The 57,671-nt window shown below is 47.6% G+C and carries 53 protein-coding genes, 2 tRNA genes, 1 riboswitch and 1 other annotated feature (1 of these 57 cut by a window edge); of the genes, 46 read left to right on the top strand and 9 right to left on the bottom strand.

Annotated elements, in window-relative coordinates:
* From FGQ85_RS00535 to FGQ85_RS00575, 9 genes are all read left to right on the top strand, one after another.
* Positions 1-1,028 carry the 3' portion of a putative peptidoglycan glycosyltransferase FtsW gene (locus FGQ85_RS00535; protein WP_207738677.1) on the top strand. The gene continues 58 nt to the left of window position 1, outside the view, so only the last 1,028 of its 1,086 coding nucleotides appear in the window; its start codon lies off the left edge, out of view; it ends in the stop codon at positions 1,026-1,028.
* 42 nt (positions 1,029-1,070) lie between these two features.
* A complete protein-coding gene (locus FGQ85_RS00540; protein WP_138372398.1) occupies positions 1,071-1,850 on the top strand; it encodes a hypothetical protein in 780 nt (259 codons plus the stop codon).
* A 153-nt stretch (positions 1,851-2,003) separates the two neighbouring features.
* Positions 2,004-3,209, top strand: a complete 1,206-nt coding sequence (gene ftsZ, locus FGQ85_RS00545; protein WP_087168325.1) for a cell division protein FtsZ — start codon at positions 2,004-2,006, stop codon at positions 3,207-3,209.
* 188 nt (positions 3,210-3,397) lie between these two features.
* Complete coding sequence (locus FGQ85_RS00550) at positions 3,398-4,186, top strand: sigma-E processing peptidase SpoIIGA (RefSeq protein ID WP_138372399.1); 789 nt, start codon at positions 3,398-3,400, stop codon at positions 4,184-4,186.
* On the top strand, positions 4,183-4,923 hold the full coding sequence (gene sigE, locus FGQ85_RS00555; RefSeq protein ID WP_087168323.1) for an RNA polymerase sporulation sigma factor SigE: 741 nt from the start codon (positions 4,183-4,185) through the stop codon (positions 4,921-4,923). The genes FGQ85_RS00550 and sigE overlap by 4 nt, the downstream gene beginning before the upstream one ends.
* Positions 4,924-5,003: 80 nt before the next feature.
* Complete coding sequence (locus FGQ85_RS00560; protein ID WP_087168322.1) at positions 5,004-6,617, top strand: MBL fold metallo-hydrolase; 1,614 nt, start codon at positions 5,004-5,006, stop codon at positions 6,615-6,617.
* 131 nt (positions 6,618-6,748) lie between these two features.
* Entirely contained in the window at positions 6,749-7,525 is a 777-nt protein-coding gene (gene sigG / locus FGQ85_RS00565; RefSeq protein ID WP_087168321.1) for an RNA polymerase sporulation sigma factor SigG, read from the top strand.
* A 104-nt stretch (positions 7,526-7,629) separates the two neighbouring features.
* The gene (locus FGQ85_RS00570) at positions 7,630-8,319 is read left to right on the top strand and encodes an HAD family hydrolase (protein WP_087168320.1); all 690 of its coding nucleotides are present in this window, start codon (positions 7,630-7,632) and stop codon (positions 8,317-8,319) included.
* Positions 8,306-8,569, top strand: coding sequence for a glyoxalase (locus tag FGQ85_RS00575; RefSeq protein ID WP_087168319.1), 264 nt, complete (start codon positions 8,306-8,308; stop codon positions 8,567-8,569). Before FGQ85_RS00570 ends, FGQ85_RS00575 begins: the two co-directional genes overlap by 14 nt.
* 20 nt (positions 8,570-8,589) lie before the next feature.
* On the opposite strand, the gene FGQ85_RS00580 is transcribed toward FGQ85_RS00575, so the two are convergent.
* Complete coding sequence (locus tag FGQ85_RS00580) at positions 8,590-9,021, bottom strand: hypothetical protein (RefSeq protein WP_087168318.1); 432 nt, start codon at positions 9,019-9,021, stop codon at positions 8,590-8,592.
* 156 nt (positions 9,022-9,177) lie between these two features.
* Between FGQ85_RS00580 and pth the strand changes: the two genes are divergently transcribed.
* From pth to FGQ85_RS00595, 3 genes are read left to right on the top strand one after another with little or no spacing between them, the layout of a single operon-like run.
* Positions 9,178-9,747: an aminoacyl-tRNA hydrolase gene (pth, locus tag FGQ85_RS00585; RefSeq protein WP_087168317.1), complete on the top strand. Its 570-nt coding sequence runs from the start codon at positions 9,178-9,180 to the stop codon at positions 9,745-9,747.
* A gap of 18 nt (positions 9,748-9,765) precedes the next feature.
* Positions 9,766-13,137 carry a transcription-repair coupling factor gene (mfd, locus tag FGQ85_RS00590; RefSeq protein WP_138372400.1) on the top strand — a complete coding sequence of 1,124 codons (3,372 nt, stop codon included), beginning with the start codon at positions 9,766-9,768 and terminating at the stop codon, positions 13,135-13,137.
* 29 nt (positions 13,138-13,166) lie between these two features.
* Positions 13,167-14,339, top strand: coding sequence for a peptidyl-prolyl cis-trans isomerase (locus tag FGQ85_RS00595; RefSeq protein ID WP_087252562.1), 1,173 nt, complete (start codon positions 13,167-13,169; stop codon positions 14,337-14,339).
* 22 nt (positions 14,340-14,361) lie between these two features.
* Here FGQ85_RS00595 and FGQ85_RS00600 read toward each other — a convergent pair whose 3' ends face one another.
* The gene (locus FGQ85_RS00600) at positions 14,362-14,805 is read right to left on the bottom strand and encodes a GatB/YqeY domain-containing protein (protein ID WP_138372401.1); all 444 of its coding nucleotides are present in this window, start codon (positions 14,803-14,805) and stop codon (positions 14,362-14,364) included.
* 151 nt (positions 14,806-14,956) lie between these two features.
* Between FGQ85_RS00600 and FGQ85_RS00605 the strand changes: the two genes are divergently transcribed.
* The 11 genes from FGQ85_RS00605 (at position 14,957) to aspS (ending at position 29,382) form a co-directional block, all read left to right on the top strand.
* Positions 14,957-15,508 (top strand): stage V sporulation T C-terminal domain-containing protein, encoded by a 552-nt coding sequence (locus FGQ85_RS00605; protein WP_087168313.1) that lies wholly within the window; start codon positions 14,957-14,959, stop codon positions 15,506-15,508.
* Positions 15,509-15,568: 60 nt separating this feature from the next.
* Positions 15,569-15,940, top strand: coding sequence for a TIGR04086 family membrane protein (locus FGQ85_RS00610; protein WP_087168312.1), 372 nt, complete (start codon positions 15,569-15,571; stop codon positions 15,938-15,940).
* Between the two features lie 76 nt (positions 15,941-16,016).
* Entirely contained in the window at positions 16,017-16,160 is a 144-nt protein-coding gene (scfA, locus tag FGQ85_RS00615; RefSeq protein WP_008976445.1) for a six-cysteine ranthipeptide SCIFF, read from the top strand.
* Positions 16,161-16,252: 92 nt separating this feature from the next.
* The gene (gene scfB, locus FGQ85_RS00620; RefSeq protein WP_138372402.1) at positions 16,253-17,668 is read left to right on the top strand and encodes a thioether cross-link-forming SCIFF peptide maturase; all 1,416 of its coding nucleotides are present in this window, start codon (positions 16,253-16,255) and stop codon (positions 17,666-17,668) included.
* Between the two features lie 17 nt (positions 17,669-17,685).
* Entirely contained in the window at positions 17,686-19,833 is a 2,148-nt protein-coding gene (gene secD / locus FGQ85_RS00625) for a protein translocase subunit SecD (protein WP_138372403.1), read from the top strand.
* 76 nt (positions 19,834-19,909) lie between these two features.
* The gene (recJ, locus tag FGQ85_RS00630) at positions 19,910-21,673 is read left to right on the top strand and encodes a single-stranded-DNA-specific exonuclease RecJ (protein WP_087168373.1); all 1,764 of its coding nucleotides are present in this window, start codon (positions 19,910-19,912) and stop codon (positions 21,671-21,673) included.
* A 207-nt stretch (positions 21,674-21,880) separates the two neighbouring features.
* A complete protein-coding gene (locus tag FGQ85_RS00635; RefSeq protein ID WP_343215478.1) occupies positions 21,881-24,148 on the top strand; it encodes a bifunctional (p)ppGpp synthetase/guanosine-3',5'-bis(diphosphate) 3'-pyrophosphohydrolase in 2,268 nt (755 codons plus the stop codon).
* Between the two features lie 22 nt (positions 24,149-24,170).
* Complete coding sequence (locus tag FGQ85_RS00640; RefSeq protein WP_087168309.1) at positions 24,171-24,797, top strand: MBL fold metallo-hydrolase; 627 nt, start codon at positions 24,171-24,173, stop codon at positions 24,795-24,797.
* A gap of 18 nt (positions 24,798-24,815) precedes the next feature.
* Entirely contained in the window at positions 24,816-26,279 is a 1,464-nt protein-coding gene (gene hemZ / locus FGQ85_RS00645; RefSeq protein ID WP_330616787.1) for a coproporphyrinogen dehydrogenase HemZ, read from the top strand.
* Positions 26,270-27,544 carry a histidine--tRNA ligase gene (hisS, locus tag FGQ85_RS00650; protein WP_087168307.1) on the top strand — a complete coding sequence of 425 codons (1,275 nt, stop codon included), beginning with the start codon at positions 26,270-26,272 and terminating at the stop codon, positions 27,542-27,544. Before hemZ ends, hisS begins: the two co-directional genes overlap by 10 nt.
* 26 nt (positions 27,545-27,570) lie before the next feature.
* The gene (aspS, locus tag FGQ85_RS00655) at positions 27,571-29,382 is read left to right on the top strand and encodes an aspartate--tRNA ligase (RefSeq protein WP_138372404.1); all 1,812 of its coding nucleotides are present in this window, start codon (positions 27,571-27,573) and stop codon (positions 29,380-29,382) included.
* Between the two features lie 163 nt (positions 29,383-29,545).
* Here aspS and FGQ85_RS00660 read toward each other — a convergent pair.
* Together FGQ85_RS00660 and FGQ85_RS00665 are read right to left on the bottom strand one after the other, a co-directional pair.
* Positions 29,546-29,618, bottom strand: a tRNA-Gly gene (locus FGQ85_RS00660).
* 26 nt (positions 29,619-29,644) lie between these two features.
* Positions 29,645-29,717, bottom strand: a tRNA-Gly gene (locus FGQ85_RS00665).
* A 115-nt stretch (positions 29,718-29,832) separates the two neighbouring features.
* Between FGQ85_RS00665 and FGQ85_RS00670 the strand changes: the two genes are divergently transcribed.
* The 10 genes from FGQ85_RS00670 to FGQ85_RS00720 all read left to right on the top strand — a co-directional run bounded on the left by FGQ85_RS00670 (position 29,833) and on the right by FGQ85_RS00720 (position 40,192).
* Positions 29,833-30,477 carry a pentapeptide repeat-containing protein gene (locus tag FGQ85_RS00670; RefSeq protein WP_087252568.1) on the top strand — a complete coding sequence of 215 codons (645 nt, stop codon included), beginning with the start codon at positions 29,833-29,835 and terminating at the stop codon, positions 30,475-30,477.
* A gap of 54 nt (positions 30,478-30,531) precedes the next feature.
* A riboswitch (THF riboswitch) is annotated at positions 30,532-30,629 on the top strand.
* A gap of 69 nt (positions 30,630-30,698) precedes the next feature.
* Positions 30,699-31,265: a folate family ECF transporter S component gene (locus FGQ85_RS00675; RefSeq protein WP_207651995.1), complete on the top strand. Its 567-nt coding sequence runs from the start codon at positions 30,699-30,701 to the stop codon at positions 31,263-31,265.
* 25 nt (positions 31,266-31,290) lie between these two features.
* Positions 31,291-32,139 (top strand): thymidylate synthase, encoded by an 849-nt coding sequence (thyA, locus tag FGQ85_RS00680; protein WP_138372405.1) that lies wholly within the window; start codon positions 31,291-31,293, stop codon positions 32,137-32,139.
* Between the two features lie 18 nt (positions 32,140-32,157).
* On the top strand, positions 32,158-32,658 hold the full coding sequence (locus FGQ85_RS00685; protein WP_087168303.1) for a dihydrofolate reductase: 501 nt from the start codon (positions 32,158-32,160) through the stop codon (positions 32,656-32,658).
* A gap of 70 nt (positions 32,659-32,728) precedes the next feature.
* Positions 32,729-32,981, top strand: a binding site (T-box leader).
* Between the two features lie 122 nt (positions 32,982-33,103).
* A complete protein-coding gene (ilvB, locus tag FGQ85_RS00695; protein ID WP_138372406.1) occupies positions 33,104-34,822 on the top strand; it encodes a biosynthetic-type acetolactate synthase large subunit in 1,719 nt (572 codons plus the stop codon).
* 17 nt (positions 34,823-34,839) lie between these two features.
* Positions 34,840-35,349, top strand: a complete 510-nt coding sequence (gene ilvN, locus FGQ85_RS00700; protein ID WP_087168299.1) for an acetolactate synthase small subunit — start codon at positions 34,840-34,842, stop codon at positions 35,347-35,349.
* A gap of 89 nt (positions 35,350-35,438) precedes the next feature.
* Complete coding sequence (locus FGQ85_RS00705) at positions 35,439-36,479, top strand: branched-chain amino acid aminotransferase (protein ID WP_330616786.1); 1,041 nt, start codon at positions 35,439-35,441, stop codon at positions 36,477-36,479.
* Positions 36,480-36,594: 115 nt separating this feature from the next.
* Positions 36,595-37,356 carry a class I SAM-dependent methyltransferase gene (locus FGQ85_RS00710; RefSeq protein WP_138372407.1) on the top strand — a complete coding sequence of 254 codons (762 nt, stop codon included), beginning with the start codon at positions 36,595-36,597 and terminating at the stop codon, positions 37,354-37,356.
* Between the two features lie 22 nt (positions 37,357-37,378).
* On the top strand, positions 37,379-38,260 hold the full coding sequence (gene hslO, locus FGQ85_RS00715) for an Hsp33 family molecular chaperone HslO (protein WP_138372408.1): 882 nt from the start codon (positions 37,379-37,381) through the stop codon (positions 38,258-38,260).
* Between the two features lie 21 nt (positions 38,261-38,281).
* Entirely contained in the window at positions 38,282-40,192 is a 1,911-nt protein-coding gene (locus FGQ85_RS00720) for an NAD(+) synthase (RefSeq protein WP_138372409.1), read from the top strand.
* 94 nt (positions 40,193-40,286) lie between these two features.
* On the opposite strand, the gene FGQ85_RS00725 is transcribed toward FGQ85_RS00720, so the two are convergent.
* On the bottom strand, positions 40,287-40,985 hold the full coding sequence (locus FGQ85_RS00725; RefSeq protein ID WP_087168294.1) for a S1 RNA-binding domain-containing protein: 699 nt from the start codon (positions 40,983-40,985) through the stop codon (positions 40,287-40,289).
* A 194-nt stretch (positions 40,986-41,179) separates the two neighbouring features.
* Between FGQ85_RS00725 and FGQ85_RS00730 the strand changes: the two genes are divergently transcribed.
* The 5 genes from FGQ85_RS00730 (at position 41,180) to FGQ85_RS00750 (ending at position 46,299) form a co-directional block, all read left to right on the top strand.
* Positions 41,180-42,832, top strand: a complete 1,653-nt coding sequence (locus tag FGQ85_RS00730; protein WP_138372410.1) for a putative manganese-dependent inorganic diphosphatase — start codon at positions 41,180-41,182, stop codon at positions 42,830-42,832.
* Positions 42,833-42,842: 10 nt separating this feature from the next.
* On the top strand, positions 42,843-43,430 hold the full coding sequence (locus FGQ85_RS00735) for a flavin reductase family protein (protein ID WP_087168292.1): 588 nt from the start codon (positions 42,843-42,845) through the stop codon (positions 43,428-43,430).
* 116 nt (positions 43,431-43,546) lie between these two features.
* On the top strand, positions 43,547-44,233 hold the full coding sequence (locus tag FGQ85_RS00740; RefSeq protein ID WP_243128458.1) for a polysaccharide deacetylase family protein: 687 nt from the start codon (positions 43,547-43,549) through the stop codon (positions 44,231-44,233).
* A gap of 15 nt (positions 44,234-44,248) precedes the next feature.
* On the top strand, positions 44,249-44,980 hold the full coding sequence (locus FGQ85_RS00745) for a tRNA threonylcarbamoyladenosine dehydratase (RefSeq protein WP_087168291.1): 732 nt from the start codon (positions 44,249-44,251) through the stop codon (positions 44,978-44,980).
* A gap of 2 nt (positions 44,981-44,982) precedes the next feature.
* Positions 44,983-46,299, top strand: a complete 1,317-nt coding sequence (locus tag FGQ85_RS00750) for a replication-associated recombination protein A (RefSeq protein ID WP_138372411.1) — start codon at positions 44,983-44,985, stop codon at positions 46,297-46,299.
* 104 nt (positions 46,300-46,403) lie between these two features.
* Here FGQ85_RS00750 and FGQ85_RS00755 read toward each other — a convergent pair whose 3' ends face one another.
* Genes FGQ85_RS00755 through FGQ85_RS00765 form a run of 3 tightly spaced genes read right to left on the bottom strand, consistent with a single transcriptional unit; the run spans position 46,404 to position 49,032 of the window.
* A complete protein-coding gene (locus tag FGQ85_RS00755) occupies positions 46,404-46,916 on the bottom strand; it encodes a DUF4364 family protein (RefSeq protein ID WP_087168289.1) in 513 nt (170 codons plus the stop codon).
* A gap of 15 nt (positions 46,917-46,931) precedes the next feature.
* Entirely contained in the window at positions 46,932-47,870 is a 939-nt protein-coding gene (locus FGQ85_RS00760) for a TIGR01212 family radical SAM protein (protein WP_138372412.1), read from the bottom strand.
* Between the two features lies 1 nt (position 47,871).
* Positions 47,872-49,032 carry an NADP-dependent malic enzyme gene (locus FGQ85_RS00765; RefSeq protein WP_138372413.1) on the bottom strand — a complete coding sequence of 387 codons (1,161 nt, stop codon included), beginning with the start codon at positions 49,030-49,032 and terminating at the stop codon, positions 47,872-47,874.
* 210 nt (positions 49,033-49,242) lie between these two features.
* Here FGQ85_RS00765 and rho point away from each other — a divergent pair, with 210 nt between their 5' ends.
* The 8 genes from rho (at position 49,243) to hisC (ending at position 57,176) form a co-directional block, all read left to right on the top strand.
* Positions 49,243-50,613 carry a transcription termination factor Rho gene (gene rho, locus FGQ85_RS00770; RefSeq protein ID WP_087252632.1) on the top strand — a complete coding sequence of 457 codons (1,371 nt, stop codon included), beginning with the start codon at positions 49,243-49,245 and terminating at the stop codon, positions 50,611-50,613.
* Positions 50,614-50,726: 113 nt separating this feature from the next.
* On the top strand, positions 50,727-50,933 hold the full coding sequence (rpmE, locus tag FGQ85_RS00775; RefSeq protein ID WP_087168467.1) for a 50S ribosomal protein L31: 207 nt from the start codon (positions 50,727-50,729) through the stop codon (positions 50,931-50,933).
* A 92-nt stretch (positions 50,934-51,025) separates the two neighbouring features.
* Positions 51,026-51,979 (top strand): DUF1385 domain-containing protein, encoded by a 954-nt coding sequence (locus FGQ85_RS00780; RefSeq protein ID WP_087168466.1) that lies wholly within the window; start codon positions 51,026-51,028, stop codon positions 51,977-51,979.
* On the top strand, positions 51,976-52,857 hold the full coding sequence (gene prmC / locus FGQ85_RS00785; protein WP_087168465.1) for a peptide chain release factor N(5)-glutamine methyltransferase: 882 nt from the start codon (positions 51,976-51,978) through the stop codon (positions 52,855-52,857). The genes FGQ85_RS00780 and prmC overlap by 4 nt, the downstream gene beginning before the upstream one ends.
* Complete coding sequence (prfA, locus tag FGQ85_RS00790) at positions 52,850-53,923, top strand: peptide chain release factor 1 (protein WP_087168464.1); 1,074 nt, start codon at positions 52,850-52,852, stop codon at positions 53,921-53,923. Before prmC ends, prfA begins: the two co-directional genes overlap by 8 nt.
* 83 nt (positions 53,924-54,006) lie before the next feature.
* The gene (locus FGQ85_RS00795; RefSeq protein ID WP_087168463.1) at positions 54,007-54,921 is read left to right on the top strand and encodes a phosphatidylglycerol lysyltransferase domain-containing protein; all 915 of its coding nucleotides are present in this window, start codon (positions 54,007-54,009) and stop codon (positions 54,919-54,921) included.
* Positions 54,918-56,114 (top strand): pyridoxal phosphate-dependent aminotransferase, encoded by a 1,197-nt coding sequence (locus FGQ85_RS00800; RefSeq protein WP_138372414.1) that lies wholly within the window; start codon positions 54,918-54,920, stop codon positions 56,112-56,114. Before FGQ85_RS00795 ends, FGQ85_RS00800 begins: the two co-directional genes overlap by 4 nt.
* A 6-nt stretch (positions 56,115-56,120) precedes the next feature.
* The gene (gene hisC, locus FGQ85_RS00805) at positions 56,121-57,176 is read left to right on the top strand and encodes a histidinol-phosphate transaminase (RefSeq protein ID WP_087168461.1); all 1,056 of its coding nucleotides are present in this window, start codon (positions 56,121-56,123) and stop codon (positions 57,174-57,176) included.
* Between the two features lie 63 nt (positions 57,177-57,239).
* Here hisC and FGQ85_RS00810 read toward each other — a convergent pair whose 3' ends face one another.
* The gene (locus FGQ85_RS00810; protein WP_087252580.1) at positions 57,240-57,590 is read right to left on the bottom strand and encodes a helix-turn-helix transcriptional regulator; all 351 of its coding nucleotides are present in this window, start codon (positions 57,588-57,590) and stop codon (positions 57,240-57,242) included.
* Between the last annotated feature and the right edge of the window lie 81 nt (positions 57,591-57,671).

Consider the following 57,671-nt stretch of genomic DNA (forward strand, 5'->3'; position numbering starts at 1 on the left):
TTTTTTTACTTGTGATAACGGGATTGGTGATCCTGTACAGTACCAGTTCCTATAATGGAAGGATAAAATTTGGAGATTCTTTCTATTATTTAAAAAAACAGATATTTGCTACAACGCTTGGCATTGCCGGGATGTATGCAGTGGCAAAGACCGATTATCATGTCTGGGCGAAGCTTGCTGTACCAGGATATATTCTGGCGATTGTGCTCTGCATCGCCGTCATGCTGTTTGGCGATGAATACAATGGTTCCAAAAGATGGCTGTCTTTGGGACCATTTTCTTTTCAGCCGTCAGAGTACGTCAAAGTTGCTCTGATCGTGTTTCTGGCATGGCTTGTGACAAGAAATGCAAAGAAGATCGGAAAGCTTTCCACCTTGTTTCGGATCATGCTTTTCGCTCTGCCGGTTGTGGGTCTTGTAGGAGCAAGCAACTTAAGCACGGCAGTAATCATTCTTGGAATCGCCGTGATCCTGATTTTTACGGCCAGTCCCAAATATGGCCAGTTCATCTGGATGGCGGTGACAGGGACCGGCTTTATGGCAGTCTTTCTCGGCCTGGAAAGTTACCGTCTGGAGCGGATCGCGATCTGGCAGAATCCGGAGAAGTATGAGAAAGGATATCAGACCCTTCAGGGGCTTTACGCCATCGGATCAGGAGGACTGTTCGGGAAAGGACTTGGAAGCAGTATCCAGAAGCTGGGTTTTGTCCCGGAGGCGCAGAACGATATGATTTTCTCTATTATATGTGAGGAACTGGGGCTTGTGGGAGCGGTTCTTGTTATTCTGCTGTTCTTCCTTTTGATCTGGCGCTTCTTTGTGATCGCATCTCACGCACCGGATCTTTTCGGGGCACTGATTGCGGCAGGAGCCATGGGGCATATGATGATTCAGGTGATTTTGAATATAGCCGTTGTAACCAATACAATTCCCAATACCGGAATTACCCTTCCTTTTATCAGTTATGGAGGAACATCTGTTGTTTTCCTTCTCGTGGAAATGGGGCTTGTATTCAGCGTTGCCAGTTGGTAAAATAAAAGCGTTAATGATAGGAAAAATACAGGAGGCACATCCATGAATGATCAGATTGTGCAAAGGGATGAGAAGAGAAAGAGGATCAAGCGTACCAGGCGAAGGCAGATTCTGACAAGACTGGGAACAGGGGCAGCTGTCATTGCCGGCATCATCGTGTTTCTTCTTTTGTTTCAGCTCAGAGATATCCGGGTGAGGGGGAACGATTTTCTTACAGACAGCGAAGTAAGCCGGTACATCCGTGAACAGGGAGGGGATGGGAATTCTCTGGTTCTGCTTTTAAGCACAAAACTGGGAGACTATCCGGAGCCGCCGACTGTCGAAAGTATGGAATTTCATATGGTGAATCCCTGGACGATCCGGGTGGATGTGAAGGAAAAAAGTCCGGCCGGGTATGCCAGACGGGATGAGGAATATGTCTATTTTGACAACGAAGGCATGGTTCTCGGGGTTACGGACAGCCAGAGAGACGGTCTCAGTCTTGTAGAGGGGCTTGATGTTTCGAAAGCCGAAAAAGGAAAGAAACTTACCGTTCAGGATTCTTCCGTATTTGAATATATTGTCCGGATCCAGGAAATTCTTGGAAGAAGCGGGGTCAGCCCGGACCGGATTGTATGCGATGGAGATAATCTGACACTGTATTTCGGGAACATCTGCGCGGAACTTGGAAGCGGGGATCCGCAGGAGAAGGCGGCACAGCTTCCGGCTATTCTTGAGAAGCTGGAAGGACAGAGCGGGACGCTCCATCTGGAACATTATGGAGAGCTGACGGAGACGATCCGCTTTGAAAAAAGTGAAACAACAGAGGAATCAAATACCTGAAAGTACCATAGGAATCTGGCGTAAAAAAATCGAAAAATAGGAAAAATTCTATTGAAATTTAGAAAGAAAGACTATATTATATAGTATATATGGCAGAATACATGAACTAGTAGGGTGTATAAATAATAAAGCATAACAAAGGAGGAGACACTCTTGTTAGAAATTAAGACAAATGAATCAGAAGCAGCAGCAAAAATTATCGTCGTTGGTGTAGGTGGAGGCGGTAATAATGCTGTCAACCGCATGATAGATGAGCAGATTGCCGGAGTAGAATTTATCGCTATCAACACAGACAAACAGGCTCTCTCATTCTGCAAGGCCCCTACACTGATGCAGATCGGAGACAAGCTCACAAAAGGACTTGGAGCAGGAGCAAAGCCGGAAGTTGGAGAAAAAGCAGCAGAAGAAAGCGCAGATGAGATCGCGGCAGCACTCAAAGGCGCAGATATGGTATTTGTTACATGCGGAATGGGCGGCGGTACAGGTACAGGTGCAACACCGGTTGTAGCACGTATCGCAAAAGAGCAGGGATCCCTGACAGTCGGCGTTGTTACAAAGCCTTTCCGTTTTGAATCCAGAGCCCGTATGAATAATGCACTTGCCGGCATTGAAAAATTAAAAGAAAATGTAGACACACTGATTGTCATTCCGAATGATAAGCTTCTTGAGATTGTCGACAGAAGAACAACGATGCCGGATGCACTGAAAAAGGCAGACGAAGTACTTCAGCAGGGTATCCAGGGAATCACTGACCTGATCAATGTACCATCCCTGATCAACCTTGACTTTGCCGACATTCAGACAGTTATGATCGACAAGGGTATCGCCCATATCGGAATCGGACACGGAAGAGGAGATGACAAGGCGCTGGAGGCTGTAAAACAGGCTGTATCCAGTCCGCTGCTTGAGACAACAATCTCAGGAGCATCTCATGTCATCATCAATATTTCCGGTGATATCACTCTTATGGATGCAAGCGACGCAGCAGAGCATGTTCAGGAGCTTGCAGGAGAAGATGCAAACATCATCTTCGGTGCTATGTATGATGAATCCAAGTCTGATGAAGCAACAGTGACGGTCATCGCGACGGGTTTACATAACAGCAAGGAAAGTACAGCATCCAAGCTGAAATCCAAAATCGGAACAGCCAGACCGGCAGGATCTGTATTTGCCGAGACTCAGGATACATCCTCTCTTAAATCAGATATGGGGAGAGTGACAAGAATGCCGCAGCAGCCGAGGACATCTGCAGCACCGGAAAGCAGCACAACTGCTCAGTCTTCCACACCATCCTACTCTGCAGGAACGGGAAGAGTAAAAGAGCAGACTATCAAGATTCCGGATTTCTTTAAAAAATAAAAAGTGAATTAAGATAATCAGAAGGTATGGAGGCGAGAGTTTCCATACCTTTTTTCTATGTTTACATGTCGAAAGAAAACAAGTTTCTCTGTCAGTTTCTGACAAAATTTCAAGTTCCTTTTTTTTATAATACTATTTGTTCGTATACTGAATCGATTTAGCAGCGACAGGAGAAAAGAGGGTGAAGCATGTATTATGAAATCTACATGGATGTATTCTTCCTCGTCAATTTTATGATGGATTATCTGCTTTTAGCAGCGGTGTGCAGGATGCTGGCCGGTGATTTCCGGAGAAGACGGGTGCTTCCGGGAGCGGTTCTGGGCTCTTTGCTGACCTGTCTTACGACGATGCTCCCGGTTCCCGGCTTTGTGAAACTGCTGCTATACCATGTAGCGGTGAATACGGTTATGCTCAAAGCGGCAATTCCCGTACACGGCATGAGGGAGTTTGTGAAAGCTTTTTTTATGCTTTACGGGGGCGGATTTCTGTTGGGCGGTATTTTTAGCTTTTTCGGGCAATATATTCGTACAGGAAGTCTTTTTTTTCTGTTTGCCGTCGTCAGCTATGAACTGATGCAGGCGGTGTGGGCATTCTGGCGTCAGATGCAAAGGCAGAATCAATATACCTGCGAACTTCTGGTGGAACAGTCCGGGAGGAAGGTACGGCTGAAAGGGCTGATTGATACGGGAAACAGCCTGACGGATCCGCTTACCGGACAGCCGGTCTGTATCGTGGAAAGAGAGGCGGTCGAAAGCCTTATGGAGAGCACGCAGAAAAGGCGCTATATCGGTTTTCGGTCTGTCGGAAATGAGCATGCCAGACTGCTTCTGGTACAGTTTGACAGTCTATATCTGTCGGGGAAAGAGAAAAAGCAGATCTGTGATATCTGGATCGGGATATCGGATACCAGGATTTCAACAGACGGAACATACCGGATACTTGTAAATCCGGATATTTTTAGGAGGGGATGTAAATGATTATGAACATTACGGTGCCGAACACATTCAGACAGAAAATTTTTCCGGCTTTCCGGACATGGCTTTTTCCGGAAAAGCAGGAAGTGTATTACATAGGAGGTTCAGATATTCTTCCGCCGCCGCTAGAAGTGGAAGAAGAGGCAAAGGCGATTGAACAGCTCTGTACGGAACAGCATGAGGACGCAAGAAAGCAGCTCATCGAGCATAATCTGCGGCTTGTTGTTTATATCGCAAAAAAATTCGACAATACAGGAGTCGGAGTGGAGGATCTGATTTCGATCGGTACAATCGGCCTGATCAAGGCGATCAATACATTTAATCCGGATAAAAATATCAAGCTTGCGACGTATGCATCCAGATGTATTGAGAATGAGATTCTGATGTATCTCAGACGCAACAGCAAGACAAGACTGGAGGTTTCCATAGATGAGCCGCTCAATGTAGACTGGGACGGAAATGAACTGCTGCTTTCTGATATTCTCGGAACAGAAGAAGATACAATCTACAAGGATATGGAAACGGAAGCGGAGAAAAACATGCTGATCCGGGCCGTGGGGAGACTTTCTGTCAGAGAGCGCAGAATCGTAAATATGCGGTTCGGGCTGGGAACTCCGGACGGAGAGGAAATGACACAAAAAGAAGTGGCGGACGTGCTTGGAATCTCACAGTCTTACATATCCAGACTGGAAAAAAAGATTATGATACGTCTGAAAAAAGAAATTACGAAACTGGAATAAAAATTCAGAAAAAGGGAGAAGAAACTGATAAAAAGTGATACAATATCTACATACGATACCACAGGAAAAGGGGCGATGTTATGAAACTAAGATTTATAGGTGCGGCACATGAAGTGACGGGAAGCTGCCATCTTCTGGAAGCGTGCAATAAACATATTCTGGTAGACTGCGGGATGGAACAGGGGCCGGATCTGTACGAAAATCAGGAAATCCCGGTGTCGGCGTCCGAGATAGACTATGTACTCCTGACCCATGCACACATTGACCATTCCGGTAATCTGCCACTCCTTGTCAAGAACGGATTTCAGGGAGATATTGTATCGACCTTTGCGACTGCGGATCTGTGCAGCATTATGCTTCGTGACAGTGCGCATATCCAGGAATTCGAGGCGGAATGGAGAAACCGTAAGGCCAGAAGAAGCGGCGCACCATTCTATGAGCCTCTATACACGATGCAGGACGCGGTGGATGCGGCGGCATTGTTTTCACCATGTGACTACGGACAGAAGATTGTGCTTTGTGACGGGATTGAAGTCCGGTTCAGCGATGTGGGACATCTTCTCGGCTCAGCATGCATTGAGGTGTGGATCACAGAAGACGGAGAAACGAGAAAGATCGTATTTTCCGGCGATGTAGGAAATATCAATCAGCCGATTATCAAGGATCCGTCGACGGTTAAAGCAGCAGATTATGTGGTCATTGAATCTACATACGGAAACCGGACACATGGCGCGGGAATTCCGGACTATGTGGGCGATTTCACGAAAGTGATACGGGAAACATTTGCAAAAGGCGGAAATGTTGTTGTACCGTCCTTTGCGGTAGGAAGAACACAGGAACTGCTTTATTTTATCCGGGAGATCAAGGAAAAAAATCTCCTTCCGGAGTATCCGGACTTTGAAGTGTACGTGGACAGTCCACTGGCCATTGAGGCAACCAATGTGTTTAATAAAAATATGCTGGGATGTTTCGATGAAGAAGCAATGGAGCTCGTGAATAAAGGAATCAATCCGCTCCGGTTTTCCGGATTGAAACTGACGACAACAAGCGAAGAATCCAAACAGATCAACTTTGACGAAAAGCCGAAGATTATCCTTTCTGCTTCCGGTATGTGCGAGGCGGGACGGATCCGGCATCATCTGAAACATAATCTGTGGAGAAAAGAGTGCACGGTTCTTTTTGTCGGCTATCAGGCAGCGGGAACGCTGGGACGCAAACTGATAGAAGGAGCGGAGTGTGTCAAGCTGTTCGGAGAAAATGTAGAAGTCAATGCCAGAATCTGTACACTTCAGGGAATCAGCGGGCATGCGGATAAAAACGGGCTGCTGAACTGGCTTTCCGCTTTTGAAACGCCGTTGAAGCATGTGTTTGTCGTACACGGGGAAGACCAGGTGACAGATGAATTTGCCGCATCCATCAAAGAGACACTCGGATACGAAGCGTTTGCGCCGTACTCCGGAGCATGTGTGGATCTGATAGAGGATGAAATCTTAAGCGAGGGAGTCAGAGTGCCGAAGAAGTCTTCCGAGAAACCGGCCAGAATCCGCGCAAATCAGGTGTTTGGCCGTGCGGTTTCCGCGGCAAAACATCTGCTGGATGTTGTTATGAAAAACGAAGGGCTTTCCAATAAAGATCTCGCGAAGCTGGAAAGTCAGATTTTGAATCTTGCTGACAAATGGGACAGAAATGATTAGTACCTGTTAAGAAGAGCCGAATTGTCAAGGACTAAAAGTTTTTTTATTTTTTTCCATACTGAATAAGAGGATGCCGGGATGTGCATGATTTCTGTTAGAAAGGCAGAGTTGCCGTGACAGGAGGATGTACGATGGCATTGAACAAAGTAGAAATATGCGGAGTGAATACTGCAAAACTTCCGCTTTTGAAAGAGGAAGAAAAAGAGGAACTGTTTGCCCGGATCAAAGAAGGAGACGAAGAGGCAAAAGAAAAATACATCAAGGGAAATTTAAGACTGGTGCTCAGCGTGATCAAGAGGTTCGCGGGAAGCAATGAAAATCCGGATGATCTCTTTCAGATCGGCTGTATCGGCCTGATCAAAGCGGTTAATAATTTTAATACGGAGCTGGACGTCCGGTTCTCTACTTATGCGGTGCCGATGATTATCGGAGAAATCCGAAGATACATGCGGGACAACAATTCCATCCGCGTCAGCCGGTCGCTGCGGGACACAGCATACAAGGCGATCTATGCGAAAGAAAATTATGTCAAAAAGAATTTAAGAGAACCGACCGTTCAGGAGATTTCCGAAGAGATCGGAATTGCAAAAGAGGATATCGTATTTGCGCTGGATGCAATCCAGGCTCCGGTCAGCTTGAATGAGCCGGTTTATAATGACAGCGGAGATGCACTGTATGTGATGGATCAGATCAGTGATAAAAAGAACAAAGAGGAGAGGTGGATTGAAGATCTGTCTTTGCAGGCGGCGATGGAACACCTGAATGAAAGAGAAAAATATATTATCCGTCTCCGTTTTTTCGAAGGGAAAACCCAGATGGAGGTGGCCAGAGAAGTAAATATCTCCCAGGCTCAGGTGAGCAGACTGGAAAAAAATGCGCTCCGTCTGATGCGGCAGTATCTGGACTAAGGAAAAAGAACGCCTGCCGGGCGTTCTTTTTTTGTTGAAATTTTGGCAGGCATATATTATGCTATACGTGTAGAAAGTACTAAGAAAAGAATGAGGCAAAGAAAATGTATAAGGCTTGTATTTTTGATCTGGATGGAACATTGACAGATACATTGGAGTCCATGACACGCTCGGTAAATCTGACTCTGGAGCGGATGGGGCTGCCGGTGATTACCCTGGAACAGTGCCGGGAGTTTGTAGGAAGCGGCGCAAGAAAGCTCATGGAGAGGACATTAAAGGCGTGCGGAGATGAAGATCTTGTGCGTATTGAGGAAGCCATGGAGATTTACGGCAGGGTATTTGCAGAAAACTGTACGTATCATGTAAAGCCGTATGACGGAATTGAAAAGATGTTAAAGGCACTCAAGGAAAGAGGGATTTATCTGGCTGTTCTTTCCAATAAGCCGGACGGACAGACAAAGGATGTGGTCCATACTTTTTTTGGAGATGCAATATTTGACTATGTACAGGGACAAAAGGAAGAGATTCCGAGGAAACCGGACCCGGCAGCTGTCTTTGCGATTATGGAGATGGCAGGGATCAGCCGGGAAGAATGTGTCTATATCGGGGATTCCGATGTGGACATGTGCACCGGAAACAATGCCGGGGTAATGACGGTCGGTGTCAGCTGGGGATTCCGGTCAAGAGAAATCCTGAAGGAAACAGGGGCGGATGTGATTATTGATCATCCGGAAGAACTGACCGTGATCGTAAATAATACCAAAGGTGAGGAGGGAAAGAATGAACGGATTTAGTGAAGAATGTATCGAAGTGTTTTTAAGAGATCAGTCACAGCTTTTTGATGAACCGGTCGCTGAGACACCGGAAGAGGCGGAAGCTTTCCTCGAGGACTGCATGGCAGTTGTGCTGGATTCGCTCGAAGAGGTAAAAGAATATCTGGAAGAGTCCGGAGCGGATGTGGATGGAATGACACTGCAGGAAATCGAAGATGCGTCCGAAGTGTTTGTGCTTCCGGAAGGGAAGTATCTGGTTGTAGAAGGATAAGGGAAAGCCGGGGCAGCATATCAGTCTGCCTCGGCTTTTTTCAGCGCTTTTTGGATGGTATCAAGAATCAGGTTGGAAGTATAGGAATCGTCCTCTCCGGATTTGATCTGATCTGCCGACTGCGTTTCGATGATCTGTCCGGCAATTTCTTCCATGGCCGGCTGAACAAGAGGATACATGGTTTCCACGCTTTCATCCAGATTGGAAAAACGGATAGAGTTGATATGATTTTTGTCGACCGAAACTTCCACTTCCAGCGGCGTGTTATTCAATGTCATGCTGGCTGTGTATATGCCGGGAGTGTATTCTTTGGACGTCTGCTTTTTTCCGGAATGATCCGGAAGGAACATAAAAAGAAGCAGAAGCACAAGAAGAATGCCAAGGGCTGCAAAAATGGCGGTATAGATAATTTCCTTCATGTGAAAAACGACGATTCTGGTTTTGGAACTCATAAGTGAAAAGACCTCCTTTCAGTAATGATGAATCCTGCAGCACCACGGGATTATGTCTTTATAAATATATGTGACGTCGGAAAAAATTATGCGGCGTTGCCAAACGCGGCTTTTTGCGGTAGAATAGAAAAATACGAAAAAGAGAGGTAGAGATGCATGTTTATTATCGCAGGATTAGGAAATCCGGGATCAAAGTATGAAGACACACGGCACAACGTCGGTTTTGATGTCATAGACCGAATTTCGAAAGAATACCATATAGCAGTTGATACAAGAAAACACCGGGCGCTGATCGGAAAAGGGGTTATCGACGGCGTAAAAGTGATTCTCGCAAAACCCCAGACCTTTATGAATCTAAGCGGGGAAAGTATCCGGGAGCTGGTGGACTATTATAAGGTGGATGAGGCCACGGAGCTGATTGTTATATATGATGATATCAGTCTGGATGTGGGTCAGCTCAGGATCCGGAAAAAGGGGAGCGCCGGCGGACATAACGGAATTAAAAATATTATCGCCCACCTTGGGCATGATGTATTCATGCGTGTGAAGGTCGGTGTCGGGGAGAAGCCGAAGGGCTATGATCTGGCGGATTATGTACTGGGCCATTTCTCAAAGGAAGAGAAAGAGAAGATGGAAGTGGCATATGAAAAGGCAGTACAGGCCGTCAGAATGGCCGGACTTGGAGAAATTGACGAAGCGATGAATCAGTTTAACCGGAAAGGCTGATGGAAGGAGGAGAACACAATGAAGGCTTTTACGGAACCTCTTTTGGAGCTTGCGGAATTCGAGACGATTCAGAAGACAAAATACCGGGGAAAAGGGATGATTCAGATTGCCGGAAGTACCGGTTCGCAGAAAAGCCATCTTGCGTATGCTCTTTCTGGAGACGGCCGGAGGATTCTTTATATTCTTGCAGATGAAGAAAAGGCAAAGGAAGTTCTTGAAGAATATCAGTTTCTGGATGGGGAAGTCCTGTTCTATCCGGCGAAGGACTTCCTCTTTTATCGGGCGGATATCAGAGGAAAATATCTGGTCAAGCAGCGGATGGAAGTATTCCGCGCACTGAAAGAAGAGGAAAATGTAACGGTTATTACAACGATCGGCGCGTTGATGGACGGGGTACGTCCACCGTTGAAGATCGATGAGGAAGTTTTTTCTGTCCGCACAGGGGAGACGTCAGATCTGGAAGAACTTGTTCAAAGGTTATCCGCAATGGGATATGACAGGGAAGTACAGATTGAAGGGCCGGGGCAGTTTGCGGTGCGTGGAGGAATTGTCGATATCTTTCCTTTGACAGAGGAGATGCCGGTGAGGATTGAATTCTGGGACGATGAGATTGATTCGATCCGTACCTTCGATGCCCAGACACAAAGATCCATAGAAAACAGGGAGGAGATCACGGTGTATCCGGCCCGGGATGAGGCGGATGAGCAGGAGGAGGTCTCTTTCCTGCGCTATTTCCGTTCGGAAGAGACGCTTTTGTTTCTGGATGAGCCGGCAAGACTCTACGAACGTGGAGAAGTCATCGAGGAGGAAGTCCGGCAGGCCAGGGAGCGAAGAGAGGAAGAAGAAAAGCTTCCGGAAGGAGAAAAAGACATCAGGATCTTTCCGGTCCACGAGATTGCAGGTTTGATCAATCAGTATCACAGTATCGGATTTACAGCACTGGAGGGAAAAGTAAAAGAATTTCTGGTCCGGGATGTATACAGCATTCTGGCTAAAAACGTGAACCCGTATAACAGCAGTTTTGAGGTGCTGACGAGAGACTTAAAAAGGCTGAAGCGAAACGGGTACCGGGTGATTCTGCTTTCGGGTTCCCGGACAAGGGCAAGAAGGCTTGCGGAAGATCTCAGGGACTATGATCTGAACAGTTTTTATGATGAAGATCCCGAAAGACTGGTAAAACCGGGAGAAATTCTTGTGTCCTACGGTCATGTGGCAGTTGGGTATGAGTACCCGATGCTGAAGTTTACCGTGATTTCGGAGACCGATATTTTCGGGAAAAAGAAGAAAAAGAAACGAAGAAGGATTTACGAAGGGGAAAAGATCCAGAGTTTTACCGACTTAAAGCCGGGGGACTATGTAGTTCATGAGAATCATGGGCTTGGAATTTATCAGGGAATCGAGAAAATCGAGATAGACCGGATTGAGAAGGATTATATGAAGATTTCCTATGCAGGAGGCGGAAATCTCTACATCCCGGCTACTCAGATGGATCTGATCCAGAAATACGCATCGGCGGATGCAAAGAAACCGAAACTCAACCGTCTGGGCGGACAGGACTGGGAGCGTACCAAGACAAGAGTCCGTAAAGCGGTACAGGTGATCGCGAGAGATCTGGTGGAGCTCTATGCCGCACGGCAGGAAAAGGAAGGCTATGCCTATGAGCCGGATACGGTGTGGCAGAAAGAATTTGAGGAGATGTTTCCGTTTGAGGAGACAGACGATCAGGCAGCGGCCATCGAAGAGACAAAAAAGGATATGGAAAGCCACAAGATCATGGACCGTCTGATCTGCGGAGATGTTGGCTTTGGAAAAACCGAGGTGGCGATCCGGGCGGCCTTTAAAGCAGTGCAGGAGAATAAGCAGGTGGCATTTCTTGTACCGACCACCATTCTGGCGCAGCAGCATTACAACACCCTTGTTCAGAGGATGAAAGACTTCCCGGTTCGGGTGGATCTGATGTGCCGCTTCCGTACCCCGTCCCAGCAGAAAAAGACGCTGGAAGACCTGAAAAAAGGCCAGGTGGATATTCTGGTGGGAACCCACCGGATTTTGAGTCAGGACGTCTGCTTCAAAGATCTGGGACTTCTTGTGATCGACGAGGAGCAGAGGTTTGGAGTGCAGCACAAGGAAAAGATCAAAAAACTGCGGGAAAATGTGGATGTCCTGACATTGACAGCTACTCCGATTCCAAGAACTCTTCATATGAGCCTGATTGGAATCCGGGATATGAGTGTGCTGGAAGAGGCTCCGATGGACCGGATGCCGATCCAGACCTATGTCATGGAATATCAGGATGAGATGGTAAGGGAGGCAATTGTAAGAGAGTTGTCCAGACAGGGGCAGGTGTACTATGTCTATAATAAAGTCAAGGATATTGCGGAGATCACGGCCAGAGTCCAGAGCCTTGTTCCGGAGGCAAATGTTGCCTACGCTCACGGGCAGATGAGGGAACATCAGCTGGAGCGGATCATGTATGACTTTATCAACGGGGATATCGATGTGCTTGTTTCCACGACTATTATTGAAACCGGGCTTGATATTTCCAATGCCAATACGATGATTATCCATGATGCGGACAAACTGGGGCTCTCCCAGCTATACCAGCTGCGAGGAAGAGTCGGGCGTTCTAACCGGATGGCCTATGCCTTTCTTCTCTACCGGAGAGACCGTCTGCTCAGAGAGGTTGCGGAAAAGCGGCTTGCCGCGATCCGGGAGTTTACGGATCTTGGATCTGGATTCAAGATTGCCATGCGGGATCTGGAAATCCGGGGAGCAGGAAATCTGCTTGGAGAAGCACAGCACGGTCATATGGAGGCAGTCGGGTATGACCTCTACTGTAAGATGCTCAATGAAGCGGTCAAAAACATGAAACAGGGCACTTCCCAGGAAGAAGCCGCAAGCTTTACAACAACGGTGGATCTGAATGTGGATGCCTTTATTCCGGCTTCCTATATTCCGGATGAATATCAGAAGCTGGATATCTACAAACGGATCGCGCTGATTGAGACCGAAGAAGAGATGGATGATATGATGGAAGAGCTGATTGACCGGTTCGGAGACATTCCGAAAAAGGTACAGAAGCTGATCCTGATTGCAAGGCTGAAAGCCTTTGCACATTCCGTGTATGTGACTTCGATTGAGCAGAAAGGGCAGACGCTGAAGATCACCATGTATGAGCGGGCGAAGGTACGTGGCGAGGAGATACCGAAACTTCTGGAGCGCAGGAAAGGAGAACTTGTTTTTAAGAATGATACGCCGCCGTATTTTCTCTATGAGCAGAAAAAGCGGAACCGGAAGGAAAAGGACCCGGATATTCTGGAAGTCGTGAAAAATCTGTTAAATGATATAAAAACATTGATTGTCCAGGAAAAACCGGATATAATAGGGTAGTTAGAAATACGAAGGAGGCTTTTGACAGTATGAAAAAGCGTTTGGCAGTAGTCCTTTTGACTGCCGCTGTGGCAGCAGGAGCAATGACAGGCTGCGGACAGCAGACGATTGAAGACAGCGATGTCGTTGCGACCGTGGGAGATACAGAAATTAAAGGAAATGTGGCAAATTTCTTTGCAAGATATCAGCAGGCAATGTATGAGACTTATTACAGCTCTATGCTGGGAGAAAACATGTGGACAACCGAGGTTGAGGAAGGAACGACTTACGAAGAGTCGGCCAAGGAGACGATCATGCAGTCGCTGGAGGAACTCTATCTGGTTAACGAGCATGCCGGCGATTACAGCGTTTCACTGACAGACGAAGAAAAGAAGTCGATTGAAGATGCTGCGGACCAGTTTGTAGAGGCAAACGATGCGGAGGTCCGGGATGTGATTTCCGGCGACAAGGAGACGGTGCAGAAGGTTCTGGAACTCTTTACAATCCAGCAGAAAGTACAGACTGAGATGCTAAAAGATGTGGACCGGAATGTTTCCGATGAGGAGGCCGCCCAGAAAGCGCTGCAGTATGTAGCATTTACCTACTCGGATACGGAGGAATCCGAAGAAAGTGATTCCGAAAATACTTCAGATACAAAGGAAGAGGCAAAAGCGAAGGCGGAAACATTTTTGAACGCGGTGAACAGCGGCACAGATTTCAGTCAGGCCGCAGAGGATCAGGAGAAATCAGCAGTGGATCTGACGTTTGACTCCAGTACGACATCCCCGAATGAGGAGCTCATTCAGGCGGCGGACAAACTGGAAGCAGGCCAGGTAACTGATGTGATAGAGACAGATACCGGATACTATGTGGCAAAGGTGACATCCACATTTGATCAGAGCGCAACGGACAGCAAGAAACAGGAGATCATCTCCGAACGTGAGTCTGAGCGATACAATGAGATCCTTGATGGCTGGAAAGAAGACACTGACATCAAGGAAAACAAGGATGTCTGGGAAAAGATCGACTTTAACGGTCAGGGGGTTGCCCTGAAGACAGAGGACAGCTCAGAAGACAGCGGCAGTACAGAAGGCTCTTCAGAAAACACAGATGGAGAAGATACTTCTGACAGTGCAGAGGGAGAAGATACTTCCGACAGCACAGACAGTGGAGAATCCACTGATTCCGAAAATACAGATAATACAGAAGAAGCAGCCGAATAGGCTGCTTCATTTTTGTCTTTTATTAAAAAAATGTGCTGACAAGTTCGTTTACAAGTTTGCCATCGGCTTTTCCTTTGACCTTCGGCATCAGCTCTTTCATGATCTTTCCCTTGTCTTTTGCAGTCGGATGATCCAGACCCATATCAGAGAGAACAGAGGCGATGACAGATCTGATCTCCTCTTCTCCCATCATCTTCGGGGCAAATTCTTCAAGAACCGCGATCCGTGCCCGGCATTCTTCAATGATTTCGGTACGGTCTTCCGGGGTCATCTCCAGAGTCTCTTTTGTCTGTTTGATCTCCTTTAAGACAACCTGTACTTCCTCTTCCTCAGTCAGATCTTCCCGCTTGTCGATTGCTTTATTTTTCAGAGCGGCAAGAAGAGAAGACAGAGTTTCTTTTCTTGCCTTGTCGCCGGCCTTCATGGCAGCGACCATTTCTTTTCTTACATCATCGATTTTACTCATAGCCTTATGGACCTCCTAAACGTTTTTCTCTATTTTACTATCTCTGAAGAAAAAGTGCAAACAGAATAAAAATTTTCCTTTTGCAGATACTAGCCTTATGTGAAAGCCGGAAAAAGCGGCTGATTTGTGAAATGGAGGGAACTTTACAGAAATGAAAGCGACGGGAATTGTGCGAAGAATCGACGATCTTGGAAGGGTGGTTGTTCCAAAAGAAATACGCAGAACACTGGGAATCCGCGAGGGAACTCCGCTGGAAATCTTTACGGGCCAGGACGGCGAGGTTATTCTGAAGAAGTATTCTCCGCTTGGAGAAATATATACATTTGCGCAGAACTATGCAGAGAGTCTGGCGCAGGCATCGGGAATGCTTTCCTGCATTACGGATATGGAAAAGGTGATTGCTGCTTCCGGAACAGGGAGAAAAGATGTAGCAGAACAGGAGGTATCAGAGGAGTTTGTCTGTCTTCTGGAAGAACGGAGAGCGGTATCCATAAGCCACAGCGGGGGATCCGGTATCAATTTTCTGAAAGAAAAGATGGTGGACTATGGAGAAATTTTTGTCTGTCCGGTGCTGGCAGGAGGCGATGTGATCGGATCAGTTCTTTTTGTCAGACCGGAGCGGCAAAAAGGCATTTCCGAAGAAATCTGTCAGAAACTGGCTCAGTGCGCGGCTGCATTTCTTGGGAGTCAGATGGAAACGTAGTCATAAAGAGAAAATCCGCATCATACAATAGTCTTAGAAAAACGGGACAAGGGGGATGCGATGAGAGTAAAAGGACAAAAATCGGGGGTCATGCGGATCTTTCAGGCACTTCTGGTATCCTACATCGTTACGGGAATCCTGCTTCTGGTGCTGGCGGTGCTGCTTTATAAGCTGAATCTGGATAAAGGAAAAGTGACGGCAGGAATTACCGGTATCTATGTTGTGTCCGCGTTTGCGGGAGGTTTTCTGATCGGGAAGCTGCAGAAAGTACGGAAATTTATCTGGGGACTGATTCTTGGAATGCTATATTTTCTGCTCCTGGTACTGGTGTCCGTTGGTGTATATCACACCCTTCAGGGCGATACGATGCAGATTGTGACAACGCTGATACTGTGCGCGGCCGGAGGAATGCTTGGCGGAATGCTGTCGTAAACGAAAAAAAGGCTTTAAAAAAGGAACCGCCTATGATATAATAATTTCTAGCAAAATGCATAAGGAGGAAATCAGGATGAAACACATTAAAACATTAAATACACAGACTTTAAACAACACAATGAAAAAAGGCGGATGCGGAGAATGCCAGACATCCTGCCAGTCAGCATGCAAGACTTCCTGCACAGTAGGAAACCAGACCTGCGAACAGAAGAAATAGGCAGACAGGACTTATAAGTGAAATTACAGGACAGCGGCTATTTGGTCGCTGTCTCTTGATGTCTACAGAAAAAAGAGAAAGGGGTACACAAAGTGATCCATCAGTACCAGAATAATGGATATAATATCGTTCTGGATGTTAACAGCGGATGTGTCCATGTCGTAGATCAGATGGGATACGATCTGATCGCAGCACTGACCGCGATGAATCCGGAGCAGACAGCCGATACCATCCGGGAGGGTGAGACAAAGGAAAAAATTAAAAAACAGTATCAGGAGAAATATAATCCGCAGGAGATTGACGAGGTGCTCGATGATCTCGCTGAACTAGCGGAGGCAGGACAGCTCTTCGCACCGGATACTCATGAGTCCTGTATACAGGATGTCATGAAAAGAAAGACAGTAGTAAAGGCGCTCTGTCTCCATATTGCCCATGACTGCAATCTGGCGTGCAAATACTGTTTTGCCGAGGAGGGCGAATATCATGGAAGACGTGCGATGATGTCCTATGAAGTAGGGAAAAAGGCGCTGGATTTTCTGATCGCAAATTCCGGAAGCAGAAGAAACCTGGAAGTAGACTTCTTCGGCGGGGAGCCGCTGATGAACTGGCAGGTTGTCAAAGATCTTGTGGCATATGGAAGAGAGCAGGAGAAGATTCACGATAAACATTTCCGTTTTACTGTTACGACAAACGGCGTACTGCTGAATGATGAAATTCAGGAGTTTATCAACAAGGAGATGGACAATGTCGTGCTGAGCCTGGACGGAAGAAGGAAAGTCAATGACCGGATGCGTCCGTTCCGGAATGGAAAAGGAAGCTACGATCTGATTGTTCCAAAGTTCCAGAAACTTGCCGAGAGCAGAAACCAGCAGAAATACTATGTGCGCGGTACATTTACGAGACAGAACCTGGATTTTTCAGAGGATGTGCGCCATTTTGTAGATCTCGGATTTCAGCAGATGTCTATCGAGCCGGTTGTCGGTGATGATACAGACCCGTACGCAATCAGGGAGGAAGACCTGCCTCAGATTTTTGAGGAGTATGATAAACTCGCAAAATATATGATTCAGAGAGAAAAAGAAGGAAATGGATTTAATTTCTTCCATTTTATGATCGACCTGGAAGGCGGACCGTGCCTTGCGAAACGGTTGTCAGGATGCGGTTCGGGAACCGAATATCTGGCTGTAACACCGTGGGGAGACCTCTATCCTTGTCATCAGTTTGTAGGAGATGAGGATTTCCTGATGGGAAATGTAGATGAGGGTATTACAAAGCCTGAGATTGCGGACGCATTCCGGTGCTGTAATGTCTACTCAAAAGAAAAATGTAAAAACTGCTTTGCGAAGTTCTACTGCAGCGGCGGATGTATGGCGAATGCATACCATTTTGAGGGAAATCTGAATGATGCATATGACATCGGATGCGAGATGGAAAGAAAACGTGTGGAATGCGCCATCATGATCAAAGCGGCGCTGGCGGACAACTCCGGAGAGAGCGAAGAAGCTTAGAGAAGGGGATGTAAAGTGTGAAGAAAAGCAGAGGGATCGCAGGATTGATTGTGACAGTCCTTATAATCGGACTGCTGGTATATACGACAGCCATCGGATGGGGCCGTTCCCAAAGCGGTGCCATGGAAAACATCAAACTCGGGCTGGATCTGGCCGGCGGGGTCAGCATTACCTATCAGGCAAAAGAGGAAAACCCGTCGCCGGAAGAGATGCGGGACACCATCTACAAACTGCAGAAGAGAGTAGAAGCATACAGTACGGAAGCGAATGTATACCAGGAGGGAGACAATCGTATCAGCATTTCCATTCCGGGAGTGTCGGATGCCAATGAGATTCTGGAAGAGCTTGGACAGCCGGGATCGCTGGAATTTCAGACAGCAGATGGCGAGACGGTTCTGACAGGAAGCGACATTAAAACCGCAAAGGCGATGAGCGGTCAGAACCAGACGACAGGAGCAAATGAATATACGGTAGAGCTTCAGTTAAATGAGCAGGGAAAAGAAAAGTTTACCGAGGCGACAGAGAAGAATGTCGGAAAGGAAATTTCCATTATCTATGACGGCGAGGTAATCAGTTCCCCGACTGTGAATGAAGCTATTACTGTGGATACCGCTTATATTGACGGAATGGCAAGTTATGAAGAAGCCGAAGAGCTTGCTTCCGCAATCCGGATCGGCGGTCTTTCCCTGGAACTGGAAGAGCTCAACTCACAGGTGCAGGGAGCCCAGCTTGGCGGGGAGGCAATCAGTACAAGTCTTCTGGCAGGAGCAGTCGGACTTGCGGCAGTCATCCTTTTTATGATTGCTGTTTATCTGCTTCCGGGACTTGCTGCAGGGCTTGCACTTCTGATCTATACCGGACTGGTGCTGGTGCTGTTGAACGCATTTGACATCACTCTTTCCCTTCCGGGAATTGCCGGAATCATTTTGTCCATTGGAATGGCTGTGGATGCAAACGTCATTATCTTTGCAAGGGTGAGGGAAGAAATCGCGTCCGGAAAGAGTGTGCAGAACGCGCTGAAGAGCGGATTTCACAAGGCACTTTCCGCAATCATTGACGGAAATGTCACGACGCTGATTGCAGCAGCGGTACTCTGGTTTCGGGGATCGGGAACGGTCAAAGGATTTGCGCAGACACTGGCTCTTGGCATCGTCGTTTCCATGTTTACCGCGCTGGTAATTACACGGATGATCATCAATTCGTTCTATGCGGTGGGAATCCGGAACGAGAAGTTCTATGCAAAGAAAATGAAGGAAAGAAAGCCGGTAGACTTCCTTGGAAAGAGAAAGATCTGCTTTGCTGTTTCCCTGCTTGTGATCCTTGCCGGATTTGCCGTGATGGGATATCATCATGTGAAAGAAAACGGTATGCTGGCCTACAGTCTGGAATTCCGGGGAGGAACATCCACGACAGTGGATTTTCAGAAAGATTATTCGATTTCGCAAATTGAATCCCGGATTGTTCCGGTGGTTGAGAAAGCATCCGGAGACTCGGAAGTACAGACACAGAAGGTAAAAGGAAGCACTGAGATTGTCATCCGGACGAAAGCCCTTGATCTTGACCAGAGGGAGGCATTAAATCAGGCACTGGCTGATGAGTTCCAGGTGTCGGATTCGGACATTACCTATTCCAGCATCAGTTCCACAATCAGTGCGGAGATGAGGCAGGATGCGGTCGTTGCGGTGATTATCTCCACAGTCTGCATGCTTCTTTATATCTGGTTCCGGTTTAAGGACATCCGGTTTGCCACAAGCGCGGTGACGGCCCTGATTCATGACGTCCTCGTCGTGCTTGCCTTTTACGCCGTATCCCGTATTACAGTCGGAAGTACCTTTATTGCGTGCATGCTGACAATTGTAGGATATTCGATCAATGCAACCATTGTAATATTTGACCGGATCCGGGAGGAGCTGAAAGCGCGGAGGAAGAAAGAACCACTTGCCGAACTTGTAAACAGATGTATCACAATGACGCTGACAAGAAGCATCTATACTTCTCTGACGACGTTTATTATGGTGTTTGCGCTCTTTGTTTTTGGTGTCACATCAGTCAGAGAATTTGCACTGCCTCTGATGGTCGGTATCGTGTGCGGTGCATATTCTTCCGTATGTATCACGGGAGCACTCTGGTACGTTATGAAGACAAGAACCGGAAAGAAGAAATAAAACATGAAAAGGATGCAGCAGGATGGAAAGTATGGATCTTGCGGCATCCTTTTGCTTTTTTGGAGGAATACAATCGATGAAAAACTGGGTACTGCTTAGAAAGGGAGGAAATTTTACAGAGCTGGGGAAACGGTTTGGGATCCGGCCGAGAACAGCGGCGCTGATCCGCAACCGGGATATTATCGGAGAGGAGGCTTTTGACCGTTATCTGAATGGAACCATCGCGGATCTGTATGATGGAATGCTTATGAAAGATATGGATAAGGCGGTGGATCTTCTGAAGGAAAAGATTGTGGAGAAACAGAGTATCCGCATTATCGGAGATTATGACATTGACGGAGTCAATGCTACATATATTCTTCTGGAGGGGTTGAAAGGACTGGGCGCAGAAGTGGATTATGACATCCCGGATCGTGTCAGGGACGGATACGGGTTAAATATTGATCTGATTGACCGTGCGCTGGATGACAATATTGATACAATTGTGACATGTGACAACGGAATCGCAGCGCGCGAAGAGATCGCGTATGGGAAAAGTATGGGAATGGCTGTCGTTGTAACAGACCATCATGAAGTGCCGTATGAAGAATACGAAGACGGTACACGCGGCTACCTGATTCCGCCTGCCGACGCGGTGGTGGATATCAAAAGAGAGGACTGCCTGTACCCGTTCAAAGGACTGTGCGGAGCAGCTGTGGCCTACAAGCTGGTCGAGGCACTTTACAATGCCATGGGAAGAGATCCGGAAGATGTGGATTATCTGATGGAAAATGTAGCCATCGCGACGGTAGGAGACGTTATGGATCTGACCGACGAAAACCGGATTTTTGTAAAACAGGGGCTGGAAATGCTGAAGAGAACGAAAAATCCGGGACTTGCCGCGCTGATGGAATGTACCGGAGTCCATACGGACCGACTGTCTGCCTATCATATCGGCTTTGTGATCGGACCGTGCATCAATGCCGGGGGGCGTCTGGATACAGCCAGACGGGCACTGGAGCTTCTGTGCGCAAAGACAAAAAAAGAAGCGGATCTTCTGGCGGGAGATCTGAAAGCTCTCAATGACAGCCGGAAGAATCTGACAGAGGAAGCAGTGAAAGAGGCGGTGGTCCAGGTGGAGACAACCGGATTAAAGGAGGATAAAGTACTTGTGGTGTATCTGCCAAAATGTCATGAAAGCATAGCGGGAATTGTGGCAGGACGTCTGCGGGAGCGGTACTACAAACCGGTGTTTGTCCTGACAAAGGCAGAAGAAGGAGCAAAAGGCTCCGGGCGGTCGATTGAAACCTACCATATGTACGATGAGCTGAGCAGATGCAAAGATCTTCTGACACGTTTCGGCGGACATCGTCTGGCAGCGGGGCTTTCGCTCCCGGAAGAAAAAATTCTGTCTCTTCGGAAAAAACTGAACGAAAATACGACAATGACGGAAGAAGACCTGACGGAGAAAGTTGTGATCGACATGCAGCTTCCTCTGTGTGAGATTACCGAGGATTTTGTGCAGGAACTTTCTCTTCTGGAGCCGTTTGGAAAAGGAAATACGAAACCGGTGTTTGCCCGGAGAAAGCTGCTTTTTCGGCGGGGACGGGTTATCGGAAAGCATCAAAATGTGTTGAAACTGGAAGTAGAAGATGCGGACCACACCACTATGGATGCCATCTTTTTTGGTGATCTGGAGACCTTCTTTTCCTGTCTGTCACAAAAGTACGGACCGGATGCAAAAGACCATCTTTTATATGGAAGAGGAAATCCGATTTTGATGGATGTTACTTACTATCCGGGAATCAACGATTACATGGGAAGAAGGACGCTTCAGATTACAATTCTCGATTATCGGTAATACTGATAAGAAAAAAGGCAGGATTACGCGAAAAACCTGTAGAATGCTCTGCTTTACACATTCTGGAAATAATGATATACTAAAAGATATATTCCAAAAAACGACATAATATTTGAGAGTAAAGCAGTGAAGAAACAGGTAAAGGAGGGGAATGATATGGCAGAAAAAATCAGACCGGAAGAAGTTACGACAGAAGTCCGCCAGGGGATGCGGATTGTGGACGGCCATGCTGTAAAAGAGCCTGAGGACTATCAGGACCCGGATGAGCTGTACCGTTATCTGATCGGGCATATCCATAAATATCACCCGTCAGCAGATGTTTCGCTGATTGAAAAAGCATATCAGCTGGCGAGCAAGGCCCATGCAAATCAGTTCCGAAAATCCGGAGAGGCATATATCATTCATCCTCTTTGGGTAGGCATTATTCTGGCACAGCTTGAGATGGACAAGGAAACGATTGCGGCCGGCATTCTGCATGATGTGGTAGAAGATACCGAGGTTACAAAAGAGGATATTGAAAAAGAATTCGGAGAGGAAGTAGCGCTTCTTGTGGATGGTGTTACAAAGCTGGGACAGCTTTCCTATTCTTCGGATAAGCTTGAAATGCAGGCGGAGAATTTAAGAAAGATGTTTCTCGCCATGGCAAAGGATATCCGTGTCATCATTATCAAGCTTGCCGACCGCCTTCATAATATGCGCACGCTGCAGTTTATGAAGCCGGAGAAGCAGAAGGAAAAAGCGAAAGAGACGATGGACATCTATTCTCCGATCGCCCAGAGACTCGGTATTTCCAAAGTGAAGACAGAGCTGGATGACCTTGCGCTTAAGTATCTCCATCCGGAGATTTTCTATGACCTGGTGCAGCAGATTAATGAGAGAAAGACCGAGCGGGAAGAGTTTGTGGCTCAGATTGTAAGGGAAGTCTCACAGCATATGGAAAATGCCCATATCAGGGCGGAAGTCAATGGAAGAGTCAAGCATTTCTTCAGTATCTACAAAAAGATGGTTAATCAGGATAAGACGGTAGACCAGATTTACGATCTTTTTGCAGTACGGATTATTGTTGACACGGTGAAAGACTGTTACGCGGCCCTCGGCGTGATCCATGAGATGTATACACCGGTACCTGGCAGGTTTAAAGATTACATTGCCATGCCGAAGCCGAATATGTATCAGTCACTTCACACGACGCTGATGAGTTCCGTCGGACAGCCGTTTGAGATTCAGATCCGTACAAAGGAGATGCACAAGACGGCCGAATACGGAATCGCAGCCCACTGGAAATACAAAGAGTCCAATGACGGAAAGAAGAATATCAAGGCTCAGGAAGAAGAAAAGTTAAGCTGGCTCCGCCAGATCCTCGACTGGCAGAAAGACATGTCGGATAACCGGGAGTTTTTGAATCTGATCAAAGGAGACCTGGATCTGTTCGCGGAAGATGTGTACTGCTTCACCCCGAATGGAGATGTCAAAAATCTTCCGAACGGTTCCACGCCGATCGATTTTGCATACGCGATCCACAGTGCGGTGGGAAATAAAATGGTCGGTGCAAGAGTCAACGGAAAACTTGTCAAAGTAGACTACAAGATTCAGAACGGCGACCGCATCGAGATTCTGACTTCTCAGAATTCCAAGGGACCGAGCCGCGACTGGCTGAACATTGTCAAGAGCACGCAGGCTAAGAACAAGATCAACCAGTGGTTCAAAAAGCAGTTTAAAGAAGAAAATATTGTCAAAGGAAAAGAAATGCTGATTTCCTACTGCAAGGCCAAAGGCTATGAGCAGGGTAATCTGATGAAACCGAAATATCAGCAGATCGTGCAGCAGAAATACGGATTCAAGGACTGGGATTCCGTCCTTGCGGCAATCGGACACGGCGGACTGAAAGAAGGTCAGATTGTTAACCGTCTTGCAGAAGAATATAACAAAGACCACAGACAGGAGATTACGGATGAGGCTGTACTTGAAAAGGTAGCAGAGGCATCGAAGAACGTGGTACACATCGCAAAATCGAAAAGCGGTGTCATTGTCAAAGGAATCGATGACATGGCGGTGCGCTTTTCCAGATGCTGTAATCCGCTTCCGGGCGATGAGATCGTAGGATTTGTAACCAGAGGAAGGGGTCTTACGATTCACAGGACAGACTGTATCAATGTCCTTCATCTGACAGAGAGAGAGAGAGCAAGACTCATTCCGGTAGAATGGGAGGCCGATGCTGCGGAAACTTCCGAAGGCAAATATTTTGCGGAAATCAAAATGTTTGTGGAAGATAAGCCGGGTATGCTGATGGAGATTTCCAGAGTCTTTACCGAGGCGGAGATCGATATCAAGACGATGAATGTGCGCACAAGCAAGAAGGGCGTATCTACCGTGGAGATGGGATTTGTTGTAAGAGGAAAAGAAGAGATGGGACGCCTTGTAGGCAAGCTCAGACAGATTGAAAATGTAATTGATATAGAAAGGACGACGGGCTAAAGAAAGGCCGGGGCAAAAAAAGATGAAGATTCAGACATTTGTAACAGGCATTATCGGGACAAATACCTACGTTTTATACGATGAAAACACAAAAGAGGCCGTGCTGGTCGATCCGGCAGCATGTCCGAAAAAGCTGATGAACTTTATTCAGGAGGAGGGCCTTGACATGAAGGCTGTTCTCCTGACCCACGGACATTTTGACCATATTATGGGAATCCAGGATTTCCGGAAGGTCTATGATGTGCCGGTTTACGCAGGGGAGAGGGAAGCGGCGCTTTTACAGGATGCCCACTGGAATCAGTCCGATATCTATACGAACGGATACACGTTTTCCGATGCGGTCTATGTAAAAGACGGAGAAATGCTCCACATCGCCGGTTTTGACATTCAGGTGTTCTTTACGCCGGGCCATACGCCGGGCGGAGTCTGCTATTATCTGGCGGATGAGGGAATTCTCTTCAGCGGGGATACTCTGTTCCACCATTCTGTAGGACGCACGGATTTTGAGGGAGGAAGCATGTCAGATCTGGTACGCGGGATTGAGGAAAAGCTCCTCTGTCTTCCGGATGAGACGAAAGTCCTGCCTGGTCATATGGATGCGACCACCATCGGCGAAGAGAAAAAATACAATCCGTTTTTGAGAAAATAAAACGCGGGAGAGACTATGATGAAGCTGACATGTAATGATACTTTATACACATATGATGCGTATCATCTGTTGAAAGCTTTTTATCCGGACGAAGAAATCGAACAGCAGGTTAATGAAGAGCAAGAGTCACAGGTCAGGATCGAGACAGACCGTGATTCTTGTTTTTGTGTCAGCCTGGCCGGAGAGAAAGGTGAAATCGGGCAGATGGACAGAAGCAGGAGAAAGCATCTGGTAGTAAGTGCACTTTATGAGAAACTGAGTAAAATGGCAGGAAAGAAACTGCCGTGGGGAAGTCTCACCGGGGTGCGGCCGACCAAAATGTTCATGCAGAAATTAGAAGAAGGAGTGCCGGATCAGGAGATTCTGAACTGGATTGAAAAGGAGCACTTTGTCTCGGAAGAAAAGGCGGAACTGGGACTGGCAATTGCAAAAAGGGAAAAGGAGCTGTTGTCCAGACTGGATTACGAGAATGGATACAGTCTCTATATCGGAATCCCGTTCTGTCCGACAACCTGTGCATATTGTTCCTTTACTTCTTACCCGATTGCGCAGTATCTTGATCGGATGGACGATTACCTGGATGCGCTCTGCCGGGAGCTCTCCTATATTGCAGATGTTTCCAAAGAGAAAAAACTCAATACGATCTATCTGGGAGGCGGGACGCCGACATCCCTTAGTGCATCCCGGCTTGACCGTCTGCTGACTCATCTGGAGCAGCAGTTTTCCTATGAACATCTTCTGGAGCTTACCGTGGAGGCCGGGCGGCCGGACAGCATCACAAGGGAGAAGCTGGAGGTTTTAAGAAACCACGGAATCAGCCGGATTTCAGTCAATCCTCAGACCATGCAGCAGAAGACACTGGATCTGGTAGGAAGAAGGCATACAGTGGAGGATGTGGTGCAGACGTTTCGTCTGGCCAGGGAACTCGGCTTTGAGAATATCAATATGGATCTGATTGCCGGACTGCCTGGGGAGGCGCCGGAAGATATGGAAGATACGCTGCGGCAGATCCGGGAGCTTCACCCGGACAGTCTGACGGTGCATGCCCTTGCCATCAAGCGGGCATCGAGACTGCGCCAGGAACAGAGAAGCGGAGAAGGCTTTACAGGTCACCTGCTTTCGGCAGAAGACCTGACGGCCATGATCGATGCGGCGTACCGGTGCGCGGAGGAGATGGGGCTTGTCCCGTACTATCTGTACCGCCAGAAAAATATGGCCGGAAATTTTGAGAATGTCGGATATGCAGAGGTTGACAAAGCGGGAATTTACAATATACTAATTATGGAGGAAAAACAGTCGATTATTGCGGCGGGAGCGGGTGCTTCCACGAAGATTGTCCTCCCGGAGGAAGTAGAGATGCCGGGCAGCAAAAAGAAAAAGATGACAAATCTGATCCGCATTGAAAATGTGAAAAATGTGGACGAGTACATTGCCCGGATTGACGAGATGATAGAGCGAAAAGGAGAATGGCTATGGCGTTAAAGAAAAAACCGGTCACCGGAATGAACGATATGCTCCCAAGAGAGATGGAAATCCGTGACTATGTGATACAGATGATCAAAGAGACATACCGCACATTTGGATTTTCTTCGATTGAAACTCCGTGTGTGGAACACATTGATAATCTTCTCAGCAAACAGGGAGGAGAAAATGAGCAGCTTATCTTCAAAATTTTAAAAAGAGGGGCGAAGCTGAATCTGGAGACAGCAAAGACAGAGGCGGATCTGGTGGACGGAGGACTCCGTTACGATCTGACACTGCCGCTTTCCAGATATTATGCAAATCACGCGAATGAACTGCCGTCTCCGTTTAAGGCACTGCAGATCGGAAATGTGTGGAGAGCAGACCGTCCGCAGAGAGGAAGATACCGCCAGTTCATGCAGTGCGATATCGACATCCTGGGCGAGCCGTCCAATCTTGCGGAGATCGAGCTGATCCTTGCCACAAGTACACTCCTTGGAAAACTGGATTTCAAGAACTTTACTATCCGGATCAATGACAGACAGATCTTAAAGGCAATGGCTGCTTTCAGTGGATTTGCTCCGGAAAGCTTTGATGAAGTATTCATCATTCTGGACAAGATGGACAAGATCGGTCTGGAAGGTGTGGAAAGCGAGTTAAAAGAAGCGGGATATGAAGCACAGGTTGTGGAGACTTACCTGACACTGTTCAAGGAAGTGACACGTGATGTGGAAGGTATCCGTTACCTGAAAGAGAAGCTTGATGGATTTCTGGATCCGGAAGTGGCAGACGGCCTGGAGACGATCATTTCCAGCGTGGAAGCGGTAAAAGAAGCGGAGTTCAAGATGAGCTTTGACCCGACACTTGTCAGGGGAATGTCCTACTACACCGGTACGATTTTTGAGATCTCCATGGATGAGTTCGGAGGATCAGTAGGCGGAGGCGGACGCTACGACAAGATGATCGGAAAGTTTACGGGACAGGATACGCCGGCATGTGGATTTTCCATCGGATTCGAGCGGATTGTCCTGCTGCTTTTAGAAAGCGGCTATCAGGTTCCGACCAGGAAGGAAAAGAAAGCATTCCTGATTGAAAAAGGAATGCCGTCGGAAGGCATTACCCGAATCCTGGAGCTTGCGAAAGAAGAACGGGCAAAGGGATGTCAGGTTCTTGTTTCCAATATGAAGAAAAACAAGAAATTCCAGAAAGAGCAGCTTGCGCAGGACGGCTACACGGATGTGACAGAGTGCTTTGTACGGGAATTTGCGCCAAAGAGCGAAGAATAGAGCAAGAATAAATGGAGGAAGAGAAAATGGCAGAATCAATGAAAGGCCTGAAAAGAACCCACCGCTGCGCAGAACTTGGCACAGCGAATATCGGTGAGACCGTCACCGTCATGGGGTGGGTGCAGAAGAACAGAAATAAAGGCGGTATTATCTTTGTTGACTTAAGAGACCGCTCCGGGATCCTGCAGTTGATATTTGAGAACGAAAGTATCGATGAAGAAGGATTTGAAAAAGCAGGAAAGCTTAGAAGCGAGTTTGTCATTGCGGCAGTAGGAACCGTGGAGGCACGTTCCGGAGCTGTCAATGAAAATCTTGCTACAGGGGCCATCGAGATACGTGTGAAAGAGCTTCGGATCCTGTCCGAGTCCGAGACTCCGCCGTTTCCGATTGAGGAAGACAGCAAGACAAAGGAAGAACTGCGTCTGAAATACCGGTTCCTGGACTTAAGAAGACCGGATATGCAGCGGAATCTCCGCATGAGAAGCCAGATCGCCACACTGACGAGACAGTTCCTGGCAGATGAAGGATTCCTTGAAATCGAGACACCGACACTGGTAAAGAGTACACCGGAAGGAGCAAGAGACTATCTGGTACCAAGTCGTGTACATCCGGGAAGCTTTTATGCGCTGCCGCAGTCTCCTCAGACATTAAAGCAGCTGCTGATGTGCTCCGGATGCGACCGCTATTTCCAGCTTGCAAGATGCTACCGGGACGAAGATCTCCGTGCAGACCGCCAGCCGGAATTTACACAGATCGACATGGAGCTTTCCTTTGTTGATGTAGATGATGTTCTGGAAGTCAACGAGCGTCTCCTTGCTTATTTGTTTAAAGAAGTTCTGGATGTGGATGTAAAGCTTCCGATCCAGAGAATGACATGGCAGGATGCAATGGACCGCTACGGTTCCGACAAGCCGGACACCCGTTTCGGAATGGAGCTTGTCAATGTCAGCGAGATCGTAAAGGACTGCGGATTCGGCGTCTTTACCGGAGCTCTGGAGCAGGGCGGAAGCGTCCGCGGAATCAATGCCAAAGAACAGGGTGCAATGCCGCGTAAAAAGATTGATAAGCTTGTAGAATTTGCAAAAGGATATGGTGCAAAAGGACTTGCATATATTGCGATTCAGGAAGATGGAAGCGTGAAATCCTCCTTTGCAAAATTCATGACAGAAGAGGAAATGGCTTCCTTGATCCAGGCAATGGACGGACAGCCGGGAGACCTTCTGCTCTTTGCGGCTGACAAGAATAAGATTGTATGGGATGTACTTGGAAATCTCCGTCTTGAAATTGCAAGACAGCTGGATCTTCTGGACAAGAGCCAGTACAATTTCCTCTGGGTAACAGAGTTCCCGCTGCTTGAGTGGAATGAAGACGAGAACCGTTTCGTGGCAATGCACCATCCGTTTACCATGCCGATGGAGGAGGATCTTCAGTATCTGGACAGTGATCCGGGAAGAGTGCGAGCGAAAGCATACGATATCGTATTAAATGGAACCGAGCTCGGCGGAGGAAGTGTCCGAATCCACCAGAATGACATCCAGACAAAGATGTTTGAAGTGATCGGATTTACAAAAGAAGAGGCCGAAGAGCAGTTCGGATTCCTTCTGAATGCGTTCAAGTACGGGGTACCGCCTCATGCAGGACTTGCCTACGGACTGGACCGTCTTGTCATGCTCATGGCGAAAGAAGACAGCATCCGTGATGTCATTGCATTCCCGAAGGTGAAAGATGCATCAGACATGATGCTGGAGGCACCGTCTGAAGTAGCGGTAAAACAGCTGGAAGAGCTGGGAATCGGTGTCATCAGAAAAGAAGAGGCGGAAGCGGAAACAGAAGAGTAATTTCGTGAGAAAGAAGAAAAAAGGGTGTTGTGGGAAACTGCAGCATCCTTTTCAATTAACAGAAAACTTTGTCCTTTGTTCTGAGAGTATCTGGCATACAGGTTTCAGGGATACGGCTGTCTGAGAAAAGAAAAAACACGATTCATTTGAATCGTGTTTTAAGAGCGACAGACGGGGCTCGAACCCGCGACCCCAACCTTGGCAAGGTTGTACTCTACCAACTGAGCCACTGTCGCATGAATATCAAATTTTGAAAAAGAAGAGCGACAGACGGGGCTCGAACCCGCGACCCCGACCTTGGCAAGGTCGTACTCTACCAACTGAGCCACTGTCGCTTAATGTTTTTTGTTCACTCGGAACAAAATGTATGATACTATAAAAGAAAAGAAATGTCAACATGTTTTTTAAAAAAAATTTAAATAGAATTTACAAAGAACCGGGGGTGTCAAAATGGAGCAGAACAGTACAAAAACAGTATGGAATGAAAGACGGATGGACGGAATCGATCTGAGTGGTAAAATCCTGGAATGGGGAGATTTTACCGCCGTCAGTTTCCGGAATGCCGACTTTACAGGGTGCAGGCTTTCTAATTCAAGATTCCGGGACTGTGATCTGGAAGGAGCAAAATTTTGCGGGGCAGATTTGCAAGGGGCGGACCTTCGGGGATGCAGTCTTAAAAATGCAGACTTCCGGGGTGCGGATATCCGGCTTTCAACACTGGAAAATGCAGACCTGACCGGGGCGCGCATGGATGAGACAACCGTGGGGTATCCTATGCGCTGCCCGGAGAAAGGAGCGTTTGTAGCATACAAAAAATGTGTGTATGACCGGATTGTACAGCTCCTTGTTCCGGCAGATGCAAAGCGGAGCTCGGCCACAGGTCCGACATGCCGGTGTGATAAGGCAAAAGTACTGACAATCAGAAACTTTGACGGCACAAGGGAATTTGATGAGGCATGGTCGCTGGTGGATGAAAACTTCGTCTACCGGAAAGGGGAGTGGGTATACGCTGACTCTTTTACAGAAGACCGGTGGAAAGACTCCACTCATGGGATCCATTTCTGGATGACGAGAGAGGAGGCAATGGCATACTGAGAAATCTCTTTACGATCAGAGGACTTCGTGCTATAATCAGAGACGAAATGAACAGGCAGAGTAGAAATATGTGCGTTAAGTGCCATTCGGACGGGGAGTTGCCGGTGGACGAAAAGAAATTTCTTGCGGTACATATTTCGCATCCCGCTGCTACACATAGACAGAGACTGATATACCTGCTGTGCGTGGCAAAAGGACTACTGCAAAGGAGGTATATTTTTATGGAAAAATGCAAGAAACTACGAGACATGTTCCGGGAATCAGCCCGTGAACTCAAAGACAGCCATACCATGGTTGTCATAGCGATGCTTCTGGCACTCGCTGTGGTGCTGGGATTTTTTGGAACCGTGCAGGTGACGGACTTTCTGAAGATAGGATTTTCCTTCCTGCCAAATGAACTGGCAGCAATGCTGTTTGGACCGTCTGTGGGCGGTATTGTTGCGGGAGCGGCGGATATTCTGAAGTATCTGGTAAAGCCGACGGGAGCCTTTTTCCCGGGATTTACCATCAGTGCCGTGGCGGGCGGCATCCTCTATGGAATGGTTCTGTACCGGAAGCCGCTTTCCGTGGGGCGGATTGTATTTGCGAAAGTACTTGTCGCAGTTCTGGTCAACACCTGTCTGAACACGTACTGGCTTACTGTCATGTACGGAAGTTCCTTTGCGGCGCTGCTTCCGGCAAGACTTCTGAAACAGATGGTGATGGTGCCGGTGGAGACGGTGCTGTTTTATCTCGTAGTACGGACATTATCCAGAGCAAAAGTATTTGCATTGATGAAATCAAATTAAAATGGAGAAAAACGGAGGTAGCAATATGAGTTATGCGGATCAGGTATTTGTCAGCATGTGCAGAGACATTATCGATCACGGCACAAGTACAGAAGGAGAAAAGGTGCGGCCAAAGTGGGAAGACGGAACACCTGCCTATACGATCAAGAAGTTTGCGGTTGTAAACCGGTATGATCTTGCGAAAGAATTTCCGGCACTGACCCTTCGGAAAACAGGGATCAAGAGCTGTACCGATGAGATGCTCTGGATCTGGCAGCGCAAATCCAACAACATCCATGACCTGAAACCTCATATCTGGGACAGCTGGGCAGATGAAGACGGATCCATCGGAAAGGCGTACGGATATCAGATGGGAGTGAAACATCAGTATAAGGAAGGAATGATGGATCAGGTAGACCGTGTTATCTATGATCTGAAGCACAATCCGTACAGCAGGCGGATTCTGACCAACATCTATGTTCATCAGGATCTGCATGAAATGAATCTGTATCCGTGTGCATACAGCATGACCTTCAACGTGACGAAGCGTCCGGACAGTGAAAAACTGGTGCTGAACGGAATCCTGAACCAGCGTTCCCAGGACGTGCTGGCGGCAAACAACTGGAATGTCTGTCAGTATGCGGTGCTGATGCATATGATGGCGCAGGTTTGTGACATGCAGGTGGGCGAGTTTGTTCATGTGATCGCGGACGCGCACATTTATGACCGTCACATTCCGCTTGTGGAGGAGCTGATTTCAAGAGAGCAGCACGAAGCGCCTAAATTCTGGCTGAACCCGGATGTAAAAGATTTCTATGACTTTACGCCGGATGACGTCCGTCTGGATGATTATACGACAGGACCGCAGATTAAAAATATTCCGATTGCGGTATAAAGAAGAGGAGGCACACAGATGAATCTGATTGTGAATGTAGACAAAAACTGGGCTATCGGGAATAAAAACAAGCTGCTTGTCAGCATCCCGGCAGATATGAAGTTTTTCCGGGAGACAACAACAGGAAACGTGGTTGTTATGGGCAGAAAGACACTGGAAAGCTTTCCTGGCGGACAGCCGTTGAAGAACAGAACGAATATCGTCCTTACAAGAGACGCGCATTATCAGGTAAAAGGAGCAGTTGTAGTACACAGTCTGGAGGAACTTCTGGAGGAACTGAAGCAGTATCCGGATGAGAGTATCTATGTGATCGGAGGGGAGAGCGTTTACCGGATGATGCTCCCGTACTGTACCGAGGCTTATGTGACAAAGACGGACCATGCCTATGACGCGGATACATATTTCCCGAATCTGGATGAAGAGGAAGACTGGATCCTGGAAGGAGAGTCTGACGAGCAGACATATTTTGATCTGGAATACATATTTACAAGATACAGAAAAAGAACTACAAAAGACTGATGCCGGAGAAAAAGCTTGACAACAGATATCCCCACCCCGTATAATGTCAATAATTACTTTAACGAGACAGAGAAATGTAGTGAGTGGGAGGAGTACCTCCCGGCCGGATGCAAAGAGAGAAGGCGGGTGGTGGAAGTCTTCGTGACGGCGGGTGGGAACTGGCCCATGAACAGCGGACTGAAAAGGTCTTATCCGATGCAGGAAGTAAGATGTGATTAGGCTCCGACGTTGTTCCAGCGTTATCGGGAAACAGTATGAAAGTACTGGTTGAGTGCAGAGAAATTCTGAAGTTAGGTGGTATCACGGAGTTATTCGCCCTAAGCAAAGGCTTAGGGCGTTTTTTTCTACAGGAAGTCTTTTCGGATGCCCTGGGGAATAAAATTTCCGTACAGATGCAGGGAAGAATAGAGAGCCTTGACAAGGAGAAGGAAAAGGAGGAAACGGCATGAGGAAAATCAGTGGAAACAAGCTTCTTGTAAAAGCATTAAAAGAAGAAGGTGTGGATACGCTCTTTGGTTATCCGGGGGCATGTACGATTGATATCAGCGATGAGCTTTATAAACAGGGAGATATCAAGATCATTCTCCCAAGACACGAGCAGGCGCTGGTTCACGAGGCGGATGCTTACGCAAGATCAACGGGCAAGGTCGGGGTCTGCCTTGTAACAAGCGGACCCGGAGCGACGAACCTGGTAACCGGTCTTGCCACGGCAAACTATGACAGTGTGCCGCTTGTATGTTTTACAGGACAGGTGGCGCGGCATCTGATTGGAAATGACGCATTCCAGGAGGTCGACATTGTAGGAATTACAAGAAGCATCACCAAATACGGAGTGACGGTACATAGAAGAGAAGATCTGGGAAGAATTATAAAAGAAGCGTTCTACATCGCAAGAAGCGGGAAACCGGGACCTGTTCTCGTAGATCTTCCGAAAGACGTGATGGGTGAGCTTGGCTCTCCGGAATATCCGTCAGAGGTCAATATCCGCGGCTATAAGCCAAACACCAGCGTTCACATCGGCCAGTTAAAACGCGCGGTCAAGCTGTTAAACCACGCGAAGAGACCGCTGTTTCTTGCAGGAGGCGGAGTGAATATTGCGGAAGCCAATGAAGCCTTTACAAGACTGGTGGAAAAGACGAAAATTCCGGTGGTCACAACGGTAATGGGAAGAGGCGCTGTTCCGACGAATCATCCGTATTATGTGGCAAACCTTGGTATGCACGGAGCCTACGCAGCCAATATGGCGGTGGAAGAGTGCGATGTGCTGTTTTCCATCGGTACAAGATTCAATGACCGGATCACAGGAAAGCTGCATGCGTTTGCGCCGAACGCAAAGATTGTACATATCGATATTGATACGGCGTCCATCTCCAAGAATATCCATGTGGATGTGCCGATTGTAGCGGACGCAAAGGAAGCAATCGAAAAGATGCTGGAGTACGCGGAAGAGAAGGATACAAAAGAGTGGATGGAGAAAATTCAGGGCTGGGAGCAGGAACACCCGCTTCAGATGAAAAAGAGGGGAAATGTCATGCTTCCGCAGGATATTATCGAGGGAATCAATCATGTTTTTGATGAAGGAATCATTGTGACGGATGTAGGACAGCATCAGATGTTCGCGGCACAGTATGCGGAGATTACGCCGAAGAAACGCCTTCTGATGTCGGGAGGACTTGGCACGATGGGATATGGATTCCCGGGAGGAATCGGAGCAAAGATCGGCAATCCGGATAAAACGGTGATCGTTATTTCCGGTGATGGAGGCATGCAGATGAATATTCAGGAATTTGCCACAGCGGTTCTCGAAGAGCTGCCGATTATTATCTGTGTTCTGAATAATACCTACCTTGGAATGGTGCGTCAGTGGCAGAAGCTGTTTTACGGCAAACGCTACGCCATGACCAATCTTCTTGCAGGGGCTGCTCTGCGCCGCGGGGATGAAAAGCTGCCGGAATATACACCGGACTTTGTGAAACTTGCGGAAAGCTACGGGGCAAAGGGAATGCGTGTGGAGAAGAAAGAGGATATCGAGGCGGCACTTCTGGAAGCCTCAAAAGAGACGAAGGTACCGACACTGATCGAATTCATCATCGATCCGGAAGAAGTGGTCTACCCGATGGTGAAGCCAAACGGTACGCTCCATGAGATGCTGATGGACTGCTAGAGAAGGAGGAAATGGAAATGAATGGAATGTTGAAAAAAAGATGGATCTCTCTTTATGTGGAAAATCAGATTGGTGTGCTTTCCAAGATTTCCGGGTTGTTTTCGGCAAAATGCTATAATCTGGAAAGTCTGACGGTGGGACGGACAGAAGACCCGACGATTTCCAGAATGACGATCGAAACGCATTGTGATGAGGAGACTTTTGAACAGATTAAAAAACAGCTGAACCGGATGGTGGAAGTGATCAAGGTCATCGATTTTACGGATCTTTCAGTCTGCATGAAGGAGATCCTGTATGTTAAAGTGAAAAAATGCAGTCTGGAGGAAAAGACAGAGCTTTTCCAGATTGCCGAGACCTTCAAGGCGGAAGTGATCGATTACGGGAAAGACAGTATGCTGCTTGAATTTTTGCAGACGGCCACCAAAAATGATGCGGTTGTCAAGCTTTTGAAAGAAGAATTCCGGGATGTGGAAGTCGTGCGGGGTGGAAGCGTCGGAATTGAAGCAATCAGTATGGCAGAGCGGTAGCAGGAAAATCATACGGATTCAAAAAAAACAGAGCGCACTCTTGAATTTTTTCCAAAACAGTCTTATACTAGAAAAATAAGAAAACAAGATTGGAGTGGATGGAAATGGAAAAGAAAAATTTGGACTGGTCAAATCTGGGTTTCAAGTATATCCAGACCGATAAAAGATATGTTTCCAATTTTAAAGACGGTGCGTGGGACGATGGATGTCTGACATCCGATGCCAGTATCGTACTCAACGAGTGTGCGGGTGTGTTCCAGTATGCACAGACCGTATTTGAAGGATTAAAGGCATACACAACAGAAGACGGAAAGATTGTAACATTCCGTCCGGACTTAAATGCTGAGAGAATGATTGATTCGGCAAAGAGACTGGAAATGCCGGCATTTCCGAAAGAGCGCTTTATTGATGCGGTAACACAGACAGTAAAAGCAAATGCCGCATGGGTACCTCCATTCGGTTCCGGGGCAACCCTTTACATCCGGCCTTATATGTTCGGTTCCAGTCCGGTGATCGGTGTGAGTCCGGCGGCTGAATACCAGTTCCGCATTTTAACCACTCCGGTCGGACCATATTTTAAAGGCGGAGCAAAGCCGATTACGATCAAGGTTTCTGATTTTGACAGAGCGGCACCGCACGGAACCGGCCATATCAAGGCAGGACTGAACTACGCCATGAGCCTTCATGCAATTGTGACAGCACACGAAGAAGGCTATGCGGAAAACATGTATCTCGACGCCGCTACAAGAACAAAGGTAGAGGAGACAGGCGGAGCCAACTTTATCTTTATCACAAAAGATAAAAAAGTTGTAACACCGAAATCATCCTCCATCCTTCCGTCCATTACAAGACGCTCGCTCCTTTACGTGGCAAAAGAGTATCTTGGGCTTGAGACAGAAGAACGGGAAGTGACTCTGGAAGAAGTTCCGGAATTTGCGGAATGCGGACTGTGCGGTACAGCTGCCGTTGTTTCTCCGGTGGGCAAGATTGTAGACCACGGAAGAGAAATCTGTTTTGCAAGCGGCATGGATGAGATGGGACCGGTGACAAAACAGCTCTATGACACATTGACAGGAATCCAGATGGGGCGGATCGAGGCTCCGGAAGGATGGATTCATGTAATTGAATAAGGAAAATGGAACAGATCCTCCGGGCAAGATGTCCGGGGGATTTTGATTTCCCCTTTAAAAAATATGGAAATCATGCTATAATAAGCCGGATTTATAGTCGACGGGAGATGATCAAATGGATGCATATACAGGATTTGCGGAAGTATACGATACATTTATGGACAATGTCCCATATGCAGAATGGACAGAATATTATGCGGGGATTCTGAAAGAAAACGGAATCCGGGACGGGCTCGTTCTGGATCTTGGATGCGGCACCGGAAGCATGACAGAGATTCTGGCAGGGCTTGGCTATGATATGATCGGAGTGGATAATTCGGAAGAGATGCTGGAGATTGCTTCGGAGAAGAAAGCGGCTTCCGGACATGATATCCTTTATCTTCTTCAGGATATGAGGGAGTTTGAGCTCTACGGTACGGTCCGCGCAGTCATAAGCGCCTGTGATTCCGTCAATTATATTACGGAGCCCGAAGAGCTGGCAGAGATGTTTGCACTGGTGAACAACTATCTGGATCCGGGCGGACTGTTTTTGTTTGATTTTAATACAGAATATAAATACAGGGAGATCCTGGGGGATACAACGATTGCGGAAAACAGAGACGAGTGCAGTTTTATCTGGGAGAATTTTTATGACCCTCAGGAGCGGATCAACGAGTATGATCTGACGATTTTTGTACGTGAGGGAGAACTGTACAGAAAGTTTGAAGAAACCCATTTTCAGAGAGGCTATACGGTCAGGGAAGTGACGGACTGCCTGAGGGAAGCCGGCATGGAACTTGTTGCGATGTATGACGGCTTTACGAAAGAGCAGCCGGACGAAGAAAGCACCCGCATCTGTGTAGTGGCAAGAGAATGTGGAAAGAACAGAGCCGAATAAAGAAAGAAATGAGGAATCAGTAATGAAAGATTATTTAGTAAGAGCAACCGCGGCGGGCAGCCAGATCCGTGCGTTTGCGGTGACATCGACAGAGATGGTAGAGACAGCACGACAGCACCACAATACAAGCCCTGTTGCGACCGCTGCGCTTGGAAGACTGCTGACAGCCGGAGCCATGATGGGAAGCATGATGAAAAATGATACGGACATCCTGACCATCCAGATCAAATGTGACGGACCGATTCAGGGACTGACGGTGACAGCAGACAGCAAAGCCAATGTCAAAGGATATGTGGAAAATCCGGATGTGATGCTTCCGCCTAAGAACGGCAAGCTGGATGTAGGCGGCGCACTGGGACTTGGTATTTTAAATGTAATTAAAGATATGGGCTTAAAAGAGCCGTATGTGGGACAGACGATCCTTCAGACCGGTGAAATCGGAGATGACCTGACTTATTATTTCGCAAATTCCGAACAGGTACCGTCCTCGGTAGGACTGGGAGTTCTGATGGAAAAAGACAATACGGTGAAATGTGCCGGAGGATTTATCGTGCAGGTAATGCCGTTTGTGGAAGAAAAAGTGCTGGAACAGCTGGAGGAAAATATCAGCAACATCCATTCTGTGACTGCGCTTCTGGAACAGGGACATACACCGGAATCTCTGCTTCAGGAAGTATTAAAAGGAATGGATATTGAGATTACTGATATCCTTCCGACACAGTTCTACTGTGACTGTTCTAAGACAAAGATTGAAAAGGCAATCATCAGTATCGGGGAAAAAGAGATCAAAGAGATGATTGATGAAGGAAAAGACATTGAAGTGAAGTGCCATTTCTGTAACACTGCATACAGCTTCAGTGTGGACGAGCTTTCCGCTCTGTTAAAACAGGCAAAGAAAAAATAAAAAGGAAAAGAGGAACGGGGCATGAAACAGGGATTTATCAAAGTGGCGGCGGCTACACCTGATATCCGTGTGGCAGATACGGCATTTAATACAGAAGAAATTATAAAAAAGATGAAAGAGGCAGCGGGAAACGGCGCAAAGATCATTGTCTTTCCGGAGCTTTGCATCACCGGATATACCTGTGGTGATCTGTTTACCCAGGATATTCTTCTGGAACAGGCAAAAGTAGGACTTTGCAGGATTGCCGAAGAAACAAAAGAACTGGAATCGGTTGTTTTTGTCGGATGTCCTCTTGCGGTGGACGGTGAGCTGTACAACACGGCAGCGGCCCTGAATAAGGGAAAGATTCTTGGATTTACAACAAAGACGTTCCTTCCGAATTACGGAGAGTTTTATGAAATGCGTCAGTTCACTCCGGGACCGGAAGAGGTAAGAATGATCCGGTTTGCAGGAGAAGAAATACCATTCGGTCCGCAGATCCTTTTTGAGTCCATGGAGACTGAGGGACTGATCCTGTCAGCGGAGATCTGTGAGGATGTGTGGTCCCCGGTTCCGCCAAGCATCAAGGCGGCGCTGGAAGGAGCTGTGATTCTTGTGAACTGCTCCGCGAGCGATGAGACAATCGGAAAGAACCGTTACCGGGAGGAATTGATCAAAGGACAGTCAGCCAGATTGATTGCGGGATATGTTTACGCCAACGCAGGGGAAGGAGAGTCCACCACGGATGTTGTGTTCGGCGGACACAATCTGATTGCGGAAAACGGGACGATACTGAAAGCTTCCCGGCGGTTTGCGAATGAAACAATCTACAGCGAAATTGATATCAAGCGGCTGCTGTCCGAGCGCCGGAAAAATACGACATTCCGTTCTGCGGCAAAAAAGACACTGCCGGTTGTTCCGTTTTCCGTCAAAGAAGAGGAGACGGCCCTTACAAGAACCTTTTCCCCGGCACCATTCGTTCCGCAGGATGAAAAGGAACGTGCCGCAAGATGCGAAGAGATTCTGTCTATTCAGGCTATGGGGCTGAAAAAAAGACTGGTTCATACAAAGGCTTCCGGAGCAGTAGTCGGCATTTCCGGTGGACTGGACTCCACTTTGGCGCTCCTTGTGACGGCAAAGGCTTTTGATATGATTGGAATTCCAAGATCCCGGATCAAGGCGGTGACCATGCCTTGCTTCGGGACGACAGACCGGACATACAGAAACGCCTGCCAGATGTCATGCAGACTTGGTGCTTCTCTTCTGGAAGTGCCGATCCGGGAAGCGGTGACTGTACATTTCCGCGATATCGGCCATGATCTGAATGACCACAGTGTGACATATGAAAACGGTCAGGCAAGGGAACGGACACAGGTGCTGATGGATCTTGCCAACAAAGACGGAGGACTTGTCATCGGAACGGGGGATATGTCAGAGCTTGCTCTTGGCTGGGCGACGTATAACGGAGACCACATGTCCATGTACGGTGTCAACGCCTCTGTACCGAAAACGCTGGTGCGCCATCTGGTACAGTACTATGCGGACACCTGCGGGGATGAAGAGCTTCAGAAGATTCTGCTGGATGTGCTGGATACACCGGTAAGTCCGGAGCTTCTGCCGCCGGAGGACGGTCAGATTGCACAGAAGACAGAAGATCTGGTGGGACCGTATGAGCTTCATGATTTTTACCTTTATTATGTGCTGCGTTTTGGATATGAGCCGTCCAAAATTTACCGGATTGCAAAGCATGCATTTAAAAGTGTCTATGATGATGAGACGATTCTGAAATGGCTGAAGAAATTCTACTGGAGATTCTTCTCACAGCAGTTTAAGCGTTCCTGCCTTCCGGATGGACCGAAAGTAGGTACGGTGGCTCTGTCTCCAAGGGGAGACTGGAGGATGCCAAGCGATGCTTCGGCGGCTGTCTGGATTCAGGATCTGGAACGGTTATAAGAGAAAGAGATAAAAGAAAGAGGGCGGATATCTTCCGGACTGTCCGGACATGAATCCGCCCCGGCTGTTTCAACCAGAACTGTCTGAAGAGGAATTACAGTTTGATATTTTTGAAAAGATCTCCAAGATTTGTTCCGATCTCTTCGGATTTTGGAAGCTCTACATGCAGTTCTTCTGTCTCTTCTTCTTTTTCTTCGGAAAGAGCTTTGATACTCAGGCTCAGTTTTCCATCTTTGATTCCGATGACTTTGACATTGACACGGTCTCCTGTCTTCAGGACATCGGCCGGTGTTTTGATCCGTTTTTCGCAGATCTGGGATACATGGACAAGTCCGGAGAGGCCATCGTCAAAGCGGACAAACGCGCCGTAGGACTGAATGGATTCCACGGTGCCTTCCATAACACTTCCAACCTGGATCTTTGAGATGCGTTCGGCACGCTCTCTGGCTTCTTCTTCTTTTAAAATCTCACGGGCGGAAAGAATGAGGCGGTGTTCTTCCGGATCTGCCTCAATGACGCGGACGGTGATTTCTTTCAGAAGATAGCTTTCCAGATCTTCGATATAGGAAAGAGAAAGTCTGGATGCCGGGACAAAACCGCGAAGGCCTTCCACCTTGACGATCACGCCGCCGTTGACCACACCTTCTACTTTCAATGTAAGGTTTGTACGGTTGTCCATATAGTTTTGTACGATATGCCATGGATCGGCGATATCAAACTGGTCTTCATAGTCTTTCATGGACTCTGCCTGCGGTTCCAGGGCAGATGTTTTTGTTTCTAATTCTTCGTTCATTGATGATGCACCCCTTTTTGTGTTTTCTCTAGAAAGTATATCATAGATTTTTTGTTAGAGAAAGCAAAGTGAAAGAATATTTTTATGAAAACCGAAAAAACAGTTGGCGCGGAATCAAAAAGATGATACTCTATTTTTATATCAAGTAAAAGATTGGCCGGCACGTACGGCATATGGGAGGAAATGTAAAAAGTATGTCAGATAATCAGAAAGACAGAAAGGTATATGTGGTAGGACATAAAAATCCGGATACGGATTCCATCTGTTCTGCCATTGCATACGCAGAATTAAAAAAGCAGATTACAGGAAAAAATTATGTGGCAAAAAGAGCCGGGGCGGTCTCGGAGGAGACCAGATATGTTCTTGACTATTTTCATGTGGAAGAGCCGGCGCTCCTTCAGAATGTATTTCAGCAGTTAAAAGATGTGGATATCCGGAAGATTGACGGAGTTTCCAGCCAGGCGTCGATCAAAGAGGCCTGGGCGATGATGCGGGAAAACAGTATTCGGACGCTGCCGGTTCTGCATGAGCAGAAGCTGGAAGGAATTATCACGATTGGAGATATTGCCAATTCCTATATGGAGCTCTATGACAGTTATCTGTTGTCCGACGCACGGACACAGTACAGAAGCATTATGAATACACTGGACGGGAAGATCGTCACAGGGAACGAGCATGCATATTTCGTGAAAGGAAAGGTTGTTATCGCAGCCTCCTCTCCGGATATGATGGAGAATTTTATCGATGAAGACGATCTTGTCATCGTTGGAAACAGGTACGAGTCTCAGCTTTGTGCGATAGAAATGGATGCAAGCTGCCTTGTCATCTGCCAGGGAGCGGAAGTATCGAAGACGATCCGGAAGCTGGCATCCGAGAGAGATGTAGTGATTATCAGTACGCCGCATGACACCTTTACGACCGCCCGTCTGATCAATCAAAGTATTCCGGTCAAATATTTTATGACCAAAGAACATTTGAGCACGTTCCATATGAATGATTACCTGGAGGAAGTACGGGATGTCATGTCCAAGAAAAGATACCGTGATTTTCCGGTTATTGATAAAAAGGGACGGTTCACCGGATTTATTTCCAGACGGAGACTGTTAAAGCCGAGGCGCAAACAGGTCGTTCTTGTCGATCATAACGAAAAGACGCAGGCGGTAGACGGAATTGAAGAGGCGGAAATTCTTGAGATCATCGATCACCACAGAATCGGAAATCTGGAGACGATGGGGCCTGTTTATTTCCGAAATCAGCCGCTTGGATGTACGGCAACGATCATCTATCAGATGTATCAGGAAAACCAGATTACTCCGTCCAGAGAGACAGCAGGTCTTCTCTGTGCAGCGATTATTTCCGATACCCTGTTGTTCCAGTCGCCGACCTGCACTCCGATGGATGAAGCGACTGCGAGAACGCTTGCTCAGATTGCGGGAATCAATATCGATGAGTTCGCAAAAGAGATGTTCAAAGCAGGAAGCAATCTTGCGAATAAATCTGTTTCCGAGATCTGTTTCCAGGATTTCAAGGAGTTCCATGTCAATGAGCTGACGTTCGGAGTGGGACAGATCAATTCCATGAGCAGCGAGGAACTGCAGGAGATCCGGGAAAAGGTATGTCCGGAACTGCCGGATGTGCTGAAAGAAAGCGGACTGGATATGGTATTCTTTATGCTTACGAATATTGTAGACCAGTCTACAGAGCTTCTCTGCTGTGGAGGAAGTGCAAGGCAGACCGTGATCGATGCTTTTGAGCTTCCGGAAGATACAGATCAGATCGTATTAAACGGTGTCGTATCCAGAAAGAAACAGCTGATCCCGACACTGGTGAGCGAACTGCAGCAGTAGGAGGAAGTATATGACAGACAAGGTGATTTTTAAACCAGGCAATATGCTGTACCCGCTCCCGGCAGTGATGGTAAGCTGTGCAGGGAAAGACGGAACGGACAATATCCTGACGGTGGCGTGGACGGGAACGGTCTGTTCAGATCCGCCGATGCTCTATATTTCTGTCCGGCCGAACCGGTTTTCCCACCATATGATCGAGGAAACCGGAGAGTTTGTTGTCAACCTTACGACGGAACAGCTTGCAAAGGCGGCCGATTACTGCGGTGTGCGTTCCGGAAAAGACGTCGATAAATGGAACGAGATGAAACTCACAAGAAAAAAGACAGAGTCCCTTCAGTATGCACCTGCAATTGCGGAATGTCCGGTGAATATTGAGTGTAAAGTCAGAGAGATTATACGTCTTGGAACACATGATATGTTTCTGGCGGATGTAACGGGCGTTCAGGTGAGCAGTGAGTACATGAATGAAAATGGAAAGTTCGAGTTGAACAAGACAGGGCTGATTGCCTATTCCCATGGGGAGTATTTAACTCTTGGGAAGCAGCTCGGAACTTTCGGGTTCAGTGTGAAAAAGAAGAAAAAGAAAAAAAGAAAATAAACTTTGCAAAAAAAGGGAAGAACCCGGAGGCTGGAAAAATTTGTTCCAGATTCCGGGTTCTATCTGTATCTCCCGATGAATAAAGTTACAGGAGAGAAGAATGAGGCGGGCACAGCGTGAAGGAATTCGGAAAACAGTGGAGACTTACAGCGGAGATCATCCTGATTGCGGCAGTCTGCATGGCGGGAATGTGGCAGAACACAAAGAAAACGATCGAAAGCATCAGCGATGTGAAGAAAAAAGAGGAGGAAAAGAGGATTGCCATTACATTTGATGATGGACCGGACGGTATATCTACTCCTGTACTTCTGGACGGTTTGAAAGAGAGGGGAGTCAGAGCAAGCTTTTTTGTGATCGGTCAGGAGGCGGAGGAACATCCGGATCTGATCCGGAGGATGCAAAAAGAAGGACACCTGATCGGGAATCATACGTACCATCATGTGGAACTGACGAAAGTAGATCAGGAGACGGAAAGAAAGGAGATTGAAAAGACGAATGAAGTAATCGAAAATATCACGGGGGAAACGGTTGCTTTTATCCGGCCTCCGTACGGCTCGTGGAGAGAAGAAACGTTGGACGAAATCGATCTGATTCCGGTAAAATGGGATATTGATCCTCTTGACTGGTGCACGAAAAGTACCGGGGAAATCGTAAGAAAGGTAGTGACGCAGGCAGAAGAAAATGGTATTATTTTATTACATGACTGTTACGGGACTTCCGTGGAGGCGGGACTTCAGATCATAGATACCCTGCAGGAGGAAGGATACCGGTTTGTGACAGTCGATGAACTGATTATGGATTAAGGAAAGTGAAATAAGATGCTGCATGAATTTTCGAGGACAGAATTATTATTAGGAACAGAAGGAATGGACAGGCTGAGACACTCCTGCGTTACCGTGCTTGGGGTAGGAGGTGTCGGGTCTCACTGTATCGAGGCACTGGCCAGAAGCGGTGTGGGACATTTGATTCTCGTGGACCATGACAAGGTATCTCTGACAAATATCAACAGGCAGTCCATTGCCCTTCACAGTACGGTCGGACAGTATAAAACGAAAGTCATGAAAGCAAAGATTGCCGACATTTCACCGGAGATTCAGGTGATGACTTACGAGGAGTTTGTACTGGAAGAAAATCTGGAACAGGTGTTTGAAATCCGCCCGGATTATATTGTGGATGCTATCGATACCGTGACGGCAAAGCTTGCGGTGGCAGAGTATGCCAAAGAGCATCAGATTCCGCTGATCAGCAGTATGGGAACCGGAAACAAGCTGCATCCGGAGATGTTTGAGATTGATGATATCCGAAATACATCCGTATGCCCGCTGTGCCGCGTGATGCGAAAAGAGCTTAAAAAGAGGAATGTGGAGAGCCTTAAGGTACTGTATTCCAAAGAAAAGCCGGTGGATATTTCCGACCGGGTGACAGAAGAGGAAAAGGGGGCCAGAAGATCGCTTCCGGGCAGTATTTCCTTTGTTCCGCCTGTGGCCGGGCTGATGATCGCCGGAGAAGTGATCCGTAATTTGAGCGGATACCGGGAGGGAGACAGATAGAGATGGATTTATTTGAATATGCAAGGGAAAAACAAAAAGAGACAGAGTCACCGCTTGCGTCAAGGCTCAGGCCGGAGACACTGGAAGAAGTGGCAGGACAGCAGCATATCATCGGAAAGGACAAGCTGCTTTACCGTGCAATCAAGGCGGACAAGCTAAGTTCCGTCATTTTTTACGGCCCGCCGGGGACCGGAAAAACGACGCTTGCCAAAGTCATCGCTAATGCAACAAGCGCAAGATTCTGCCAGATCAACGCGACGGTTGCAGGGAAAAAAGATATGGAAGCGGTGGTGGAAGAGGCAAAAAAGGCAAGGGGAATGTACCAGCAGAAGACGATTCTGTTTATCGATGAGATCCACCGGTTTAACAAAGGACAGCAGGATTACCTCCTGCCGTTTGTGGAGGATGGTACGGTGATTCTGATCGGGGCGACGACGGAGAATCCGTATTTTGAAGTAAACCGGGCGCTGATTTCACGGTCTACCGTCTTTGAATTAAAGCCGTTGTCCAAAGAGGATGTGGAAAGCCTGATTCACCGGGCTGTCTACGATGAGAAGAAGGGAATGGGAAGCTATCACGCTAGGATCGATCCGGATGCAAGCGCATTTCTGGCAGATATGTCGGGTGGCGATGCCAGACTGGCGCTCAATGCGGTGGAGCTTGCCGTTTTGACTACCGAAAGAAGCAGTGGCGGGTTCATTCATCTGACACTGGATGTTGTATCCGAGTGTATCCAGAAAAGAGTAGTCCGTTACGATAAGGACGGGGACAACCATTATGATACCATATCCGCCTTTATCAAAAGCATGCGGGGATCCGACCCGGACGCTGCGGTGTACTATCTGGCAAAGATGCTTTATGCCGGAGAGGATATCCGGTTTATTGCCCGCAGAATCATGATTTGCGCATCGGAGGACGTGGGAAACGCAGATCCTATGGCTCTTACCGTGGCAGTGTCGGCGGCTCAGGCGGTAGAGCGGATCGGGATGCCGGAGGCACAGATTATTCTGTCCCAGGCCGTGCTTTACGTGGCATCTGCTCCGAAGAGCAACTCTGCAGTGCGGGCGGTTTCCGAGGCAATGGAAAGTGTGAAAAGCAAAAAGACAACGGTTCCTGCGCATCTTCAGGATGCCCATTATGGAGGGCACGAGCAGCTGGGACATGGAATCGGTTACCGGTACGCACACGATTATCCGAACCACTACGTTGACCAGCAGTATCTTCCGGATGAAATCAAGGAAAGTGTATTCTACCATCCGGGAGATCTGGGAAAAGAAAAAGAGCTGAAAGACTGGCTTTCCTATATCAGGGAGCAGTAAAGAAAAGGGTGTCTGTACCCGGAATATGATATGGAAAAAGAATCCCGTGAGAGTTCAGGATCTGAAAACCGGAATCTCACGGGGTTTATTCTTTTCAATACAAATTACAGCAGATGTGTCATAATGTAGGCGTAGATTTCCTGATTCTTTGCGGCCCAGTTCGCCGCCATGGTTTCAGCCTCCTCGTGAGAAGGGACCGTAACTGTCAGATCGATCAGAGGCATGGAGTGTTCGATCACCTGGCAGTGTACGGAGAATTCTCCATTTGTGTTCCGATAGTAATCGGATTTCACAGACACTTCATTTTTCAGCGAAAATTTCTTCTCGATAAAAAAGTCTTCAATATCCTTTTTAATTGCGTCTGAAATTTTATTCTCGAAAAAGCAGATTGATTCGGCTCCTTCCTCGGTCAGATGGTACATCGTACGGTTGTGTGTTGTCTCCTCCCGGATCAGACCGGACTCGGTAAGTTCGGAGAGCGCTTTTTGGAGGGTAAAGTAAGTCGTATACCCTTTTCCAAGAACAAAATCGGAAATCTGAGCGTTTGCAAGAGGAAAATCCACCTTGCTGAGCATGTACAAAATGATCAGTTTATAGAGTGTGAATGTTTCTGCCATAGTGCATACTCCTTTCTAAAGAGCGTGATAGTGTTTGCCCTGCCAGATATCTCTTTCTCTGAAAGATTTTTCCATCTGATTGAGAACCAGCCGCTTGTTTCCGGTCCAGAGGGGAGCGGCAAGCAACGATTTCGGACCGTCCCCGGTCAGACGGTGGATAACAATATCAGGTCTGAGACAGCACAGGCAGGTCCCCAGAAATTCCAGATATTCTTCCATGGTTGGAAGAAAAAATGGGTGCTCCAGATAATAGTCGTACAGATCGGTATCCTTGAGTACGTGGAGCAGCTGAAGCTTGATCCCCTGAATATCCTGTCTGTTCAGATACTCTATTGTTTCCAGCATATCAGCCTCGGATTCACCGGGCAGATATAAAATCGTATGGACGATCACAGAAAGACCAAGGGCACGGAGTTTTTTCAACGCCTCCTCAAAAACCGGAAGAGGATAACCTCTCCGGATAAACTCGGCTGTGGATTCATGAATCGTCTGAAGGCCAAGCTCAATCCAGACCGGTTTGATCAGGGAGAGCCGCTCCAGGAGGTCAAGAATTTCCGCAGAGAGACAGTCCGGACGGGTAGCAATGGAAAGCACTTTCACCTCCGGATCTGCCAAAGCCTGGGTAAATGCCTTTTCCAGAACTTCCAAAGGGCCGTATGTATTCGTGTAGGCCTGAAAATAAGCAATATAAGAATGTCCCGAGTATTTGGATTTCTTTTTTTCTTTTTCCACCCGGAGCTGTTCCGGGATGGAAAGAGAAACGTCCGCCGCGAAATCACCGCTGCCTCCACGGCTGCAGAAGATACAGCCACGTGTTCCGCAGGTGCCGTCACGGTTCGGACAGGTACAGCCGGCATTCAGGGACAGTTTGTACAGTTTTTCATGGAAAGTCTCTTTGATATAATAATCCAGCGAATTATACCGCTTTTCGCCCCAGCGTACAGTCGCGTCCATCTTACGGAATCAGAGCCTTGATGGCTTCGCTCACGGCATCGGCTACACGAGGATCAAATGCTTCCGGAAGAATGTTGGTTTCGCTCAGTTCCTCCTCCGGAACAAGAGAAGCGATGGCATTGGCAGCAGCCAGCTTCATCTCTTCCGTGATCTGGGAAGCACGTCCCTCAAGAGCCCCCCGGAAAATGCCAGGGAATGCGATCACGTTATTCACCTGATTCGGGAAGTCACTCCGTCCGGTTCCGACAACCTTTGCCCCGGCTTCCTTTGCAAGATCCGGCATGATTTCCGGTACCGGATTTGCCATGGCAAAGAGGATGGAATCCTGATTCATGGATGCCACCATCTCCCTGGTGACGATATTCGGGGCGGAGACACCGATGAAAATGTCCGCACCTTTTAACGCATCCGCAAGGGTACCGTGGATCTGATCCGGATTCGTCAGTTCGGCCATCCGTTTCTGCATCCAGTTCAGATGCTCGGAATCCCGGCAGATCGTTCCATTGATATCGCACATGGTGATGTGGGAAAATCCATAGGTCAGGAGGAGCTTTGTGATAGCAACTCCGGCGGAACCTGCACCGTTTACGACAACGCGGCAGGATTCCTTTGATTTTCCGACAACCTTCAGCGCATTGATGACGCCTGCAAGAACGACAATGGCAGTGCCGTGCTGGTCATCATGGAAGACCGGAATGTCCAGAAGCTCTTTTAACCGTTCTTCGATCTCGAAACATCTCGGGGCGGAGATGTCTTCCAGATTGATGCCTCCGAAGGCAGGGGCAATATTCACTACGGTACGAATAATCTCTTCTGTATCCTGTGTATCCAGACAGATCGGAACTGCATTGACCTGTCCGAATTCTTTAAACAGAACCGCTTTTCCCTCCATGACAGGCATTGCGGCACGGGCTCCGATATTGCCAAGACCAAGAACCGCGCTTCCATCGGAGACAACGGCAACCGTATTTGCCTTCATGGTGTATTTGTACACGGCTTCAGGATCTTTGGCGATTACTTTGCAAGGTTCCGCAACTCCCGGTGTATATGCCACTGCAAGGTCCTCCCTTGAACGGACATGTGCCTTTGCCGTCGTTTCGATCTTTCCATTCCAGATTTCATGCATTTTCAGTGCTTTTTCCAATGTATTATTTTCAGCCATACTATTCACCTTTTCTTCATTAATAATGTATGATTATGATCACTTCTTCAATCATACCATTCTTAAAACAGGGGTGCAATTAAATTTTGGAAAAAACACTTTTCATTTTGAAAATTGTGATGTATACTTTACGTATTAAGTCAGTCAGGTCGAGTCAGACTATTTTTTCCCATGAGACCAGAATAGAAAGGAAAATAGAATATGATGGATATGAAAGAAAAATACGAAACGCTTTCACTGGCAGTACTGAAAGATGTGGCGAAAGCAAGGGGGCTGAAAGGAACATCCGCGTTAAAAAAATCGGATCTGATTGAACGCCTTCTTGAAGAAGATAGAAAAACACAGAAGACAGAGGAAACAGAACCTGTAAGAGAAAACAGGCATGATCATGAGCACGTCCAGAGAGAAGACGTAAGAGGGGAAAAGGGTGCCGGACTGGAACTGTCTGACCTGGACAGCGGTATGACGGCCCATGGAATCCTGGAAGTACTCCCGGACGGATACGGATTTATCCGCTGTGAGAACTATCTTCCGGGAGAGAATGATGTTTATGTTTCCCCGTCCCAGATCCGGAAATTCGGACTCAAGACAGGGGATATCGTTTCCGGAAATACGAGAATCAAGACACAGTCTGAAAAATTCAGTGCGCTGTTATTTGTAACGAAGATCAACGGACTTCCACCTGCGGTTGCAGTGAAACGGAAAAACTTTGAAGACATGACACCGATTTTTCCAAATGAGCGTCTGAGACTCGAAAATGAGAGAAGCAGCACAGCGATGAGAATTGTAGACCTGCTCTCGCCAATAGGAAAAGGGCAGAGAGGGATGATTGTATCTCCTCCGAAAGCAGGTAAGACGACACTGTTAAAAGAAGTGGCTCTCTCCGTTCTGAGAAACAACCCGGAGATGCATCTGCTTGTTCTTCTGATCGATGAACGTCCGGAAGAAGTAACCGATATTAAGGAAACAATCCGCGGGAAAAATGTGGAGGTCATCTATTCTACCTTCGATGAACTCCCGGATCACCATAAGAGAGTGTCCGAAATGCTGATTGAGCGTGCAAAACGTCTTGTTGAGCATAAAAAAGATGTTATTATTCTGCTTGACAGTATTACCAGACTTGCAAGAGCCTACAACCTTGTTGTACCTCCGAGCGGACGTACCCTTTCCGGTGGTCTGGATCCGGCGGCCCTGCATATGCCGAAACGCTTTTTCGGAGCCGCAAGAAACATGCGGGAGGGCGGAAGCCTTACCATTCTTGCCACTGCACTTGTAGATACCGGAAGTAAGATGGACGATGTCATTTACGAGGAATTCAAAGGAACCGGAAACATGGAGCTTGTCCTTGACCGGAAACTTTCAGAAAAGAGAATGTTCCCGGCGATTGACATTCCAAAATCCGGGACAAGGCGGGAGGATCTTCTCCTTACCCCGGACGAGCAGGAGGCTGTTTACATTATGCGCCGCGCCCTCAATGGAATGAAGTCGGATGAGGCGGTTGATACGATTCTGAATCTGTTCAACCGGTCGAAGCATAATTCAGAGCTCGTGCAGACTGTCAAAAAAATGAAGTTTATTTAAAAAGAGGGTTGCAAAACAAAAACAGGTATGATACAATAAACCCGCTGTTTAGAAGACGATTAGTCGCAGAGAAATCTGTGTGAGACGAATAAAAGCAAGAAGAGGTGAAAATCATGAAAGAAGGAATCCATCCAGCATATCATCAGGCAACTGTAACATGCAACTGTGGGAATACATTTGTAACAGGATCCACAAAGGAAGATATCCATGTTGAAATCTGCTCCAAATGTCATCCATTCTACACAGGACAGCAGAAAGCAACTCAGGCTCGTGGCCGTGTTGACAAGTTTAACAAGAAATACGGAATCGAAAGCAAATAAGATTCAGAAGTACAGGGCTGAGGTTTTCATATCTCAGCTCTTTTTCGTTACTTGAGAAAAAGATTTGTTTATTTAGCAGAGAAGGAGTTTCAATGAAGTCATCAAATGTAGGAGGACAGGCGGTTCTGGAAGGCGTGATGATGAAACACAAAGACCGGTACGCCGTGGCGGTAAGGAAGCCGGACGGGACGGTTGTTGTGGAGCAGGATGATTACAAAAGCATCGTCGGTTCCCACCAGAAGCTGCTTAAAACACCATTTATCCGCGGAATCTTCAATTTTATCGATTCAATGATTCTGGGTATGAAGACGCTGACGTGGTCAGCCGGCTTTGAGGAAGAAGAGGAGGAGGTGCTGACGGAAAAGGAGGCCAGGAAAAGGGAGAAACTGGATCAGGTGATCAACGGGGTCGTCATGGCGGTTTCTTTCCTGATTGCCATCGCAATTTTTATGGTTCTTCCGTATTTTCTGTCAGATCTGTTCAAGACGGTCATTCCGTCCTATGTTATCCGGACGATTCTCGAAGGCGTGATCCGGATTCTGATTTTTGTCGGCTATATCTGGCTGATCTCCAGGATGGAGGATATCCGGCGTCTGTACCAGTATCATGGTGCCGAGCATAAATGTATCAACTGTATCGAGCATGGACTGCCGCTTACAGTAGACAATGTCAGAATCAGTTCCAAAGAGCATAAACGGTGCGGGACGAGTTTCCTCATGTTTGTTATGATTGTGGGAATTGTCCTTCTGTTTTTTGTCCAGACGGAGTCTCATATTCTGCGGGTTGTAATTCGGATCGCGCTGCTTCCGGTCATTGCGGGAATTTCCTATGAGATTATCCGGCTGGCTGGAAACAGTGATAACGTGGTGGTTAACCTGTTAAGCAGACCGGGGCTGATGCTTCAGGGTCTGACAACAAAGGAACCGGACGACAGTATGATTGAGGTTGCGATTGCTTCTGTGGAAGCGGTCTTTGACTGGAAGGCGTACCTTGCAGAAAATTTTCCGGTCCGTGAAGAATCCGGAAGAAAAGAGGAGGCCGTATGACATTCCGGGAAGCACTGAACTGGGGAAAAGAAAAGCTTCAGCATGCAGGGATTCCGGAATATGATCTGGATGCCTGGCTTTTGCTGGAGCATGTGTCCGGCCTTTCCAGAGCCATGTATTTTGTGAGAGACAGAGAAGAGATGGAAGAATCGTGCCGGGAGCAGTACGAGGAGGCCATAAGAAAGCGCGAAAGCCGCGTCCCGCTCCAGCACATCACCGGGGTGCAGGAATTTATGGGATATGAATTCCACGTCAATGAGCATGTGCTCATTCCCCGGCAGGATACGGAGATCCTTGTAGAGGAGGCAGACCGGGCGGCAGATGATACAGGCGCGAAGCGGATTCTGGATGTCTGCACCGGATCGGGCTGCATCCTGTTAAGCCTTTTAAAAATGAATGAAAACCGGACCGGAACCGGATCCGATCTTTCGGAACCGGCCCTTAAGATGGCGGAGGAGAACCGCAGACTGCTTGAGATTCCGGAAGAACGGGCCGCATTTGTGCAAAGCGATCTGTTTGAAAGAATTGAGGGGACATACGATATGATCGTTTCCAATCCCCCCTACATCAGGACGGAAGAGATCCGGAAGCTCCAGGAGGAGGTCCGGCTCCATGACCCCTACGGGGCACTGGACGGAAAAGAAGACGGGCTGTATTTTTACCGCCGCATCATTTCAGAGGCGGGCGGTTATTTTGACCATCAGGGGACGTTGCTTTTTGAAATCGGATACGATCAGGCGGAGGATGTCAAAAGGCTGATGGAAGAGGCCGGCTACAGTCAGATCTATGTAAAAAAGGATCTGGCAGGGCTTGACCGTGTAGTAGGCGGCGTGTACAATAAAGCAAGAGAAAATGAGGAGGAATTAACAAATGTTTGATAAACTGGACGATTTGCTGATTCGTTTTGAAGAGATTATGGGAGAGCTTCAGGAACCGGACGTTGTCAATGATCAGACGCGGTTCCGCAGTCTGATGAAAGAGCAGAACGATCTGGCCCCGATTGTGGAAGCATATAAAGAATACAAAAAATGTAACGAGACAATCGAGGACAGCCTCGTCATGCTGGAGGAAGAGTCGGATGAAGAGATGCGGGAGCTTCTGAAAGAAGAGCTTGCCGATGCCAGAAAACGTGTAGAAGAGCTGGAGCATGAACTCAAGATCCTGCTTCTCCCGAAAGACCCGAATGATGACAAGAACGTTATCGTCGAGATCCGTGCCGGTGCCGGCGGAGACGAGGCTGCGCTGTTTGCGGCAGAGATCTACCGGATGTATATTCACTATGCAGAACGGAGAAGATGGAAATGTGAGATGATTTCACTCAATGAGAATGGAATCGGCGGTTTCAAGGAGGCAGTCTTTATGATCTCCGGACAGGGCGCTTATTCCAGACTGAAATACGAAAGCGGGGTACACCGTGTACAGCGTGTGCCTGAGACGGAAAGCGGCGGCAGAATTCATACATCCACCATCACGGTTGCTATCATGCCGGAGGCGGAGGAAGTGGATGTTCATATCGATATGAACGACTGTAAATTCGACGTATTCCGTGCTTCCGGAAACGGTGGACAGTGTGTCAACACGACAGACTCTGCTGTACGTCTGACACATATTCCGACAGGAATTGTGATTTCCTGTCAGGATGAGAAGTCCCAGCTGAAAAACAAGGATAAAGCGCTCAAGGTTCTGCGTGCAAGACTTTACGAGCTGGAGCAGGCAAAGCAGCATGACGCTGAGGCTGAGGCAAGAAGAAGCCAGGTAGGAACCGGAGACCGTTCCGAGAAGATCCGGACGTACAACTTCCCGCAGGGACGTGTGACAGATCACCGGATCAAGCTGACACTTCACAAACTGGATACCGTGTTAAACGGAGATCTGGATGAAATCATTGATTCGCTGATTGCGGCCGATCAGGCGGCAAAACTTGCGAACATGCAGGAAAACTAACTGACAGACAGGATTCCCTATATCGGTATGGCACCGGATGTAGGGCTTTTGTATTCGTGGAAAAGAAGAAGGTATAATACAGTATGGATGAATGGAAATTTAACCGTGTCCAGCTAAAGGATCAGGAACTGATTAAGGAATATTTTCGGAAATACCCGTCAAGAAGCTGTGACAGAACATTTTTTGGAGTTATGCTTTGGGGAAGACATTATAATCTGGATTTTGCCTTTACAGGAAAAGCTATTCTGTTCCGGGAAAAGACAGAGAGCGGGTACGGTTTTGCATGGCCCGCAGGACCGGATGAGGAAATCCGGGAACTGATCCCGCAGATGGAGAAACACTGCGAGGAGCAGGGAGGAGAGTTTCATATGTACGGACTTTCCGAAGCACAGTTTGCCCTTGTCGACAGCTGGTATCCGGGAAAGTACCAGATTGAATATGACAGGGATGCGGCGGATTATATTTATGAGTCGGAAAAGCTTTGTACCCTGTCTGGAAAAAAGCTTCACGGTAAACGGAACCACATCAATAAGTTCAAGGCCACGTATGAGGACTGGGCATATGAGCCGCTCACAAAGGACAATCTGGAAGAATGCTTTCAGATGGCTCTGAAATGGAGAAACGAAAACGGATGTGACGAAGATGAAGAGAAAAACTGCGAGATGTGTGTAACGCTCAATTCTCTGAGACTGTTTCAGGAGCTGCATCTCAAAGGTGGAATTCTTCGTGTAAACGGTAAGATTGTCGCATTTACCGTCGGGGAACCGGTAAGTGATGACACGGTTGTTGTCCACATTGAAAAGGCATTTGCCGATGTGCCGGGTGCATATACAATGATCAACCAGCAGTTTGTGGAACATGAATGTATGGGATACCGCTATGTCAACAGAGAGGATGATGCCGGACAGGAGGGGCTTAGAAAAGCAAAGCTTTCCTATAAGCCGGCAATGCTGCTTGAAAAAGGAGTTTTATCAAAAGTACAGGAGGTATCAGAATGATTGCAGAGAAGATGAAAGGGATGGTGGCAAACAGTTCCGCGATCCGTGCGATGTTTGAGGAAGGAAACCGGCTTGCCGGGATTTACGGGGCAGAAAACGTCTATGATTTCAGTCTTGGAAATCCGAATATTCCGGCTCCGGAAGCGTTGACAAACGCCATGATGGATGTGCTGAAAGAGGAGGATCCGGTTGTGCTGCACGGATATACGAACAGCAATGCAGGGTATGCGGACGTCAGAGAGGCTGTTGCACAGAATCTGAACGAGCGTTTCGGAACTTCCTTTGAAGGAAAGAATATTACGATGACAGTAGGAGCGGCAGGCGGCCTGAATGTCATTCTGAAAACACTGATCAATCCGGGAGATGAAGTGATTGTCTTTGCGCCGTATTTTGGAGAATACAGAAGCTATGTCAACAATTTTGACGGAGTGCTTGTGGAGATCTCCCCTGATACGGAGACATTCCAGCCAAAACTTGACGAGTTTGCCCGGAAGATCACGCCGAAGACCAAAGCGGTGATCGTCAACAATCCGAACAACCCGACCGGTGTCGTATATTCCGAGGAGACAGTAAAGAAGATGGCTTCCGTTATGGAGGAAAAGCAGAAGGAATACGGAACGGATATTTATCTGATTTCCGACGAGCCGTACCGTGAGCTTGTGTACGGGGATGCCGAAGTTCCATTCCTGACAAAGTATTACGACAATACGATTGTAGGTTATTCATTCAGTAAGTCCCTTTCTCTTCCGGGAGAGCGGATCGGATACCTTGTGATTCCGGATAAAGTGACAGACAGTGCGGACGTAATTTCCGCTGCCAACGTAGCAACCCGGATTCTTGGATTTGTCAATGCACCGACACTCCAGCAGAAAGCAGTGGCAAGATGCCTGAATGAGAAGGCGGACATCGCTTTTTATGATAAGAACAGAGAAACCCTGTACGAAGGGTTAAAGAAGGCGGGATTTTCCTGCATTAAACCGGAAGGAGCATTCTATCTGTTTGTCAAGTCTCCGGTGGAAGATGAAAAGGAATTCTGCAGCAGAGCGAAAAAATACAATATTCTGATGGTGCCGGGAAGCTCCTTTGGATGTCCGGGCTATGTCAGACTTGCATACTGTGTCGCATACGACACGATTGTACGTGCGCTCCCGAAATTTGAAGAACTTGCGGCCGAGTACCGCGGACAGGAGTAGACGCGTATGAGACTGGAAGAAAATATCCGCCGGGTGACTCCTTATGTTCCGGGAGAGCAGCCGCAGCAGAAAGTAATCAAACTGAATACCAATGAAAATCCGTATCCGCCTGCGCCGGGAGTGGAGCGGGCACTAAAGGAGATGGATGACGGAAGACTCCGTCTGTATCCGGATCCGGAAATCCGCATGCTGACAGAGAGCCTGGCCGAATACTGCCAGGTGAAACCGGAACAGATTTTTGTAGGAGTGGGATCAGATGACGTACTGTCAATGAGCTTTCTTACCTTTTTTAATTCCGGAAAGCCGATTCTGTTTCCGGATATTACCTATTCCTTTTATAAGGTGTGGGCAGAACTCTACCGGATCCCGTATGAATGCTGTCCGCTGGATGAGAAGATGCACCTCAGAAAAGAGGACTACTGTAAGGAAAACGGAGGCATCATTTTCCCGAATCCGAATGCGCCGACGGGAATTTATGAGAGTCTGGATGTGATTGAGGAGATTTTAAAGCAGAATCCGGACGTGATCGTCATTGTGGATGAGGCGTATATCGATTTTGCAGGAAAGCCGTCCGCCATTTCCCTGATTGACCGGTATGACAATCTTCTGGTGACACAAACCTTTTCCAAGTCCAGATCCATGGCAGGAATGCGGATCGGATTTGCGGCAGGGAACGAACGGCTTATTCGCTGGCTCCAGGATGTGAAGTATTCTTTCAATTCCTATACTATGTCCTATCCGGCTATTGTCTGCGGGACGGAAGCGGTAAAAGATACGGAGTACTTCCGGAAGACGACGGAAAAGATTGTCGCCACAAGAGAATGGAGCAAAGAGAAACTGGCGGATCTGGGATTTGAATTTCCGGATTCCAGTACAAACTTTATTTTTGCAAAACATCCGAAGTATGATGGAGAAAAACTGTTTCAGGCTTTAAAGGAACGGCAGATTTATGTCAGACACTGGAAACAGCCTGAGATCGCGCAGTATTTACGAATCACTGTCGGAACAGATGAGGAAATGAATCAGTTTTTTGACACGTTGGAAGAGATTATGAAAGAATAAGTCAGGAAAGGAGGAATCAAAAATTCCTCCTTTCCTGATTTCTGAAATATTGTGTATGGATGATCATTGCCTGTCCCTCAAAGCCAGGAGGTTTGCATATTCCAGCAGATCCTGCTTTGACTTCGGGGAGAGAGACATGAAAACAGTTTTGAGCTGATACTGAATAATCCGTTCGTTTATGGCAGGCCCGGACGAAGAAACTTCGACCGGATGCGACTCCTTGCCGGAAATGAGATAATCGGTACTGACATGAAAAAACTGCGCAATCATATACAGTTTGTCATAGTCTGGCTGTCGGTTTTTGGTCTCGTATCCGGCGATGGTTGATCGGGATACCTGAAGGTATTGTGCTAGCTGGTCCTGAGTTACGTCTGCGTTTCTGCGCAGCAATTTTAGTCTTTCTGAAAACCCCATATATTGCCTCCTATCTTTAGTGTGGCTACATTTTAGCAATAGAAACGTGGGGAAAACAGGAAGTGTGGCGGAAAGGAACAC

This window comes from Pseudoflavonifractor sp. BSD2780061688st1 E11, from assembly GCF_005844125.1.
GTDB lineage: Bacteria > Bacillota > Clostridia > Lachnospirales > Lachnospiraceae > Sellimonas > Sellimonas catena.

What these genes read in the sequence shown, in the direction of transcription:
- FGQ85_RS00540 (WP_138372398.1), top strand. Translation starts at nt 1,071, where the DNA reads ATGAATGATCAGATTGTGCAAAGGGATGAGAAGAGAAAGAGGATCAAG.
- FGQ85_RS00550 (WP_138372399.1), top strand. Translation starts at nt 3,398, where the DNA reads ATGTATTATGAAATCTACATGGATGTATTCTTCCTCGTCAATTTTATG.
- sigE (WP_087168323.1), top strand. Translation starts at nt 4,183, where the DNA reads ATGATTATGAACATTACGGTGCCGAACACATTCAGACAGAAAATTTTT.
- FGQ85_RS00560 (WP_087168322.1), top strand. Translation starts at nt 5,004, where the DNA reads ATGAAACTAAGATTTATAGGTGCGGCACATGAAGTGACGGGAAGCTGC.
- sigG (WP_087168321.1), top strand. Translation starts at nt 6,749, where the DNA reads ATGGCATTGAACAAAGTAGAAATATGCGGAGTGAATACTGCAAAACTT.
- FGQ85_RS00570 (WP_087168320.1), top strand. Translation starts at nt 7,630, where the DNA reads ATGTATAAGGCTTGTATTTTTGATCTGGATGGAACATTGACAGATACA.
- FGQ85_RS00575 (WP_087168319.1), top strand. Translation starts at nt 8,306, where the DNA reads ATGAACGGATTTAGTGAAGAATGTATCGAAGTGTTTTTAAGAGATCAG.
- FGQ85_RS00580 (WP_087168318.1), bottom strand. Translation starts at nt 9,021, where the DNA reads ATGAGTTCCAAAACCAGAATCGTCGTTTTTCACATGAAGGAAATTATC.
- pth (WP_087168317.1), top strand. Translation starts at nt 9,178, where the DNA reads ATGTTTATTATCGCAGGATTAGGAAATCCGGGATCAAAGTATGAAGAC.
- mfd (WP_138372400.1), top strand. Translation starts at nt 9,766, where the DNA reads ATGAAGGCTTTTACGGAACCTCTTTTGGAGCTTGCGGAATTCGAGACG.
- FGQ85_RS00595 (WP_087252562.1), top strand. Translation starts at nt 13,167, where the DNA reads ATGAAAAAGCGTTTGGCAGTAGTCCTTTTGACTGCCGCTGTGGCAGCA.
- FGQ85_RS00600 (WP_138372401.1), bottom strand. Translation starts at nt 14,805, where the DNA reads ATGAGTAAAATCGATGATGTAAGAAAAGAAATGGTCGCTGCCATGAAG.
- FGQ85_RS00605 (WP_087168313.1), top strand. Translation starts at nt 14,957, where the DNA reads ATGAAAGCGACGGGAATTGTGCGAAGAATCGACGATCTTGGAAGGGTG.
- FGQ85_RS00610 (WP_087168312.1), top strand. Translation starts at nt 15,569, where the DNA reads ATGAGAGTAAAAGGACAAAAATCGGGGGTCATGCGGATCTTTCAGGCA.
- scfA (WP_008976445.1), top strand. Translation starts at nt 16,017, where the DNA reads ATGAAACACATTAAAACATTAAATACACAGACTTTAAACAACACAATG.
- recJ (WP_087168373.1), top strand. Translation starts at nt 19,910, where the DNA reads ATGAAAAACTGGGTACTGCTTAGAAAGGGAGGAAATTTTACAGAGCTG.
- FGQ85_RS00635 (WP_343215478.1), top strand. Translation starts at nt 21,881, where the DNA reads ATGCGGATTGTGGACGGCCATGCTGTAAAAGAGCCTGAGGACTATCAG.
- FGQ85_RS00640 (WP_087168309.1), top strand. Translation starts at nt 24,171, where the DNA reads ATGAAGATTCAGACATTTGTAACAGGCATTATCGGGACAAATACCTAC.
- hemZ (WP_330616787.1), top strand. Translation starts at nt 24,816, where the DNA reads ATGAAGCTGACATGTAATGATACTTTATACACATATGATGCGTATCAT.
- hisS (WP_087168307.1), top strand. Translation starts at nt 26,270, where the DNA reads ATGGCGTTAAAGAAAAAACCGGTCACCGGAATGAACGATATGCTCCCA.
- aspS (WP_138372404.1), top strand. Translation starts at nt 27,571, where the DNA reads ATGGCAGAATCAATGAAAGGCCTGAAAAGAACCCACCGCTGCGCAGAA.
- FGQ85_RS00670 (WP_087252568.1), top strand. Translation starts at nt 29,833, where the DNA reads ATGGAGCAGAACAGTACAAAAACAGTATGGAATGAAAGACGGATGGAC.
- FGQ85_RS00675 (WP_207651995.1), top strand. Translation starts at nt 30,699, where the DNA reads ATGGAAAAATGCAAGAAACTACGAGACATGTTCCGGGAATCAGCCCGT.
- thyA (WP_138372405.1), top strand. Translation starts at nt 31,291, where the DNA reads ATGAGTTATGCGGATCAGGTATTTGTCAGCATGTGCAGAGACATTATC.
- FGQ85_RS00685 (WP_087168303.1), top strand. Translation starts at nt 32,158, where the DNA reads ATGAATCTGATTGTGAATGTAGACAAAAACTGGGCTATCGGGAATAAA.
- ilvB (WP_138372406.1), top strand. Translation starts at nt 33,104, where the DNA reads ATGAGGAAAATCAGTGGAAACAAGCTTCTTGTAAAAGCATTAAAAGAA.
- ilvN (WP_087168299.1), top strand. Translation starts at nt 34,840, where the DNA reads ATGAATGGAATGTTGAAAAAAAGATGGATCTCTCTTTATGTGGAAAAT.
- FGQ85_RS00710 (WP_138372407.1), top strand. Translation starts at nt 36,595, where the DNA reads ATGGATGCATATACAGGATTTGCGGAAGTATACGATACATTTATGGAC.
- hslO (WP_138372408.1), top strand. Translation starts at nt 37,379, where the DNA reads ATGAAAGATTATTTAGTAAGAGCAACCGCGGCGGGCAGCCAGATCCGT.
- FGQ85_RS00720 (WP_138372409.1), top strand. Translation starts at nt 38,282, where the DNA reads ATGAAACAGGGATTTATCAAAGTGGCGGCGGCTACACCTGATATCCGT.
- FGQ85_RS00725 (WP_087168294.1), bottom strand. Translation starts at nt 40,985, where the DNA reads ATGAACGAAGAATTAGAAACAAAAACATCTGCCCTGGAACCGCAGGCA.
- FGQ85_RS00730 (WP_138372410.1), top strand. Translation starts at nt 41,180, where the DNA reads ATGTCAGATAATCAGAAAGACAGAAAGGTATATGTGGTAGGACATAAA.
- FGQ85_RS00735 (WP_087168292.1), top strand. Translation starts at nt 42,843, where the DNA reads ATGACAGACAAGGTGATTTTTAAACCAGGCAATATGCTGTACCCGCTC.
- FGQ85_RS00745 (WP_087168291.1), top strand. Translation starts at nt 44,249, where the DNA reads ATGCTGCATGAATTTTCGAGGACAGAATTATTATTAGGAACAGAAGGA.
- FGQ85_RS00750 (WP_138372411.1), top strand. Translation starts at nt 44,983, where the DNA reads ATGGATTTATTTGAATATGCAAGGGAAAAACAAAAAGAGACAGAGTCA.
- FGQ85_RS00755 (WP_087168289.1), bottom strand. Translation starts at nt 46,916, where the DNA reads ATGGCAGAAACATTCACACTCTATAAACTGATCATTTTGTACATGCTC.
- FGQ85_RS00760 (WP_138372412.1), bottom strand. Translation starts at nt 47,870, where the DNA reads ATGGACGCGACTGTACGCTGGGGCGAAAAGCGGTATAATTCGCTGGAT.
- FGQ85_RS00765 (WP_138372413.1), bottom strand. Translation starts at nt 49,032, where the DNA reads ATGGCTGAAAATAATACATTGGAAAAAGCACTGAAAATGCATGAAATC.
- rho (WP_087252632.1), top strand. Translation starts at nt 49,243, where the DNA reads ATGAAAGAAAAATACGAAACGCTTTCACTGGCAGTACTGAAAGATGTG.
- rpmE (WP_087168467.1), top strand. Translation starts at nt 50,727, where the DNA reads ATGAAAGAAGGAATCCATCCAGCATATCATCAGGCAACTGTAACATGC.
- FGQ85_RS00780 (WP_087168466.1), top strand. Translation starts at nt 51,026, where the DNA reads ATGAAGTCATCAAATGTAGGAGGACAGGCGGTTCTGGAAGGCGTGATG.
- prmC (WP_087168465.1), top strand. Translation starts at nt 51,976, where the DNA reads ATGACATTCCGGGAAGCACTGAACTGGGGAAAAGAAAAGCTTCAGCAT.
- prfA (WP_087168464.1), top strand. Translation starts at nt 52,850, where the DNA reads ATGTTTGATAAACTGGACGATTTGCTGATTCGTTTTGAAGAGATTATG.
- FGQ85_RS00795 (WP_087168463.1), top strand. Translation starts at nt 54,007, where the DNA reads ATGGATGAATGGAAATTTAACCGTGTCCAGCTAAAGGATCAGGAACTG.
- FGQ85_RS00800 (WP_138372414.1), top strand. Translation starts at nt 54,918, where the DNA reads ATGATTGCAGAGAAGATGAAAGGGATGGTGGCAAACAGTTCCGCGATC.
- hisC (WP_087168461.1), top strand. Translation starts at nt 56,121, where the DNA reads ATGAGACTGGAAGAAAATATCCGCCGGGTGACTCCTTATGTTCCGGGA.
- FGQ85_RS00810 (WP_087252580.1), bottom strand. Translation starts at nt 57,590, where the DNA reads ATGGGGTTTTCAGAAAGACTAAAATTGCTGCGCAGAAACGCAGACGTA.